Source organism: Mycobacterium sp. (assembly GCF_052144515.1).
GTDB lineage: Bacteria > Actinomycetota > Actinomycetes > Mycobacteriales > Mycobacteriaceae > Mycobacterium.
In genome coordinates, this window is record NZ_JBKQQD010000558.1 from 1 (window position 1) to 49,658 (window position 49,658).

Genomic DNA, 49,658 nt, shown 5'->3' on the forward strand with positions numbered 1-49,658 from the left:
CGCTGCGCGGCATCTACCGCGAACAACCCACCATCATCGAGATCATCAGGCACACCCCATCATCGCGTGTACCCGGCAATCAGCCGTGCACCCCGATCGGTGTGTTACTGACCCACGCTCCTAGGTCGGTTCATGATCAGTCACCGGCCGTTAGCTACCTCCAACAGTCAGCTTTGCTTCTCGAGGAAGCCTCGCACCTCGGATAGAAACCGGTCACGGGCCTCAAGCTGAGCCCAGTGCCCGCAGTCGGGCACCATCACCAGGTGCGCGTCGGGCATGAGTTCACCCGCCCTTCGCGAGCCCTCCGGGGCGACGATCGGGTCGTCTTCACCGTGGAAGAACAAAGCGGGCAGTGATCCGGCCCACGACCGGCAACAGGTTGTTGCGCATCGAGAATGGGCCCAGCGACGCCTGGTTGTACCGCGCATACGCTAATCCCGCTCTCGGTCTCCGGGCCTCCCGCGCGAACTCGGCCAGCACCTCGCGCGGTATGGTCGCAGGATCGTTGACGACCGCTCTGATCGCGAGATCGATGCGTCGGTTGGCCAACTGCCCCAACGGAATGAGCAGCCAGTCGGGAAGTTGTGCCGCCAGCCACGCTGATAACTGCAGAAACCGGTTGCGGAAAACCGGGGTGAGGCCACCCGGTGCGATGAGAACCAGCGCCACCACCAGATCCGGATGTCGCAGAGCGAGATTGAGCGCAACGTCGCCCCCCATCGACACACCGACGACGCTGCACGGGGTGATACCCAGACGGTTGGCGGCCCGGGCGACGAAGTCGGCAATTTCGGACGCGCCGCCGACGGGCTGGATTCCTTGGGTCCTGCCGAAACCAGGCAGGTCAATGGCGATCACCTCACGCTCAGTGCCCCACGGTTCGAAGACCTCGTACCAAGAAATCGCCGCGTTGTCGGTGCCACCGCCGTGTAGGAGTAGCAAAGGTCGGCGCTGCGAGTCTGCTGGGGTCGCGGTCGAGCGCAGCACACGCACCCGCCCGCCGTCCATATCGAGGTAGCTTTGCGTGCTCCCAGCGGGCATCAGACCCACTCCAAACCCTCCTGATCGTGTGCCAACGAGGCTGCGAACGACAATCAAGCCCACTCGACGCTACTACCCGCTAATTTGGCTTACGGACGCCAACTGCGAGGGCTTGACCGTAACCGACAATCGCCAACGTCCTCGTGTGATTACACAAGGAAGGTCCTCGTGGCCAGGACGGACATCGCGGCACTGCTCGCGATAGCAGCTGCCCTCATGGTCGGCATCGGAGACGTCCTTCAACAGCGATCCGCCCAACAAGTCACAGACCAACCGGTCGGCACCTTGGCACTGTTCGGTCGGCTGCTGCGCGATCGCCGGTGGTGGGCGGGCAGCCTGGTGGCCGGGGCCGGGTTCGGGCTACAGGCCGCAGCGCTCGGTCTCGGTTCGGTGGTGCTCGTGCAGGCGCTATTGGTGACCTCGTTACTGTTCGCGCTGCTCATCAACGCGAGTACAAGCCACCGCAGAATCACTCGCGGGCAAGGGATTTGGGCTGTACTCCTCACGGCTGCGGTCGCGGTGGTGGTCACCGTCGGCGATCCCCAGGAAGGAACCCCACGCGGGTCGCTTCAGGCTTGGGCGGTCGTGGCCGCAGTCATGGGCTCGGCACTGATCCTGTGTCTGATTGGTGCTCGCACCTTCTCGAGTTCGATCAAGGCACTGTTGCTGGGGTTGATGTCCGGTTCGCTGTGGGGCTTGTTCTCGGTGTTGACCAAGGGCGTGGTCGATCAGCTCGACCATGGCATCCCTGCATTGCTGCACACGCCTGAGCTCTACGTGTGGGTGGTGCTGGCGATCGCCGCCACAGCCTGGGAGCAGTCGGCGTTTCGGGCCGGCCCCCTGACCGCGTCGCTGCCGGCGGTCACGATTTCCGAGCCCATCGTTGGGTCGGTCCTCGGTATCGCCGTGTTGGGCGAGACGCTCAACACCAACACCGTCGGCTGGGTCGCGGTCAGCGTGTCGGTCGCGGTGATGGCAGCGGCGACGGTGGCTCTTGCTCACAGCCAGGCCACTGCGACCTCCGGCGATCGAACGTCGTAAAGCGAAGAGTAATTCGCCTTCCGGGCCGCTGAGTCGAGGCAATTCGGCGGATCATCCACGAAACGGTCTTACGCTCGACGCAAGAAACGTGAACACTCTGTGTATTCGTGATCGAAGGAGCGGAATATGCAAGGAGACCTAACGGTGGTTCGGCACCGAAGCGGAGTGCTGGTGTCCACGCTGCCACAGGCTTTTCAGGAGACCGCAGCCTTACAACCGGATGCGGTGGCCATCCGGACGGTCGGCGACAAAGTGGTCATCACGTGGCGCCAGTACGCCGATCGCGTGCGGAAGATCGCCACCGGGCTGTCCGCGCTTGGGGTCGAACGCGGCCACACGGTCGGACTCATGCTGCGCAACCGCCCCGAGTTCCATTTGACGGATACCGCCGTCATGCACCTCGGCGCAATCCCGTTCTCGATCTACAACACCTCGGCGCCAGACCAGATCCGGTACCTTTTCAGCAACGCCGAGAACGAGATTGTATTCGCCGAAAGAGATTTCCTGCCCGCTCTCAAAGCAGCCGGAGCGGACCTTGCTCGGGTGATCGTTGTCGACGCCGATGCGGCCGATGTCGCTGGCTGCCTGACCCTCGATCACCTCGAATCTTTGCGTGCCAACGCGGATTTCGATTTCGATTCGGCGTGGCGAGCCGTACAGCCAGACGATGTCGCGACGCTCATCTACACCTCGGGAACCACCGGGCCGCCCAAGGGCGTCGAGCTTACGCACGCCAATCTGATAGCGGCATTCTCGGCAATCGTCGATCTCCTTGGCATGCAACCGAGTGACCGGATCACCTCATACCTGCCGCACGCCCACATCGCCGACCGGGTGTCCTCGCACTACGCCAACATGGTCCTGGGCGTAGAGGTGACCGACGTCGCCGACCCCAGGGCGATCGCCGCGGCGCTGCCCGATGTTCGCCCCACGACGTGGCTCGGGGTGCCGCGAGTGTGGAACAAGATCAAAGCCGGCATCGAAACGAAGCTGGACACCGAGGCAACCGGAATCAAGCGGCGGTTGGCGCTGTGGGCAATAGACACCGGCATCCAGGCCGCCCGCCTGACACTAGCCGGCAAGTCTGTGCCGCCGTCACTTGCCGTCCGCCGCAGCCTCGCCGACCGCCTCGTGCTGGCAAAGTTGCGCCACACGCTGGGCCTCGACCAGCTGCGCTGGGGAGTGATCGGCGCCGCCCCGAGTCCGGTCGAGACGATCGAATTCGCTTGGGGACTAGGCATTCCCGTCTACGAGGTGTGGGGATTGTCGGAGAGTGTGGGCTGTGGGACCTCCAGCCGGCCCGGCGCGAGCAAGGCGGGTTCGGTCGGGCAGGCGCTTTCCGGCGTCGAGATCTCAACGGGCAGCGACGACGAATTGCTGATACGGGGGCCAGTCGTGATGCGAGGCTACCGTCATCAGCCGGAAAAGACCGCCGAAGCGATCGACGCCGACGGCTGGCTGCATACCGGGGACATCGGCACCATCGACTCGCAAGGCTTCGTCACGATCGTCGACCGCAAGAAGGAGTTACTGGTCAACGAAGCCGGAAAGAATCTCTCCCCCGCCAACATCGAGATGGCCATCCAGGCCGCGTCCCCGCTGATCGACCAGGTGGTGGCCTTCGGTGACGCCAGGCCCTACGTCACGGCCCTCGTCGTCCTCGACAGTGATGCCGTCGCCGGACAGGCCGCCGCGCTCGGCATGCCCGATTCGTCGGCGGCCGCCTTCGCGCAACGTCGTGAGGCGAGAGAAATGCTGACCGCCGCTGTCCGCGAGGGAAACACCAAATTATCCCGCGTCGAGCAGATCAAACGGTTCCTCATCGTCGGCACCCCGTGGGAGCCGGGCGGAGACGAGCTCACTCCAACGATGAAACTCAAGCGCCGGCCCATCGCGGAGAAGTATGCCGCGGAGATCGACAACCTTTACGCCGACACCCCCGGGCCCGACGTCATCAACCTGTCCGACTGACCCGCGTTGGACCTGATCGGTCCTCTCAGTACGGTGGGAAGGATGAAGTATCTGGATGTCGACGGAATCGGGAAAGTCAGCCGGATCGGGCTGGGCACCTGGCAATTCGGGTCACGCGAGTGGGGCTACGGCGACCGGTACGCCTCCGGTACCGCGCGTGACATCGTCAAGCGCGCCCTCGCCTTGGGAATCACGCTGTTCGATACCGCCGAGGTATACGGACTGGGCAAAAGCGAGCGGATCCTCGGCGAAGCGCTCGGCGACGAGCGCGCCGAGGTTGCGGTGGCCAGCAAGATCATGCCGATCGCGCCGTTCCCTGTAGTGATCAAGCAGCGCGAGCGCGCCAGTGCGCGGCGGCTGCAGCTGGACCGCATCCCGCTCTATCAAATACACCAGCCCAACCCGGTGGTCCCGGATTCGGTGATCATGCCCGGAATGCGCAGCCTGCTCGACAGCGGCGACATCGGCGCGGCCGGCGTCTCGAACTATTCGCTCGCACGGTGGCAGCGGGCCGACGCTGCCCTGGGGCGTCCAGTCATCAGTAACCAGGTGGATTTCTCGCTCGCCCGCCCCGGCGCGCTCGAAGACCTCGTCCCGTTCGCCGAGCGCGAGAACCGCATCGTGATCGCGTACAGCCCACTGGCGCAGGGGCTGTTGGGTGGCAAGTACGGCCTGAACAACCGGCCGGGCGGCGTTCGCGCGGTGAACTCGTTGTTCGGCACGGAGAACCTGCGGCGCATCGAGCCACTGCTGCAGACGCTGCGCGACGTCGCCGCCGAAGCCGATGCCAAGCCGGCGCAGGTGGCGCTGGCCTGGCTGATCAGCCTGCCGGGCGTGGTTGCCATACCTGGGGCGTCCAGTGTCGAGCAGCTTGAGTTCAACGTCGCCGCAGCCGATATACAGCTGAGTGCGGGTTCGCGCGACGCGCTGACCACGGCGGCGCGCGCGTTTCGCCCGGTGTCGACGCGGCGCTTCCTCACCGATACGGTGCGCGAGCGGCTCGGGCGCAACTGACCTAGCACGACAACATCTTTAGTGCTCCGCATACGCGTTACGGGACGCTATCGCCCTCATAAGTGCGCCCGGCGAGCCGGCCAAGTTCGGCCAGATCCCGCTCAGCGTGGCTTTGCCGAATGTAGATGGACAGGTCGGCGACCCGCTGGGCGTGCCGTCCGTCCTGGCAGAGGGGACCCGGACCCAATGCCCGGCCGGTGCGGGTAATAGCCTCGTCCACTGCGTGCTCTACGATGGTGCGCGCGCGCCGGGCCAGCAGTTGAGCGATGCCGGCCCGATCGAATGGATCGGCGTCGATCTGGGCCGCCGCGGAGGCGAGCATCGCGTCGCCGGCGGCAAGCGCGGCGTCCACGGCACCGAGGTGTGCCAGGGCGTATGCGTCGGCCGATTCGCTTCCGGCGCAACGATACAACGGGTCGGCAACCCTGCGCGCCCCCCCGAGCCAGCATGCCGCCACGCCGATCGCCCCGTGCCAGAAGCCGGGTCGATTCAGGTAGTCGCCGCATTCCCCAACTGCGACAGCATGCGCATTGGTGAACTGCACTGACCGGGTATCGCTGCCGGCCATCCCCGTGTTCCACCACGTGCTCGGCAACGGTTTGACGATCGGGTCGACAACAGCCACCGCGAAAAGACCTCGGCGATCGTCCTTGAGCCGCGCAGTCACCAGCGCATTGCTGCAGAACCCAGCCCCCGAGCACCACACCTTCGTGCCGTTGAGGCTGAACACATCATCGCCCAGGTGGGCGGCAGTCAGCACCGCGTCGGACGATTCGGCCGCCCACACACCCCAAAGCTGATCCGGCTCCGGCGGCTTGCCGCCCAACTCGTCGAGTATTGCCACCGCGTCGACGTGCGCTTCGGCGATCCGCGCCGCGACGATGTCCTCCTCGGCCAACAGCCCCAGACGCCGCCAACGCTCGGCGGTGCGCCCTGATGCAGGTAGCGGCAGCTCCAGTCGTCCGGACTCAAGCCAATGCCGTACCAACCCTGCCGTCACGCGCAATCCCCCACGGTCGACCAGAAAACGCGATCGTGGTATCGCGGCACGGGGGGCTGACATAACTCATTGGTTGCCCACTTGAGCGTGTGTTCAATCCTCATCCCGTAGCGGCCGTTAGGTTGCTGGTTGCGATGGGGCGGGTATGCCCCGCGAAGATGATGACCAAAAACAACCGGTTGCCCGATGCGGCGCCGGCACCTGGTTTGCCGTTGCGGGAGGCGCTGCGCAACGCCGCATCGGCGCTCAAGGAGCACGGTCCGCGGTTCGCATTGGCCGGTAGCTACGTTGGACCGCGCCGAACAACGCGACGTCCTGGCGATCGCGATGCCGGTGCTACCGCCGACCCTTGTGCTCATCCAAAAGCTGCGTTCCCTCGGCGAGCATCACTGCGATTTCGCGTCGCTGCTACCAGCGGTGCGGGCGATCCGCGAACGGCTGGACTGGGAACTTATCAAAGCCCAGACCGCCGACAACGATTTCGCCGTCGCGTTCCTGGTGCTAGCTGGTCGGCTCGGGCTCATCGACTGAAATGCCAACATCCCAAGCTTTTTCCTCCGTTTTAGGAGGTAATGCCCCGTGACGCATGCCACGCGTTTGAGTTCGGAGAAACCGGAAACCCTTTTCCCTGCAGGCAATCCTGCTGGCTGAGCGCAATCGAGCTGCGCGAAGTCGCCATGTGAAGGAACAACCGATACGGAGGAATTCATGGCGGACAAGAGTGGCCCCCAAGAGGCCGTCGAAGGTGTCGTCGAGGGCGCTAAAGGCAAGGCGAAGGAAGTTTTCGGAGCCGTGACGGGCCGCGACAACGTCAAACGTGAGGGCGAGGCCCAACAGGACAAGGGCGAGGCGCAACGCGACGCCGCCAAGAAGGAGGCCGAGGCCGAATCCGCCCGCGGCGCCGCCCATGCGTCAGAGGAACGTCAGAAGGCCAACCAGTAGCTTGTTAGAGAGGAATGGGCCCTGTCCGAAATCGGACTGGGCCACTTCCTTTCATATCAACTAGACCCGATGGAGGCCAGCCGCGCGATCGGGGTTTCTTCGATATGCTTCACCAGGTCGTCGGCATTCTCGAAAACCATCACTGCACCGGCATTTTCGAGCTCTGCTCGCGATACTCCTCCGCTGAGTACCCCGATGCTCGTTACGTGCGCACGCGCACACGCTTCGGCGTCCCAGATCGCGTCGCCGACGAAGACAGCCCGGTCGGCGGATACTCCCCCACGCTGCAATGCGACCTGGATGATGTCGGGCTTCGGCTTCGCGGTATCCACGTCGGCCGCCGAGGTGACCTCGGCGAGCAGGTCGTCACAGTCGAGGACCTTGCGCAATAGCGCCAATTCAGTCTCCCGGGGGCCTTAAAGGGTCGGAGTAGCCAGTACCACCTTGAGGCCAACATCCGCCACACGCTGCAGCAGCGTGCGCGTGCCCGGAAGCGGACGCAGCAACGACGCCATCTCCGCATAGAACTGAGAGTGCAAGTCCTTCAGCGATTTTTGCGTTTCACCGGGTGCGTCGTCGGAGAGCGATCGCACCAGAGTCGACCCGTCCATGCCTATCGAGCGGTGGATCCGCCACGTTTCGACCTCGATGCCCACCTCAGCGAACGCGCGCTGCCACGCGTGGATATGCAGGTAGTTCGAATGACCAGGGTGCCGTCGACGTCGAACAAGACGGCCGACGCATGTGAGCTAATTTCCTTGTCGGGCATCGCAATTAGATCCTTTCGCCCAGCCTAAAGGAAACCGCGTCGATGGGTCGCGGTAAAGAACGACGCGACGATGGTCAAGACGGCTATCGCCGGGGGCGCCGTACAGAAGCACGCCATACACCAGACCGTGCGGCCCCAACGCGGGACATTGGGTGCCGCTACATGCGGCGGTACTCACCGCCGCGCCGACGTCGAAGATCATCACGAGCGCCGCCGCGGGCACCGTCAGCAACGCCAATGCCCAGTTGACCCAAACCCGAGGCCGTCGACGACCTCCGTCCTCGTCCGCAGGCGGTTGCGTCCCGGTGTCGGGGGTCAACTCGGCTGTCTCATGGTGCTGCAGGCCGTCGACTACCCGTGCTGGGTCGGCATAAAACCCTGGTGATGGCCGCTAGCGCGACGTGTCATCTTTGCCGGGGACGCAGACGAATGCCTCCGGTATCGTCGAAGTGCGCCCATCGCCCGTCATCGTTGACCTCTATGCGCCAACCCAGCTCGGCGTTGTCGATGGAGTCGGCAAACCACGCGTGCGCACCCTCGGCGCTATCGAAATCCCTGGTCGCGACGACTTTGCCATGCGGATCGATGACTCTGAACGCAACCATGCGAGATGATTATCCCAGCCGGTCGGTTTTCAATCGCTCTCTCGATGTTTTCGCTGCATGTGGGCCTAGACCGCCGCGCGTGCCAGCGTGGCCCCGGCGATGTTGTTCAGATGCGAGATGGCGACCTCAACCGAACTCTGTCCGGAAAGCGCCGGAACGCTCTGGTAGCTGATGTGCGGCAAGGTCGGCGGGTTGGTGCCGTAAAAGGCAACCGCGAGGTCGATCGCCTCGACGAGCGCCGCACCGCCGACGATCGGATCCGTCACCAGGGCCAGGACCTGCTGCGCCAGGCTTCCCCGACCCGTGAGCCCGGCGATCAACGCCACCATCGCGTTGATATGGATGCCGAGTTGGATCGCCGCCCTGTAAACAGCGGTGATGTCCGCGCCCGCCGTGTCATTCGGCGTTGTGGTGTAAAAGTCGCCGGGATTGGCGAAATCCCACCACGTGTCAACGTCGTTGGCGTCCTTCGGGATCTGCGCGTCCGTCAGGTTCGTGCCGGCGATACCGCGGCCACCGGGGTCGGTGCCGCCGGGAAACGTGTGGCCGGTCAGCCGCCACGGGTTTCCGAAGGTGTAGCCGCCGATCAGGTTTGGCCGCGCCGACTGCAATGACCCGGTCATGATCTCGGCGAGAATGCGCGATGCGGCCTCGGCGCCCTGGCTGTAGCCCCCGAGCGCGAATGTCTGTTGCGGGTTGGCGGTGATCCAGGCCGTCGCGTTGGTGACGGCGGTCTCGACGGATTGGGCGTAGCTCGGCGAAGTCGGCGCGCCGGGCGGTATCGGCCCGAACGACCATGGCGCGTCGATGGGTACCTCAAAGACAAGATCGGGATCGGCGGCATTAACCACATCGGACGGGTAGCCGGTCCCGGGAGCGGCCCATGAGCCGGCGAAGGTGAGCACGGCGTGGCGCACCAGCGTCACACCGGAGCTGTCAGCGGCGATATCGCCGAAAGTCGTCATTTCGCCGTTGTGGGCAGGTCGTTGGCTTTACGCCACTGAATAGCGAATTCCATCAGCTCGATCAGCACGTCACCGCTGTCGCGGGTGATTCCGTCGCTGAACGTGTGCACCCACGCGATCTGTTCGGCAACCGTGACCTGCCGTTCGAAAGCGTCATAAGTGCCCTGATATGCCTGCCCTTTATGGGTGGAGTTCCACGGACCCCGGGTCAAGTCGTCCACGATGTCGCCGATGTTGCGGGGATGGCGCGCGAGCACTTGACGCCAGGCTTCGGGCGCGCCGTTGATTGCGATGCCGGAGATGTCAGCCTGCAGGGATTCTGGGTCTGTCACAGCAATTCCTTTCAGTCACAACGTTTCCTCTTCCACCGCACGCTTGACGTGTACGACCAAGCGTAGGCGCAGCCCACCAATTGGCACGGATCCGCCCCGGACCATAGGCGGCGCGCGTCGGTGTGTGTCATCGTGGTCGACGGATGGTTGGACGTGCCGACCTCGAATGGAATGCACATTGAATCTGTTCACGATGCTGGACCAGGCCGCCGCGCGCTTCCCTGAGCGCGGCGCCCTGTACCACGGCGAGCGCCGGCTGTGCACGTGGCTCGAGTTGCGTGAACGCGCGCTGCGCATCGCCACGGCCATCCGTGGGCAGCACACTCCGGGGGCACGAATCGCCATCGTCAGCGAGAACTGTCCCGAAATCGTCGAGTTGATGTTCGCGGTCTGGGCAGCCGAGTGCGTCCTCGTCCCGATCAATTACAAGCTTCATCCCAGGGAGATGGTGCAGATCCTTGACGACGCGGGGGTTTCGCAGGTCTTCGCCTCGGAGAAGATTGCCCCCGGCTTGGCTTCCCTGACCGGTGTTGCGATCGAAACCCTGGACGCCGAAGGCCTTTCACGCTGGCGTGCGGCACCGCCTTCCGTCCCACCGTGCACCGATGCGTCGACATTGGCCTGGCTGTTCTACACCAGCGGGACGACGGGGCGCTCGAAAGGCGCGATGCTAAGCCACCGCAGCCTAACCGCGATGACGGTCGCTCATCTCGCCGACATTGACAACCCGGGGGACAACCCGGACGAGGAATGCAGCCTGATCCACGGCGCCCCCATGTCCCACGGTTCCGGGCTCTACGTGCTGCCCTACGTCCTGCGCGGTGCCCGGCAGGTAGTGCCCGCATCCGGTGCGTTCGATCCCGACGAGTTCCTTGATCTGTGCGAACACCACCCGGGCTCGAGCGCATTCCTTGCGCCGACCATGGTGCAGCGGCTTGTCGAGACGGGCCGGGGCCGCCCGGGCAATCTGCGCGCGATCGTCTACGGCGGCGGCCCGATGTACGTAGAGAGTCTGAAGAAGGCAATGGCGGCATTCGGTCCGGTGTTCGCCCAGATTTATGGCCAGGGTGAGTCGCCGATGACGATCACCGGTCTTCGCCGTGCCGATCACCAAGCCGACCAGAAAGTCGCCGACGACGCGGTATTAGGCTCTGTCGGCTACGCGCGGTCCGGCATGGAGGTCGCGGTACTGCGCGCCGACGGAACACCGGCCGCTGTCGATGAAGTCGGTGAAATCGTTTGCCGCGGTGACGCTCTCATGTCGGGATATTGGAACAACCCGACTGCCACCCGCGATACGCTCAAGGGCGGCTGGATGTACACCGGCGACATGGGATCGTTCGACGCACGCGGCTACCTCACCCTGCGCGATCGCTCCAAAGACGTCGTGATCAGCGGTGGCAGCAACATCTACCCGCGCGAGGTGGAGGAAGTGCTTCTGGAGCACCCGGGCGTATCGGAGGCCTGCGTGGTCGGCGCACCCGACGCCGAATGGGGCGAGGTGGTGGTGGCCTTCATCGTCGGCTCAGCCGAAGCCGGCGAACTGGACGCGCATATGCTGCAACGCATCGCGCGGTTCAAGCGGCCCAAACGCTACCTGTTCGTCGACGAACTGCCGAAGAACAGCTACGGCAAGGTGCTCAAACGCGAACTCCGGAATCGGTGTCTTCCTGTTCCCGATTGACCCCGATGAAAGTCAGCATTCCAGCAGCTCTTTGAGCTCGTCCGGGAACGCGTCCGCGATGCCCCACAGTTCGGGCAGCAGCTCGGGACAGGCGATGATGCCGATGCCCAGTTCCCCATTGAGCGACATCACCGTGATGTTGAGCCCAGCGCCGCCGAGGAGCGGACCGAGGGGATACATCGCCTCCATCCGGCAACCCAGGAAGTACAACTGACCCTGCGGGCCGGGCACGTTCGACAAGATCAGGTTGAAGACAGGGCTGAAGCTGACCAGAATGCGCGGCAGGATTCGCATGGCCGCGCCAAACATCGTCGGGCCGCCGAATTCGGTCCAGTCGTGCAGCAGGGTCGGGCCCATGGCCGCGGTGTGGTCCTTTGCGGCAGTGTTTCCGGCGGCAATGGTGCGGATACGCTCGGCGGGATCGCTGATTTGGCTTTCCAACCGGCAAAACATCAAGGAAGTGTGGTTGCGGCCGGGGCGGTCAGTCTGCGCGTGCACCGAGACGGGCACGGTGGCCACCAGCGGGGTCTCGGGCAGCTCGCCGCGCTCGAGCAGGAACCGCCGCAACACCCCTGCGCACAACGCCACCACCACGTCGTTGACCGTCACGCCGAATCGGTTCTTCACCCTCTTGACGTCCCGCATGTCGAGCTGGGTGTAGGCGATGTTGCGGTGCTTGCTCAGGGAGCCGTTGAACGGCGTCGGTGGCGCCGAGAACGGTGCCGCCATCGTTCGGCCCTCGCGGGCGCGCACCAGCGTTTGCGCCAGTGTCACCATCGTCGCCGGCAACACCGTCGCCAACCGCGGCGGCCGCTTCGCGAACCCCACCAGCCCGCTCACCGCGATCTGCAACGGGTGGGCGCCGCCCGCGCCGGCGACGGGCTGCGGTGGCGGGGAGTCCGGCTGCCCGCTGCACAACTGAGCCAGCAGGTTCGCCCCGGCCACGCCGTCGACCACGGCGTGGTGCACCTTGAGCATCACCGTCACCGCATCCTCGCGGGCGCCGCCCTCGATCACCCACATTTCCCACAGCGGGCGGTCGCGGTCCAGCGGCAGCCCGGCGATATAGCCACAGATCTCGGCCAGCTCGCGCCGTCCTCCCGGCGGCGGCACACCGATGCAGCGTACATGGTGCCGCGGGTGGGAATTTTCGTCGTCGACCCACACCGGATGATCCAGGTTCAGCTGGTTGTCGGCCAGCTTCATCCGGAATTCGGGCACCGCGCTCACGCGGTTGACCACTGCGGTGCGAAACCGGCTGTACGAGTAGCCCCCCGGCATCGTCGAGGTATCCAACTCGAGAACGCAGCACACATTCAGCGGCTGTGTCGGTGTCTCCAGGTAAAGAAAGAATGCGTCGAGTCCACTAAGTCGCTCCATAGCCGCCTACTTAGTTGCTTGAAAAACGGACCGGCCCCCACCACGCCGTAAGCACCGAGGTGCCGCACGCGTACCCGCGGAGGCGGCCCGCTAAACTCTCGTCGGAAAAGTCGCCGCGCGCCGGTCGCCGCGGATCGCTAACATCGGACATCGTGAGCGTTTTATCGGGCCGTCGATTTCCCGCGGTCATCGCCGCAGCGCTGTTGGCCGCAGCGCTGCTGACCGCCCCAGTCATGATTCCCGCAGGCAACCCCGGTGCGGTTGCACCCGCCGCCGCGGCCTGCCCCGATGCCGAGGTGGTGTTCGCCCGTGGGCGCTTGGAATCGCCCGGGCCCGGCGCAGTCGGCAGCGCGTTTATCAGCGCGCTGCGCTCGAAGGTTTCCGGCAAGTACGTCAGCAGCTACGCGGTGAAATACCCCGCCGACACTGAGATAGATCAGGGCGCCAACGACATCAGCCAGCACGTCCAGAACACGATTAACAATTGCCCGAACACCCGCGTGGTGCTGGGCGGCTACTCACTCGGAGCGGCAGCCACCGACGTGGTGCTCGCCGTTCCCACCCAAATGTGGGGCTTCACCAATCCCCTACCGCCGGGCACCGATCAGCACATCGCCGCGGTCGCGCTGTTCGGCAACGGAACTCAATGGGTCGGTCCCATCACGAGCTTCAACCCGGCCTACAACGACAGAACCATCGACTTGTGTCACGGCGCCGACCCCATCTGCAACCCCGCTGACCCGCACACCTGGCAAGCGAACTGGCCAGAGCATCAAGCCAGCGCGTACATCTCCTCGGGCATGGTCAACCAGGCGGCTGATTTCGTCGCCGGAAAGCTGCAGTAGTCACTCAGCAGTGACTGCCAGTACGGCTCGGGCAAGCTCAGGCCGGCAGACCAGAACGTCCGGCAGCTTCGGATCCGGCTGGTTGTAGGTCAACGCGGACCCGTCAATGCGGGAGGTGTGCAAACCGGCGGATCGGGCGACCGCCACCGGAGCGGCCGAATCCCATTCGAATTGGCCCCCGGCATGTACGTAGACATCGGAGAGACCTTGTACGATCGACGCCACTTTGGCGCCGGCGGAACCCATTTCCACCAGCGTGCCGTCCAATGCGTCACGAACGGCCAGCGCGATAGCGGGCGGCCGGGTGCGTGAGACCACGATGCGCGGCTTGTCCGGCGCGCCGGGCGGAGGATCGACTTCGGGTGTCGCCAGCGTGATTCCCTGAGCTGGCAACGCCACAGCCCCGACAATGAGTTCACCAGCCTGCCAGAGCGCGACGTGCACTGCCCAGTCATCGCGCTCAAGCTCGGAGAATTCGCGCGTGCCGTCGAGGGGATCGACAATCCAAACCCGCTGCGAGCGCAACCGCACCGGATCGTCGGCGCCCTCCTCGGACAGCACCGCGTCGTCGGGCCGCTCGTTGGCGAGCGCAGCCATCAGGAAGTCATGGGATCGCTTGTCCCCCGCCGCTTTCCGCTCGCTCGCCTCAGCGTCGGCGAATTCCTTCCGGACATCAAGCAGCAAGTGGCCAGCCTCGGTGGCCAACCGCGCGGCCAATGCATGATCATTCATCGGTGGCTCCCGACACGCCCATCGCCCTTCTATGAATAGTTGGTAGCTTTAACCAAATTTGGCCCAATTTACCGCGCCACGACACTGCCGGCAGTTCGGGCCCCATCTGCGATCCACGCCATAACCTGTAAAGGTGTTGAACGTGAGCGGCGACGGGGGTGTCCGGTCATCGAGTCGGTACCGGTACCGACCACAGCTGCCCCACGTCGCGACTGGTGTTGTCCTTGCTGTTCTACTGATCAGCGCGTTCAGCTTCGTCGGAGTGAAGCACACACAGCGCAAAGAAGGCACACCGGCGCAGCCCACCGCACAACCGTCGTTGTCAACCAAGGCGGCCGCACCGGCGAACAGTTTCGCCATTCCGGGCTGCTATAACCGATCGGTCCAACCGGCCGCCCGCCCAACGAAGCTCAATATTCTGGGCTGCGCCAGCGTAGCCGTTGCGCTGCAAGACATGTCGTGGAATTCCTGGGGACCGCGGGGCGCCGACGGGAACGGCACTGCCGTTTTCAAGGTCTGCGAGCCGAATTGCGCGCTGGGCTATCAACTCACCGACCAGGTCGCTGTGCATGCCTGGAATCCCCAGCCGCCGCGAACTGACTCCGGCTGTCCCGTCGGTCTCTATGTTTTTGCTGACATGATCTTGGCCTTCCCCAAGGCCGTCCCCCCTGCTGACGTTCAGAAAATCACCACCCAGTACAACGGAATGCCGGCAGTGCACTATGTCAACTATTCCGTCGACGGCCATAGCGATGCCGAATTCATCGGCTTCACCTGGTGTTCGTGAGTAACCCCGACGGCACCCGTGTTTGGGGTATGCGGTAGGGCTTCGTGGCGGCCCAATAGGATCCCAGGATGTCTGAAGCGCCTGAAGCGCCCGAAACGTTCGTGACCTCCGGGCCCGGGGGCGTTCGCATCGTTTCCGATCGCCAGGGCGATCCCGGAGCGCGGGCGGTGGTGTTCCTGCACGGCGGCGGGCAGACCCGCCGTTCGTGGGGCCGCGCCGCTGCAGCGGTGGCCGGGCGTGGGTGGCAAGCGATCACCGTCGACTTCCGCGGCCATGGAGAATCGGACTGGTCGGACGAGGGCGACTACCGCGTCGTCAGCTTCGCCGGAGACGTCCAAGAAGTATTGCGCCAGCTGCCGCCGCGCCCGGTGCTGGTGGGCGCCTCCCTGGGTGGTTTCACCTCGATGCTTCTCGCGGGCGAGATCTCGCCGGGCATCGCGAGCGCGGTGGTTTTGGTGGACATCGTGCCCGATATGGACCCGTCCGGGGCGAACCGAATCCACACATTCATGGCTGACCGCATGGCATCTGGGTTCGAATCCCTCGACGAGGTCGCTGACGCGATCGCCGAATACAACCCGCATCGGCCCCGCCCAACCGATCTCGATGGCCTGCGGACCAACCTGCGCCGCCGCGGTGATCGCTGGTACTGGCACTGGGACCCGAAATTCATCAGCGGCACTTCGCCTTTCCCCCCGACCGAGGTGACCGACACCGATCGCATGCACGCTGCCGTCGACGCGATCCTGCGCCACGGCGTGCCCATGCTTTTGGTGCGAGGCCAGGTGAGCGACCTCGTCAGTCAGGAGCGGGCGGACGAATTCCTTTCCCGCTTCCCCACGGTGGAGTTCGTCGATGTTCACGGCGCGGGCCACATGATCGCCGGCGACCGCAACGACCTTTTCGCGCAAGCTGTCTTGGACTTCCTCACCCGGCACGCCAATACCGACTGACGGTTAACGCGGAATCTGGGGTGCGCCGCGGCCCATTAATCTTCACAGTCGCTGTGAGCCGGGCAAAACCCCCTCGAACCCTCGGCAACTGGAGCGACAGACGGGGCACGTGGGGCAACTCCAAGAATGCTCCAAGAATGCTTTGAGGCCTCCGCGAAAGCGTGTAGCTACTGGCCGCGACCAGGGCATCAGCAGCAACGCACGACCCGCCACATGCGGCCATCTCCATAACAAGAGGACACCGAGATGACCGACACCGCCCACTACCCGGCGCCCATGATCCGCCACGCGCTCGCGGAGCTGACCCCGTTGCTCGACGCCCTGGCCCCAGTAGCCGTGCGTGGCGAGATGCCGGGTCCCGAGCTACTGGCCCGCGTCGCGCAGGCCCGGCCGCTGCTATCCGGCGTGGCAGAACTCCCCAATGACGGCGAGCCGTACTCGCGTGCGGTTCTGCGTGTCGACGACAACGTCGAGATCATGCTCGCCCGCTGGCGCCCAGGCCACCGCTGTGCGCCGCATGACCACGGCGGCTCAGGCGGCATCGTGATCCCGGTCGAGGGCACCTTCCACGAGCGGCGGTTTGGTTGGGACGGCGCGCAGCTGGCCGTCACCGAGACGGCCACCCAGAGCCCCGATGCACCGATTCGCATCACGCGCGAGGTGATCCACGACATGGCGGCCGAAGCGGACGGGCTGAGCCTGCACCTCTACAGCCCGCCACCACCCAGCATGCGGGTGTTCGACCTGCAGCGGGCCGAGGTGCTGGAGCTGGTGGGCAACTACGGCGCCTGGATTCCGCAAGGCGACCACCCTCGCGTGCCCTTCGCCCAAATTGCCCCTAAACACCAAGCAATTCCGATGATTTGGGTGGCGCACACCACCCACTACCGCGGCGGGTCGGCCGAGTTCGCAGTCGCAGCGGACACCATGGCTCGCGAGCTGGCCGTCGCGCATCCCGACGCCGAGGTGGTCGTCTCGGCCCTGCACCACAACGCCGACTTCATCGCCGAGTTGGCCGGGTTCGCCGACTCGGGCCGACTGCTCAGCCAACTGCATCTGATCAGCCATGCGGGGATGTACGGGCCGATGTTCGGTTCGACCGATTGGCCCGAGCAATTCTCTCCGCACGAATGGCGGGAAATGGCAATCCCGTTCGCCGCCGACGCGCGAGCGTATTTTCACGCCTGCCGGACGGCGCGCTGGTTCGCGCCCTTCTTCGCCGACGTGTTCGGGGTTCTCGCGTTCGGCAACTACAACTACACCACCGTGTCCACTCGCAAAGACCGGTTCGCGTGGGCGGGCCGTCATCCGACGACCCGCCCAAGTCTCTACATGATCGCCGCGCCCGGGAAGAAATCCCACGGTCTCGGCGGCAGCGTCCGCAAGTATGTTGGGCGCGCGGCGGAGCCAATGGTGCAATGCGCTCCTGCGGCGGCGCATACGGAGCGATCCTATGATCGGGTGGCCGAGCTCTACGACCGCGCCTACACGGACATCCGCGTCCGCGCCGACGAATGGCAGTGGGTCGCCGAGCGGGCCGCGCGTGCCCGCGCCGCGATTGGACGGCCGTTGCGGGTGCTGGAAATCGGTTGCGGCAACGGCGCTTTGCTGCGCGCGCTTGACGACAACGGGGGTCATCGACTTCGGCATCGGGGCAGACAGCTCAGCCGGAATGCTCGCTCGGGCAAGGGAACGCAACCGCGACCGCGCCCGGCTGCGGTTCCTGAAAGTCAACGGGCCGGCGCTGGATGTCCCCGATGACCACGTCGATGTGGTGATCTCGTTTCTGTCCTTCCGGTACCTGGACTGGGATCCGGTCATGGCCGAGATCCGGCGAGTGCTCGCCCCGGGCGGACGACTGTGGGTCGTCGACATGGTCGAGCACCCGGTACGCATGCGCGAGTTCGGCGTGCTTGCCCAGTCGGCCTTCGCGCACCTGTGGTCGCGGCGGAGCCACCCGCAGTTCGCCAAAGACTTGGCCGCGTTGACCAGCCAGCCGGACTGGCTGGAGATGCTGCGGCACAATCCAATCCGGGCCGAGCACGAGTACAGCTGGTACTTCGAAAGCCGCTTCCCCGGCAGAGGCCCGAAGACCCTGAAGACATTGACAACGACCATGGCTGCACGCGTGGTGGCTTTCGACTCGGGGCCCCTTCCCAAAGGCCGCACCGCCCCACTCTCCTACCCCTGATGCGCATGAACACGAACCCTTGCCTAGGGGTCGTCGACTGGGGCATCGGCGGCCTCGGCCTGGTACAGGCCCTCGACCAAGCCGCACCCGGGCTGCCCGTGCTGTATTGGTCGGACGCCGGCGCCACCCCCTACGGCCGGATGCGAGTCGACGAGCTGGCCGGCCGCCTCACCGCGGTGGTCGACGCACTCGCCGAACGCGGCGCCACCGAGGTGGTTCTGGCGTGCAACGCGGCCAGCACTGTGGTGGGAAGGCTTGGTGCGGCGGCGATCCCGGTCGAGGGCATCATCGAGTACGGGTTGGCCTCCGTCCCCGAAGAGCTGACCGGACAGGTTGGCGTGGTGGGCGGGCGGCGTACCATCGCGGCGGGTCACTACCGGCGCGGGCTGGCCAGACGAGGGCGAGTGGTGTTGTCGCGGGTGGCACAGCCGCTGTCCGCACACATCGAGGCCGGTCATACCGGCTCCCCAGAGTTCCGAAGCGACCTGGCCAAGATTCTCGCGCCGCTGCGGCGCGTCGACGCGCTGGTGCTGGCCTGTACCCACTACCCGGCCGCGCGCCGCTGGTTCGCGGCCGCACTCCCGCACGCCCAATTGATCGACCCGGCCGAGCGACTGGCCGTGGCTATCGCCGAGCGGTATCCGCACACCCGTGGCAGCGCCGAACTCGGTACGCGGAGGTTCTTCACCACCGGCGATCCGAAGTCGATGCGGCGAGGTGCGGCTCGCGCGTGGGGAACAACGTTGACCGCCAAGGTCGTCCGGCCATGACGCAGGCGACCTATTACACCCGCTTCCCGCGCAGGCCAAGCATCCGTCAGGACAAGTGGGAAACCGCCGCCTTGGCCCTGGGTGCACTCGCGGTTGTCACGAGCTGGCACATCATCGGGATTGGCTTGGGCACTGCGGCGGTTGCGGCCGGCGTTGTCGCGCGCTCCCACGCGACACCTGGAGCGAGAAAACGTCCGACGGCCGCGGTCAGTATCGGCCTCGGGACGGTGTCGATCGTTGTGGGGGTAATGGTCTTAGGCACGATGCGCTGACGGGACCTTGATCCTATTGCGGAAGCGCCTGCCCGCGCGTCTCGGGTGCCAACGGAATGATGAACAGCCCGATGACGAAAGCCACCGCCGTCAGCGCAACCGGCAAGCCCAACGTATGCGTGTGCAGCACCGCGGCACCCAGCAAGAAGTTCACGCCCGCGCCGACAAAACGGCCGAAAGACGTGCAGAACGCAAACGCCGTCGCGCGCACACGCGTCTCGAACTGCTCGGGCAGCCAGAGGCTGAAGAGCGCGAAGTTGCCGCCGAAGAAACCGAGCACGAAAAGCCACGCGATGAACGGCGCGAGCCCGTTGGGCAGATAGAACGCCCAGCCAAAGCTGCCGGCAATCGAGATCGCCATCCCCGCAAAATAAATCGCGAGCGTCTTTCTGCGACCGACGCGTTCGGCAATCAACGGCAAGACCAGACACCCCAGTATGGTGCCGATCGACAACAGGCCGGTGGCCCACGATGCGGTTTTGGTCGCGCCGCTCTTATCTAGACCTGCCTTCTGCGCCAACTGAATCACGGCGGACGGCTCATAGACGGCGCCCGCCCATAAACCCAGGATCGCGACTGTTACCAGCGCGCAAGCCACCCAGGTGCGGCGCCGGTAGCGCGGCCCGAGGATTTCGCGCAGCGGCTTCACGCGGGCCTTGCCGTCCGCCGCCTCGGCCTCCTGCCACTTCTCGGTTTCCTTCACGCGCGTCAAGATCAGTATGGCGACCACGACCGGCACCGCGCCCGTCAGGAACATCGCGCGCCACCCAAAATGCACGCCGACTGTGTAATTCAGCGCCGCCGCCAGAAAGAAGCCGGCGTAGTAGCCGGTCTGCAAGTAGCCGGCACCCATCTTGCGCCGGTCCTCGGGCCACGCCTCGGCCACGTACGTCCCGGCGAGCGCCCACTCACCACCGATTCCAACACCCGCGATGAAGCGGAAAGTCGCTAACTCCCAGACGTTTTGGGCCGCGGCCGAAAGCCCGGTAAAGATGGCGAAAGTGAAGATGGTCGCGGCCAGCACCTTGGTCCGACCGAACCGGTCAGCAATCGGACCCCAGATGAACGACAGGCCCCAGCCCACCAGGAAAAGGGCAAACAGGATCGATCCCGCGAGCCCGACGCTGGACGTTGTCGCGGCAAAGCCCGAACGCGGTAACAGCTCGGTCAGCGCGGGCGTGAGCACCAGCGCGTAGATGAACGAATCCATCCCGTCGAGCGTCCAACCGGTCCATGCGCCCCAGAACCCGGCAATCTGCGACCGATTGAGCGGCGTGCGACGTCGCGTGGGCATGGCCCGCTCCCTCGATGAACTCATCGTGTGCCTTCGGTTGATCCGGTTCTACCATCGTTCCCAACTCGGATACCGCCGAGGCTGGATTTTTCACGGCTCAGCCGAAGGCCTCGCGAAGATCTTTCTTGATCACCTTTCCGAATTGATTGCGCGGCAGAGCATCCACGATCACGAGGCGCTCGGGGTGTTTGTAGCGGCTCAGTGCCCGCAATTGGCAATGCTGCACAAGGGATTCCAATGACACACCATCGACTGAAGCGGGAACCACCACGGCGCAGACGCGCTCGCCGGCGCTAGGATCGGGCACTCCGATGACCGCGACGTCAGCGACCGCGGGATGAGCGGCTAGCACATTTTCGACCTCGAGGGCCGAAACATTCTCCGCGTTGCGGATGATCGCATCCTTGATACGGCCTGTGACACGGACATTGCCATCCGCATCGACCATCCCGAGATCGCCCGTGCGTAGCCAGCCGCCCTTGTCGAACGCGTCCGCGTCAAGTGCGGCGTCGGCATAGCCGAGGAAGCACTGGGGTCCCTTGAGCCGCAGCTCACCTTCATGCCCGACGGGCAGTTCGTTGCCCAGGTTGTCGGCCACGCGGACGCTGACCCCCGGCACTGGCGGACCAACGGTGTAGTCAAGCACCTCCGGGGCAGCTGTAAAGGCCGGTGAGGTCGCGACGGGAAACTCGGTGAGGCCCCAGGAGTTGGCGATGCCGGCTACGCCGAGGGTTTCGCGGACCTGGCGTCCAAGTTCGGCGGTGACGGGTGCGCCTCCTGCCAGGCACGCGCGCAGGGATGGAAACAGCGCCCGATCGCCGTGGGCTCGCTGGGCTTCGAGGTATGCCACGAAAAACGGGGTTGCCGTGCCCAGGAACGTCGGGTTGTGCGCCGCGATGGCAATCGGTGTCGTGGCCGGATCGAACGCCTCGAACAGCACTAATCGCATGCCGGTCAGCAGTGCGGCGGCCAGCATCGCGGCCCCGCCGATATGGGCGACCGGAAACACAATCGGATTCACGTCGCTGCTAGTGGCACCGACCATGTCCAGCACGCCTGCGGAGCCGGCGATCACTGACGCGTCGGTATGGCGGATCCCTTTGGGGGCCGCGGTGGTCCCCGACGAGTAGTAGATCCATCGGGTGTCGCCGGTGGGTTCGGCAGGTACCGGGAGGCCATCGACGCTCGCGCCGGGCAGCCGGAGCTCACCGGCGACCGGGGGTGTCGCCAGGTCAACGGTGATGACCTCGAAGCCCTTATCCGCGGACAATGCGCGGGCAAGGCCGCCATGGTCGAATCCGCGCCAAAACTCGGGCACCACAAGGAATTCGGTGGCCAGCTGGGCGGTGATGAATCCGACCTCGTGTTCTCGCAGTATCGGGATGATCGGGTTTTGCGCCGCGCTGAGTCGAGCCAGCGCTGCCATGACAACCATGGTCTCGAGCGTCGTCGGCAGCTGCCAGGACACGACAGTCCCCGCCCCGATCCCACTTTTGGCGAAAGCTGCAGCCGTTGCGCAGGCAGCATCGTGGAGCTGCCGTGCGGTTAGGCTGCGACCGTGGTCATCGGCGACCAGCCGGCGGTTCGGTTCGCGTCGTGCGGCGTCGGCGATCAACGTCCAGAACGTCCTACCGTCCGACACGCTTGGGATCCTCAACCAGCGGGCGGTGGACGAAATCCAGAGTGCGCGATCGACACAGACAGCGCACTGCCGACTGGACCCTTGTGGTCTACGACAACGGCTGAACCGTTGGCCACCCCGTCGTAGCTGTAGTGCGTAAGCGCGGCGAGCCCGATGTGGGGCCCTTCGGGCAGTCGGCTCAGCGTCAGGGTGTAGTCCACGTTGATGAACTGCAACGCCTCTGTGCCCCAGTTGGCGATTGCGGCCGTGACGTCAGCACACATCGCCGCACGGGTGAAAGGGGTCAGAGGTTCGTCGCCGATCAACGGCCGCGTTTCGTGCAACCACGTGTATTTCGGTCCGGATGTGTCCCAATCGGGATCGGGATTTTGAACCGCACCGCCCCAGCCATAGGTCCTCAGGAAAAGCGTCGGGTTCGTGCCGTCAAGCTCGATGGGCAGCGGGGGCATCGGCACGGGTTGTGACCACACCTTCCCGTCGGGCTGGGGGCCTCGCCGCAAAAACAGTGCACTCGCCCGCGCCACGGGCTCGCCACGCTGTGTCAGAACCGCTTCGACGAGCAGTAATCGACGCCGCTCATGTTGCACCCGGGTGTGCACCTCGACCGGTTCCAGCGCAGCCGGCGCAGGGAGGTCAACACTCAGCCGGGCCGGATGCAGCTGTGGGTCATCGACCGTCCGCTCGACCGCCCGGGCCAACAGGCCGCCGACAACGTGGCCGCTCATCGATGGACCCCATCCTCCGCGAGCGACTCTGGTTGGCACATAGCGGCTTTGGTCGCGGAAGAAGTACGGCGACGACCCCGCCAGATCGACGTCGTCCGACACCACTTTCGGCTCGGTCACTGGGTGACCGCCGGGCGCACAGAGGCGACTTTCATGGAATTTCTCCTTTGCAGCTAACGAACCGTAGATATTACAGTATCCCTTCCAGTCACTCGGTGTTCGACTTCATGCAACCCAATGACCCGCCCGTCTTCCGAATGGCCGTCCGCCGTTTACCTACTGGTTGTAGATCGCCGCCGCAAACGGGGCGTACGCTCTGGCGGCCGAGCCGGTCAAGCGACGATACTTGCGCCATCACCAAACCTAGGTGTTAGCCCTACCCGCACATGGCATCGCGATATTGTGCAGCCTGTTGGCGGGGCCTATCGCACAGCGTTGAGGAGGACAAGTGAGCCCATCAGAGACGGCTGCTGAAAACGCCGGTCGGCCGGAAATCCATCTCTCCCAGCTGCTGCGCGCCCCGGTGCTCGCCCGGTCGGGCGAGGAAGTGGGCCGGGTCGAGGACGTGATCGTACGCCTGCGCGGCAACGATGAGTACCCGTTGGTGACCGGGATTGTCGCCGGGGTTGGCGGGCGGCGGGTGTTTATCGGCAGCAAATCCATTGAGGAGTACCTTGCTGACCGAGTTGTGCTGGCCAAGAACAAGGTTGACCTTCGTGGTTTCGAACGCCGCGACGGTGAGGTGCTGCTGCGCACCGATGTGTTGGGCCACCGGATGATCGATGTTGCCGCCGTGGAGTTGGTGCGCGCCTACGACGTCGAGCTCGAAGATTCCGGCGCCGGGTGGGTGGTAGCGCGGCTGGACACTCGCCGCCCACCAAAATTGTTCGGGCTGATCAAGCAATCTGGCGGCCATGCGGCCCGCGATTGGAAGGCATTTGAACCGCTGATCGGCCACGCTCGCTCCGATGCCGTGCGGCGTCTGTCGGACCGATTCGGTGAGTTCAAAGCCGCCGAAATCGCTGATCTTCTCGAGGAAGCGGACAAGGCCGAGGGCGGTGAAATCCTCGACCGCGTGCACAGCGACCCGGAACTCGAAGCAGACGTCTTCGAAGAACTCGACCCAGAAAAGGCCACCCGGCTGCTCAATGGCATGCCCGATGACGAGGTGGCCGCTCTGCTAGGCCGAATGCGCGCCGACGATGCCGCCGATGCGATCGCAGACCTACGCCAATCGCGGCGCCGGCGCGTGCTGGAGCTGATGCCGGCCCCGCAGCGCACCAAGGTGATCACCCTGATGGGGTTCAATCCCGAGAGCGCCGGCGGGCTGATGAACCTAGACTTCGTCTCCTGTGCCGCCACCGCAACCGCGGGCTCGGCGCTGGCCCTGATCGCCGCCGCGCACAGCATACAAGCGGAGGCACTGATCAAGGTGCACGTGATCGATCAGGGTAGGCATCTCGCCGGTGTGGTGTCGGTCATCACCCTGTTGCAGGCCGAAGCCAGTGAAAGCGTTGGGGCGCTGATGGATTCCGACCCGGTGTGCGTGAGTGCCGATGCCGACCTGACCGACATCGCCCTGTTGATGGCCGACTTCAACCTCTACTCCATTCCCGTCGTCGACGAGCAGGACCGCGTGCTCGGCGTGGTCACCGTCGACGATGTGTTGGAGGCCACCATCCCCGAGGACTGGCGCCGCCGCGAACCCGCCCCTCGTCCGGTCCGCGAAATCACCCAATCCGACGACATCAACGCGCCGGTGCCGGGAGGTGAGACTCCGTGACCTCGAGCGCGGACAAAACCACCAGCTCAGGGGCGCCGGCCGATCGCACCGAAGGGGCCGCGCCTCAGCGCAGCGCCGTGCTCGACACCGCGCACCTGGGTGACATCGAGGGCGCGTTCGGGCGCATCAGCGTCGGCGACACCGAGACTGCCCGCACGCTGAAGACCCGACTGCTGACCCTGCTGGCCATCGTCGGTCCTGGGATCATCGTGATGGTCGGCGATAACGATGCCGGCGGGGTGGCCACCTACGCCCAGGCTGGCCAGAACTACGGCTACTCGCTGCTGTGGGTGCTGCTGTTGCTAGTCCCAGTGCTTATCGTCAACCAGGAGATGGTGGTCCGGCTGGGCGCGGTCACCGGGGTCGGGCACGCCCGATTGATCAACGAACGCTTCGGCCGTGGCTGGGGCTGGTTTTCCGTAGGCGACCTGTTCCTGCTGAACTTCCTGACGATCGTCACCGAGTTCATCGGAATCACACTGGCCGCCGAGTACATGGGCGTCTCCAAATACGTTGTGGTGCCGATCTCGGCTGTGGCGCTGGTCGCGATTATGGCAAGCGGCAGCTTTCGCCGGTGGGAGCGCGCCATGTTCGTCTTCATTGCCGTCAGCCTGTTGCAGATCCCGATGCTGCTGATGTCGCACCCGCAGTGGGGCAACGCGGCGAAGTCGTTTGTCGTGCCAAGCATCTCGGGTGGGATGAGCTCGGACGCGGTGCTGCTGATCATCGCCATTGTCGGAACGACCGTGGCACCCTGGCAGTTGTTTTTTCAGCAGTCCAACGTCGTCGACAAACGCATCACCCCCCGTTTCATGGGCTACGAACGCGCCGACACCGTGCTGGGTGCCCTCGTCGTGATAGTCGGCGCCGCCGCGCTGCTCATGACCGGCAATTGGGCGGCGCGCTCCACCAACACCGTGGGTAACTTCACCGACGCCGGGGCCATCGCACACCTGCTCGGCCAGCACAGCGCGGCTCTCGGCTCGGTATTTGCGATCGTGCTGATCGACGCCTCGATCCTCGGCGCAGCCGCGGTGACGCTGGCCACCAGCTACGCCTTCGGTGATGTGTTCGGCCTGAAGCACTCGCTGCACCGCGGGTTCGCCGACGCCAAACAGTTTTACCTCTCCTACACCGCAATGGTGGTGTTGGCCGCGGCCATCGTACTGATCCCCGGCGCCCCGCTGGGGTTGATCACCACCGCCGTACAGGCCCTTGCCGGTCTGCTCTTACCCAGCGCCAGCGTGTTTCTACTGCTGTTGTGCAATGACCGGGAAGTGTTGGGGCCCTGGGTCAATCGGACCTGGCTCAACTGGGTCGCCGGGCTGATCGTCGGCACCCTGCTGCTGCTGTCGGGGATCCTGATGGCCACCACCTTGTTCCGTCACCTCAACGTCATCGCGCTCACCGGCTACCTGGCCCTGGCCCTAGTCATATTCGCCGCCGCCGCGGTACTAGCGCTGCGCTGGTTGGCCCGCCGCCAACCCACACCACCCCCCGTAAAACCCTCGGCGCGCCCCGTCGACCGCACCACCTGGCGGATGCCCCCCTTGACATTGCTCGAGCCGGTCACCTGGTCATCTGGCACCCGACTCGGCATGATCGCTCTGCGCGGCTATTTGATCGTCGGAGCTCTGCTACTGGTGGTCAAAGCCATCCAGGTCAGCCGCGGATAGCCCCGGGTCGGCCAGGACGCCAAAGGCCCGGGTTAATCGCCGATGCGCGTAAATGTTTCGTCGACATCAACGCTTACCTCGCAAGACGCAGACCCGGTCTCGTCCAGATGACCGTGCCCGGTGAGCAGCGTGATGGGATCGTGTGCTGGTTGAGGCAGCGGGTATTGGGCAGTGATTTTCACACCGACCTGGCCGCCGCAGTTCGGGGCGTCTTCGTCGTGCTCGACGTGCAAGTTCCAGTTCCCGGCGCCGAATACCAGTGGTGTGTCGAACGATCCCGAGTGGAAATAGCTCATGCATCGATCGCCGGTGCGGAGACAGTCGGTAATGACGGCCGGGCCGTCCTGACTCGGTGGCGCGCCGTTCGCGAACTTTCGTGTCATGTGGTAACGGCCGTGTAGCGCTTCGGCCGGCGATGCCACCCGCGGCGGTAAGCTGCCCGGGTCGGGCAGGCTGTTGACATCGACGTCTCCGGTGCGGGTGAAGGTCACCGTTCGTTTTTCGGCGCAGGCATTGGCGGCAGCCCCGCGGTAGTTGCCGGTGAAGGTGCCGTCGGGACGCGGTTCCAGCGTGAACACCTGCCAGATTTCGTCAGGAGCGTCTCGGCACTTGTCCGACACGAGAGTTACGCCCACCCAGCGTCCGCCTACCTGGTCGAATATCGTGCTCGACGCGAGCCTCATCTCGCCGCTGAGGCGTGCCGCGGTTGCCACGCACCCGGCGGGGCGACACACCGAGCGGACGGCATAGGTGTCCGTTAGCGGCTTCTCACCCGCAACCACGGCACCGTCGAGCTTGGTGGCCGGCCCGAAGCGGACCTGGTAGACGCCGGTGAAGGGGCCCGTGTTGGGTGTCGGGGTAGTGCCGCCTAGGGTGCGCGGCGTGGCGCCCGGATGGTGATGCTGAGTGAGCTTCACCACCGCGAAAACACCACCAGCGATCAGCAACGCGATACCGAGCAGGGCACCGACCAGCACGCGAGGGCGCCGTGGCTTGGTGAGGGGTGGTGCCGTCCGCGTTGGCAGTGCGGGTGCCGTGACGTCCAGCGACGGTTGGGTGTCGGGGAACGGAATCGCACCGGCGTAGGCAAAACCCTGATTCGGCTGCTGGGCCAGGTGCGTGGCGAATTCGGCACAGCCGCCAAACCGCCGGGACGGCTCTTTGGCCATCGCGGTGGCAAACACCGCATCCAGACCCGCCAATTCGGGGCGACGCGCGCCGATCGAGGGCGGCGGGGCGTTGACATGGCGGCTGATCACCACCGCCGGATTGGAGTCCTCAAACGGCGCCACCCCGGCCAACAAATGAAAAGCGGTGCAGGCCAACGCATATTGATCGGCCCGCCCATCGATGGACTCACCCCTCAACTGCTCGGGCGCCGCGTAATTCACCGTGCCCACCGTCATGTTCGTCGCCGTCAGCCCCGCCGCGTCATCGATGCTGCGCGCGATGCCGAAATCAGCCAAAAACGCCCGCCGCTCTTGCCCATCGGGATCGGCCAACAGAATGTTGGCCGGCTTGACGTCGCGGTGCAACAACCCTCGATGATGGGCGTAATCCAGCGCCGAGCCCACCGCGGCGATGATCGGGGCCACCTCCTCTAGGGGCATCCCGCCCGGATAGTGCTCGCGCAAGAAGCGGCCCGCGTCGGTGCCGGCCACATAGTCCATCGAAATCCAGAACTGGCCGTCCTCTTCCCCGCGGTCATGAATGCCCACGATATTGGGATGCGACAGACCCGCCGCCAGTTCCGCCTCGCGCAGAAATCGCGCCCGAAACTCCGCATCGGCGGTCAAGTCCGCCGGCAACACCTTCAGCGCGTCCTGGCGCGGCAACCGGGGATGCGACGCCAAATACACACTGCCCATCCCACCCGTGCCCAGCACCCGCACGATCGTGTATCCAGCGAACACCTGGCCACGCTCAAGCGACATGGGCAAATCGTAAATCCTCTCAGTACAGCGGCACCTGCATTTCGGCCTAATGACCACCGACAGCAAACACTAAACGGCTCGGCATCAAACGGGAGGTCACGCACTCCCCGCTACACTCGGCGCTAATCGCCAGTGCGCGTGAATGTTTCGTCGAAATCCAGACTCAGCGCACACGGCGCCGACTGATCATGGTGACCGCGTCCGGTCAGCAGTGTGATCGGATTCTGTGGTGGTTGAGGCAGCGGATAGGTGCCGACGTCTTTCACGTGCGTAGTGGCGTCGGACTGCGGGCACTGACCGTCGGCGTCGATCTGCCAGTTCCAGTTGCCCGCGCCGAACACCAGCGGTACGTAGCCCGATGGGTCGCGCAAGTAGCTCATGCATCGATCGCCGGTGCGTAAACAGTCGGTGGTGGCCGCCGCGGTCGACAGCCCTTGCGGGGCCCCGTTGGCGAAGGTCCGGGTGGTGCGATAGCTACCGTGGAGCGCTTCGGCGGGCGACACCACCCGCGCTGGTTGGCCGGCCGGGTCGGCGACCCTGTTGTCGTCGACACCTCCGGTGCGGGTCAGCGTCGCGGTCCGCTTGTCGGCGCAGCCTTTGGCCGCAGTCGCGGTGTATTCGCCGCTGAGGGTGCCGTCGGGACGTGGTTGCAGCGTGAACACCTGCCAGAATTCGGTGGAACCGTCTCGGCACTGGTCCGACCCGAGGGCTACTGCCACCCAATGCCCGCCGATCTCGTCGAACACCATGGTCGGCACCGCTACGGGTGGTCCGCTCAGGCGTGACGCCGTTGCCACGCATCCGGTGGAGCGACACACGGAGCGCAGGCCATAGGTGGCGGTTAACGCCGGCGCCGCATTCGGATCCGCGGTCTCATCGCGAGCGACGATCGGACCGAAATCGGTCCGGTATGTGCCCGTCAAGGGGCCCGCGTTGGTGGCCGAATCATCGTGCCCGACGAGCTTCACGACTGCGAACACGCCACCGGCGATCAGCAGCGCGATGCCCACCAGGGCGCCGATCAGCACACTGGAGCGCCGTCGGCGCTTCCCATGAGGTGGCGTCGGCGGCGGAGGCGGGGTCGGTGCAGTGGCGCCAAGCGCGAGTCGGGTGGGCTGGGTGTACACGGACGGTGCGCTGTGGTGCTGGCGCAGTTGTTCGGCGAATTCCCGGCAGCTGCCAAACCGGTCGGAAGGCTCTTTGGCCATCGCTGTGGCGAACACCGGATCCAGCCCGGCCAACTCGGGACGGCGCGCACCGATCGACGGCGGCGGGGAGCTGACATGGTGGGTGATCACCACTGCCGGATTGGAAGAACCATAGGGCGGCACACCGGCCAACATGTGAAAAGCGGTGCAGGCCAACGCATACTGGTCGGCACGTCCGTCGACCGCCTCAGCCTTCAACTGCTCGGGGGCCGCATAGGCCACCGTGCCCACTGCCATCTTGGTTGCGGTCAGCCCCGCCGCATCATCGATGTGGCGTGCGATGCCGAAATCAGCCAGAAAAACGCGGCGGCGATCTTGCTCATCGGGATCGGTCAACAAAATGTTGGCCGGCTTGACGTCGCGGTGCAGCAACCCTCGATGATGCGCATAATCGAGTGCCGAGGCGAGTGCGGTAATGATCGGCACCACCTCGTTGACAGGCATTCCGCGCGAGTAGTTCTCACGCAAGAGTCGGGCCAGATCGGTGCCGGCGACGTAATCCATCGAAATCCAAAACCGGCCATCCTCTTCCCCGCGGTCATGAATTCCCACGATGTGCGGATGCGACAAACCGGCGGCCAACTCAGCTTCGCGCGCGAACCGCGCCCGGAACTCTGGATCGGCGGTCAGTTCCGGCGGCAACACCTTCAGTGCATCCTCGCGTGGCAACCGCGGATGCACCGCGAGATACACCCTGCCCATCCCGCCGGCGCCCAGCACCCGCAGGATCGTGTATCCGGCGAACACCTGACCAACCTCAAGCGCCATTGCCAAATCGTAGGTGCGAACTCGCTGGCGCCCACCACAAAGCAACGGCAAATCGGCACACACATGTTTCGCAAGACCGCGGTGCTTATTCCCGCTCTTGGCTGATAGCAGCTGACTTTGAGTACCCGCTCCTTCGATACCGCGTTTGGCCCTGTCTTCTGAGCTGCGACGGTGCCAGCTCGCCCACGCCAAGTCACAGATTCGCAGCGTTTGAGGCACACTCGCATGTTTCCGAGTACGCGGGGTTACCCATCCCGAAGGTGCCGAACGGCGCCATACGACGGGCCTACATACCGGTCAAAGGATTTGCAGGAGCGCGGCACAGCGGATTCATAGGCAGACTATTTAGCTTGTAAATATATCGGGGCGTTGTTCCACGTGCTCACTAGTAGATAGGTGAACGACCATGAAACTAAAGCAACTGGTTGCGGGGGCGACCATCGCCGGCGCTTTGGGCGCAGCGGCAATGGGCATGGGCGCCGGTTTCGCAAATGCCGCTCCAGGCTCGCCATCGCCGGCTCCGGCCAGCGGCCATGGCGCGCCGGCGTCGCCTGGAGGCTTCCACGCGAAAGGACCCGGCGACCCGGGCGGACCCGGTGGCCCGGGCGGACCTGGGCCGGGCGGACCCGGACCGGCCGGACCCGGGCCGAGCGGACCCCCGGGCGGACACGGCGACCCCGGCGGACCCCCGCCGGGCGGACACGGTGGCGCCGGCGGACCCGGCGACCAGCACGGCGGCCCGGGCGGACCTCCGGGCGCACCTGGCCGACCTGGCGACCCTGGTCACCCGGGCGGCCCCCCGGGCGCGCCTGGTGGGCCATGGCATGGGGACGCGCAGCGTGGCTACTTCCACGGGGCCCCGTGGGGCGACGGACCCGCACCTTGGGGACCGGGAGCACCACCGCGGCCGGACTGGGGTAGGCCGCTCCCGCCGCCTGGGGGGCAATGGGTAGGTGGCCCGATCAACTACTGGGGCTACCAGGAAACGCCCATGTGGAATCCCGGGTTCAATCAGTGGGGCTTCGACTTCTTCGGGGTTTGGATTCCCCTGTAAGAAGCCTGTTCACACGACACCCGCTTCGCCAGTTGGCGAGGCGGGTGTCGTGTTTCCAGGAGCATGCGGCACAGTGCAGCGACACGCCTTAGACTTCTCGCGTGAAGCTGCGAGCAACTGCCGAGAGTTTGCGAGGCATTGGTGAAATCGTTGTGAACGCATGGTGTTTCGTTGCCGTCGCGGTGTTGACCGTTGGCTGTGGATCGGCACGGGCGGCCGGCCCGCACACCATCACGTTGACGCTGGTGCGGCACGCCCAATCGGCCGCCAACGCGTCGGGATTGATCGATACCTCGACCCCCGGTCCGGAACTCACGCCCAAGGGATGGTGTCAGGCGACGATCGCGGCCACCCAACTGGCCCCCAACCACTACGACGGCATCTACGCGTCGAGCTTGATCCGCACCCAGGAGACGGCGACGCTGACGGCGCAGGCGCTGGGCGAACCCGTCACCGTGTTGCCCGGGTTGCGGGAGATCGAGGCTGGCCAGTACGAAGGCACACCCGAGGCTGACATTCGGCAGACCTACTTCGTCGCCCCGCGGCAATGGCTGCAGGGTGACCGCAGCGCGCGGATCCCGGGCTCGGTGGACGGCAACGAATTCGAGGGGCGGTTCAACGAGGCCGTCCAACGCATTTACGACAGCGGCGAACAGAACCCGCTCGCGTTTTCGCATAGCGCGGCGATCATGGTCTGGGTGCTGATGAATGTGCATAATCCCGACCCGTCACTGCTGAGCACCAAGCCGCTTCCGAACGTCGGCCGCGTGGTGCTCACCGGAAACCCTTCTGACGGCTGGACATTGACCGAATGGGACGCCGATCCCCCGCCGTGCTGATCTCACTGTAGACGTCATCGACCGCAAGAAACGTTCCGGTACAACAGGTTTGGACTGACACGCCAAATCTCTTAGTTCTTGATGCCGACGGTTATCGAGTCGGACACGATCCACATCCAAGGCGGTCGCCGGACGCGGTGCTGATCGCTGACGGTGAACCCTGCGCGTTCGAACAGCCTCCGCATTTCGGCAGGCGACGCGTTGTACTGCGGTTTCCACCTATTGGCCGCGGGCGCCTGCAGCAGCGATTGCCGCGCGCTGAGGGCCGCGACCGCCGCCAGTCCACCGGGGGACAGGACGCGATGAAATTCGCGTAACGCTGCCGGTTGGTCGAAGAAGTGAAACGCCGAGGTCGTCACGACGGCGTCGAGCGACCCGTCGTCGAAGGGCAGCTGCTCCGCCGGGCCGCGCAACCACTTCACCCGGTTGGATCGGGCGCGCGCCTGCTCGAGCATGCCGTCGGACATGTCGACGCCGTAGATCTCATCGGGCTTGAGTTCGCGCTCGATTCGATCACTGAGAATACCTGTGCCGCAGGCAATATCAGCGATCTTGTCGGATCCGTGGGCGCGCAGCTGCGCGATCACCTCGTCGTGCGGCGGACGGTAAACCCACTGCTGCAAGATCGGCAGATCGTACGCAGGGGCCAGGAAACTCCACATCCGGGTGATCGCGGTGTTGAGCCCCCGGCGCCGCGGTTCCGTCATTTGCTCAGCACACAGGTGCAGTTAATGGTCTCAGCCACCAATACCAAGTCACTCATCCAGGTTCGTCTTCCGTGCATGGCATGGGGTGTTCTCCACGCCGCTGTGAAGCACTACATGGGTGCGAGGGGTGCACAGCGATTCTGCGACATCTAGTGCCGGCCAGGTCCGCCCGGTCCCCGGGGTCCGCCGGGTCCGCCCGGTCCATTTGCCGCCGGAAGCAAGAACACGCATTGATTCAAGTCGACGCTCCAACCCCATCCTAGGCGCAATCACCGTCAGCGCGGCTGGTCGCCGGTGCCGCAAGTTCGGTCACCGGCAATCCCACCAACACAACAGCAATCGCCATTGCGCAACGCCGCAAAAACTGACCCATCGCAACCTCACTGTTGTCGTCCGGCGATGGTCGCTGTTGGCTACCGTCGGAGTGGCCTCGGTCAGGTCGATTGTCCTCCCGACGCGACCAGTTGGTGGGCATTCGACGGAGATGGTCGGCTGGGTGAGCCTTCTAGGCCGCGAGCGGAATCCGGCGAGGGGTCCACGAACCGACCCGAAATGCGCTAGGTCTCAAGATCCTGACCATTTGCGCGAAGCGTTTGCCGCGCAGTGCATGTCGCATGATTAATTACATCCATGGCATTAACGCGCGAATTGCCTTGCTGGGCTGGATTTGTCCGGGACCGAAGGTCACCCGTCGGCAAACCTTGGCGGTTAGCGACTTAGGGATACGGATACCGTCCCTAAAAGTGCTGTTGTGGAGCGCTTTTGAGTCGAAGCGTTCCCGTGAGGCGCGCAGTCGAACCATCCCGCAAGTCACTGTTTGGAAAAGATGCGACTAAGGTGCGGCTCGTGTTGCGTCTCGGCTGTGCAACAGATTCGGTCGCCCGTCTAGGAAAGTCTTCAGGACAGCGATACAGTTCGGCCGCACCCTTTGGTTGCGGAAATACCCCTCTGAAACCGAATACCGGAGAGTTTGCGTTGAAGATTTTTGATTTATTTGGCATCACGATCGCCGCCAGTGCTGGGTTGTGCGGGGCCGCTTTGACGTTTAGCCCGGACGCGTCAGCAGCCTTACGGCCAATGGGCGGCGGCGCCGCGTGTGTGGGGACGTCGTCGGGGCCCGCCGCGGCAGCGGGCGGCGCCGCTTGCGTGGACCAGATGGCGGGGCTTGCAGCGCCGGCAGCACCGGTGGTCCTGCCTGGCCCGCCTGCGGACGCCGTTCCGGTACCGGCGGCCGTCCCTCCGGTGCCGGCGGGCGTGCCGGCCGCCGGTCCAATCCTGGGCGCGCCGGCTCCTGCCCCGGTGGCAGCGCCTCTGATAACGCAGGCGGGGACAGGCAAAGGCGTACCGACCAATCCGGCGCTGGCGGCTGACCCGGTGGTTCTGCCCGGTCCGGCACCGGCGCCCCCTCCGCCGGGGCCCGCGGCTCACCCAACGTTGGTCACGGCTACGGGGCCTCTCCCCCCTGGCTCGAATCCCTGAGCAGCGTTACGCCGGATCGGCTTTGTCAGCCAGCTCCGCCCCCGGTCATGTGCGCAGGATCACCCTCAATCCATTTGTCTCCTAACGGAACCCCTTCCTGCACGATCACCGGGTCACCAACCTTGACGGCGTTGAAGTACCACTCTGCGTCGTCGGGACTTAGGCTGATGCAACCGTGGCTGACGTTCTCAATCCCCATTGCCGGGACCGCCCACGGAGCTGAATGCACGTAGAGACCGCGGCTGTCGATGCGGACGGCGTAATCCACCGTGAGCCGGTACCCGTCGGGATCGTCGACGGGGATGCCGACACTGCTCGAATCCATAGTCACCGAGCGGTCCTTGGACATGACCGCATAGGAACCGACAGGCGTCGGGTAATTCGGCCTACCCATCGATGCCGGCATCACTCCTTCCTCACCCCAGTGCGGCCGGTGGTGTGGTGCCGGTAGTCGTGACGGCGCTCCCGCCGGGACCCCGTCGATGCTGACGGTAAACGTGTGCTTTGAGATATCGGCAACCCCGAGGACGACTGCGCCTGTTTGGAACTCCATCGGCAGGCCGCCCACTGAAAGTGCAACTGTGCTGTGCGCGGGCCAGAATCGATCGGGAACCCACTGCACAACGTCGTTGTCGAGCCACTCGAACTTGCCGGTCATCGCGGGCGCGGAGTTCACTTCTATGGCGTGCTCGGCCGCGGGCCGGTCGGCTAAGTTGGCTATGGGCCTGCTGAAGGTCACCACGACGGGGTGTGCGACACCCACTAACTCGCCGCGCGTGGGTAGAACCGATGCGATTGCGAAGTCGCCATGCGGCAGGCTCACGGACACCAGACGCACGCCAGCTGGCCCTCCGACCACTGTCGCGGCGATTCCTAGCATCACCAGAACAGACCGAACCGCAGCTCGCATCGCTTCCATCACCCTTTGAAGTCGTCGTTGTCGCTTGACGATGTTAGGGGCGCCACGACGGGCCGGTGGGTAAGCGCGCGCTAGTAGCTCGATCAAGTCTTGGACAAGGTTTGATTACGGCCAGCGCATCCGGCGCAGCCCGATCAGCGAGTAAAAGTCGTTGCACCCCTTGCGATTCCTACTGAATGACTGCCGTATCGGGTGCTCACCAGCTCGCTGTCGTTGTGCATACGGCGATGCGGGTAGTGCGATGATGTCGTATCTCTATCCCGATCAGGAAGCCTGCGATGTGTGCTGTGGACGCCGAGACGGTTGGCTCAGACGCGCGAGGTCGGATCGCCGTCGCCTCGATGGTGGGCACCACGGTCGAGTTCTACGACTTCTACATCTATGCCACGGCCGCGGTTTCCGTCTTCCCGCACCTGTTCTTCCCCAAAGGCAACGGCACCACCGCGCTGCTGGCCTCGCTCGCGACCTTCGGTCTGGCGTTCGTGGCACGCCCGTTGGGGCAGTGTTGTTCGGGCATTTCGGCGATCGCGCAGGGCGAAAGGCCACGCTCGTTGGCTCGCTACTGACCATGGGCGTCGCCACTTTCGTCGTCGGAGTGCTGCCGACCTACCAGCAGGTGGGCGTCGCAGCGCCGGTGTTGCTGGCGCTGATGAGGTTCAGCCAGGGCCTCGCGTTGGGCGGTGAGTGGAGCGGGGCGGCACTGCTGGTCATCGAAACCGCCGAACCCGACAAGAGGGCGCGAGCCGCGATGTGGCCACAGCTGGGCGCACCATTCGGTTTCCTGCTGGCTAACGGGCTGTTCCTGATATTGATCAGTTGGCTGGGCCATAGCAACGTCGGACCCGACCTGGGAGGCCCGTTTTTGACCTGGGGATGGCGGATCCCGTTCCTGCTGAGTGCGGTCATGGTGGCGATCGGGCTCTATGTACGGCTGCGATTGACAGAGACGCCGGTGTTTGCCAGGGCACTCGAGCGCGGCGAGCGAGTCCGGAGCCCGCTGATCGCGGTGTTTCGCACGAGTTGGCGTGAACTGATTATCGGCACGTTCGTCATGCTCGCGACTTACACCCTCTTCTACACAGTCACCACGTGGACCCTGAGCTATGGCACGGCCAAGCGACCCCCGGGCGGGACAGGGCTGGGCTTCGGTTATGTGGACTTTCTACACATCCAGTTGATCGGAGTGTTGTTCTTTGCGGCGACGGTGCCGATAGCGGGCGCGCTCGCCGACCGGTTCGGCCGACGCAGGACGTTGTTGGTCATCACCACGGCCATCATCGTGTACGGTGCGTCATTCGATCTCATGTTGGCGCCCACCCGCGCAACGAAGGGCTCCGCGGAGCTCTTCGTGATTATTGGAATGACGTTGATGGGCCTGTCTTTCGGCCCGATGAGCGCGGTGCTGCCCGAGCTGTTCCCGACCAACGTCCGCTACACCGGCTCTGGGATCGCCTACAACATGTCAGGCATCCTGGGCGCCGCAGTGGCGCCGTTCATTGCTACGTGGCTGGCCACCAAACACGGAGTGGCATGGGTCGGGGTGTACCTGATCGTGGCGGCGGTCCTGACCGTCATCGCGTTATTGCTGATGCGTGAAACCAAAGATATTTCGCTGGAAAACCCAAGCCGTATGCCCTAAAAGACGCGAAAAGCCCAGAGCTAGAATATTTCTGGCGATGGCGTGAGTTCTAACATTCTCTCGCGTCTACGCCAGCGTCAGTGGCGGGTATCCCTGATGTCTTGCTCCGTGCGCTCCGAAGCACGGCCAGGCCCGCGGGCAGCAGCAGCGCGGCAATCACCGCAAGGATGGACTTGATGCCGTTACCCATGCTCCAGCCGTGACGCTGCAGCATCTCTAATACGGTGCCCGACACCGCGATTCCGACACCGGCGATCGTGACGAGTGACGTCAAAGTGACACCGGCGGCTTCGCCGGCCCGCTCGGGCGCAACGACGGTTTGAGTCGCGACCGTGGTGAACGCGTAGACCAGACCCATGGTGAAACCGCAGGCCGTCAGCGCGACCAGGTAGACCACCCACTGCTCCGAAGCCGCTAGGACGCCCAGCGATACCGCAGCGACGGCGCAGCCGACTCCCATGACCAGGATGGGTGAATAGCGTGCTGCCAAACGTCCCGAGATCACACCACCTATCGCCGCGCCTGCGGACGGGCCCAGGAACGCGATGCCCGCGGTAAGCGGGTCCAGCCCACGCACCTGCTGCAGGTTCGACCAAGGCACGTAGATCGCGTCGCAAGTCCAGATCCGCGATCGGAACGGCGCGCAGTCGACCATGAGCGAGGTCATCGCTGACGGCCAGCCGGCTCATCACCGCGGGACCGGCACCGGCCAGAACCGCAGCGCGAACCGCTGCCGCAGAAGCGAGTTCGAGGGGATGAGCGGCGGGCTCCGGCTGATCGCCGTCCACGGCCTCGTCGGCGCCTAGCAAGAGGCGCCACCCGGATTTGCGCGATACCAACGGCGTTTGGCGAAGCTCCGCAACAGTGATCGGAGCCGATCGCCGCACCCACTTGTGATCGGGCGGCACGGCGACGATCAGCTCATCGCGCCCGATAACGCGGCTGCGCAGCCCATGGAGTGCACCGCGAATCTCGATGAAGCCAAGTTCTGCCTCCCCCTCGCGCACAGCGGCGATTGCTCCCTCGCTGTCGGTTGCGTTGAAGCTGACCTCCGGCGCGACGGCGCCGTGGCGCTGGGCGGCGGCCTGCAGCGACACCAGCCAGCGTGGCAGCAATTGCTCGGCCACCGTGTGGCTGGCGACCACCTTGAGCCGACTGCGGCGCTCGGCGCGCAACGACGCCAGCCCGGTGTCGACGCGCTGCGCGACATCGAGTACCTGGTCCGCCCATTCGGCGACGACCTCGCCGGCTGCGGTCAGTTGGGTGCCCCGCGTCGTGCGCGTCACCAAGCGCACGCCGATCTGGGACTCGATCGAGGTCAGCCGCGCCGAAACGGCCTGTTGACTGGTCCCCACTTCACGGCTGGCCGCGTTCAAACTGCCCGTCTTGGCGATCGCCGACAACACCTCAACTGCGGAAAGTTCGGGCATCCGCGCGCTTAACGCCACGCCTGATCGTAACGTCACAAGGCACCATCCCGGGTCAAAACTCCTGGCTAAGGCTGGCCGGAAGCCCGCGGGCATTACAAGGCGCACTTGTATCCCTGCAAGGACGCGACCGCTACTGCGACGCCGTCGCTGGATGAACGATCAATGCCATGAACACTTCAACAAACACCAACCAGGCTCATGACACCACGACAAGCACCGCGCGCGCCACGGCCATCGGATTCCTGCGCCACTGCGCGGCCGGCGCCCTGCTGGCCACGGCGTTCGCCGCGACCGGCTTCGGTTTCGCTGCGACGGCCCACGCCGACGACGCCCCACCACCGCCGAACGCCGGCACCCCCGCAGCCATTGCGCCGGCGCTGATCGCGCCCTGGCTCCCATTCGCCGACCCTGGCTGCTGGCGCCAACTCTACTTCTTCAACGGTCGCGTGCATTGCGGCTGATTCTGAGCAGCGGACCACGAAAGGACAACGCCAAAAGCCGTCAGAGGCGGCCCGCAGGGGCTGCCCCTGTTCGATTTGTCCGTTTCTGCCATTGGCGGACCGCAGCGATCGCTGTCTTGAGCCCGCGCCGGCGCCCCGTCCCGACGTCGGTCTTGGCGAAACCGGGCCCTAGTTCGGTGAACATCCGCTCGCTGCGGGTTTCCGGCGAGTCGTCAGCGGTGTCGCGCAGGTACTTGGTCGGCAGCGACAGTTTGGCGAGGGTGCGCCATGTCTTGGCGCATTGCATCGCGAAAGAGTCTGTGGTGTAAGGCAAGTCGTACTTATCGCACACCGCGCGCACCCGCAGCGAGATCTCGTGCAGCCGGTTGCTCGGCAGATCGGGATATAGGTGGTGCTCAATCTGATGGCACAGATTGCCGCTCATGAACCGCAGCACCGGCCCAGCCTCGAAATTGGCGCTGCCCAGCATTTGGCGCAGATACCACTCGCCCTTCGATTCGCCCGCCATGTCGGTCTCGGTGAATTTCTCTGCGCCATCAGGGAAATGCCCATTGAAGATCACCGCGCTGGCCCAGATGTTGCGGATCACGTTGGCCATCACGTTGGCTTTCAGCGTCGATTTGTAGGTCGCCGCCGGCGACAACGAGGTGAGTGCCGGGAACGCGACGTAATCCTTGACCAGCTGGCCGCTGACCTTGGTGGAGAACTCGCGCAGCTGCTCGAGGGTGATGTCGCGCCCGGGACCTGCCTTGAAGATTTTCTCGACGTCGATGGTCTGCAAGCCAATTCCCCACTCGAACCCAAGCGAGAGCATGATCCCGAACAGAAAGTTGCCGATGTTGTAGGGCTCCCAGGGCTGGTCACGCGTGACCCGCAGGATGAAGTAGCCGACATCGTCATCCATGCCGAGGATGTTGGTGTATTTGTGGTGCTTGGCGTTGTGAGCGGAAACCCAGTGTTTTGACACCGCATTCATGTCCCACTCCCATGTCGTGGAGTGGATCTCGGGATCGTTCATCCAGTTCCACTGGCCGTGCATGACATTGTGGCCAATCTCCATGTTCTCGATGATCTTGGCCAGACCAAGAGTCACGGCTCCGGCCCACCACGTCGAGCGTTTCGAGCTGCCGGCCAGCAGGAGTCGGCCGGCTACTTCGATGGCACGTTGTGCGGCGATGGTGCGGCGGATGTAGCGGGCGTCGCGCTCGCCAAGGGAATCCTCAATGTCCAGTCGGATCGCATCCAGCTCGAAGGCCAGATTCTCGATGTCGGCGTCAGTTAAGTGGGCGAAGGCCGGAACGTCAGTAATCGCCATGGTTTCCTCCCCTTCGGACTGCTATGTCGGGATCGCAGCGTTGATGTGCCATCGGCAAGTGGCTGATCGACGGGCGAGCGCTTCCCTCGATGGCTCAACGCGGGTTAACGGTTCAGCGGTTCCTTGCGGCTGATGGACTTACGCGATTCACAGGTCCCCAGGGCGGATCCAATTTGTCTGCGAGTTAACCCTGTTCGTTGCCTTGATGGTTGCATACCTCACGAGATGAGAGGCGGCTTGGAACAGAATAAGCGACGGCTTGGTAATAGTGACGGAGGCCGTAACGGCGCATCCCACCCGTTTCGCATGACTCCGACGGAAAGACCGGTTCGTGCTCGCGAGCTCAGGACGAGAAACTCCCAGAAGAACGGCCGCGGCTGCGACTCGGGGCTCTCCCGACGCGAGCAGTGTTAGCGTCATCGGCGTGACCCTCAAAGACATCACCCTGAAAACCCTCGACGGCAAGCCTGCCACGCTGGCTGAATTGTCCGACGGTGTAACGCTGATCGTGAACGTAGCCTCCAAGTGTGGACTTACTCCGCAGTACTCGGCGTTGGAGAAGCTGGCTAACGACTATGGTGACCGTGGCCTGACGGTGGTCGGCGTCCCGTGCAATCAGTTCATGGGCCAGGAGCCGGGCACGGCCGACGAGATCCAGGCGTTCTGCTCGACGACCTACGGGGTGACGTTCCCGTTGCTGGAGAAGACCGACGTCAACGGCGACGACCGCCACCCGCTCTACACCGAGCTGACCAAGGCCGTCGATTCCGATGGCGAGGCAGGCGACATTCAGTGGAACTTCGAGAAATTTCTGGTCGCGCCCGACGGTGAGGTGGTCAACCGGTTTCGGCCCCGGACCGAACCAGACGCGCCCGAGGTCATCAGCGCCATCGAGGCCGTCCTGCCCCGATAGGCGGCAGGGGTCCGACCGCCGCTCAGCGGTCGTCGATGGTGATCCCACCGATCATTGCGTAGATGCGGTGCCTCGACGTCTTGGCGTGCGGTGCGCTGCTAGCACGTCGGCGTTTGCCAGCGTTTGCGCGTGAGCGGCCAGTGTCGATGCCCGGTTGGCATCGGCAATTGCTTCGGAGGCGTTCCCTGCTTCCTTGCTGTGCGCCGCTGCCCAATACCGTTTCGTCTCTTCGAGCCGGGCCTGGGCCTCGGCGCCGATGCACTCGCGATGCCTGGCCACATAATCGGAAATTTGGCGCACCCTGGCGTCCGCCGTGGACAACGCCTGCCCCAAGGAATCAACGCGCCCTCCAATGTTCGGCTGCCCATCGCTAGGGCCGACCCTCCGCGCGGCGCGCCTGCGGCGGCGCGCGCGAAGGAGCACCAGAACCACCACGACGACGACCACCACGACGATGACGCCGATCGCGATCAGCAACCAGATCCGCTTTGACGAGCTTGCCGATTGGTTCAATCCGTCAGCTGCAGCGACCGCAGCACCGCTCCAGTCTTTAGCGCCCACCGCCAGTTCAATCTTGTTGCTCTGCAGACTGTTTAACTCAGCTGCTGTGAGGCCCTGCGCCTTCGGCGGCACGCTGAACGCGTACAACTTAGTGTTGGTAGCCACGGCCAGCAGCACGTCGTGGTCGCCCATCCCGCTTTCGCTGCGGGTTCGGTCGGCCCAGTTCTCGGGTTTGAACCGGGAGAAGTTGTCGACGTAGACCACCCACAGTTGAATGTGCCGATCGTGATAAAGCCGGTCGATTGCCGCGGTGACCGTCGCCCGACTGGAATCCGTCAACACCCCGGAACTGTCAGTGATGTGATCCGTGAGCTTGGACGGCGGTTGTGCGCCGGCGGGGGTTGCCAGCAGCAACCCCGCCGTGAGGATCGTCAGGACTACACCGAACAGGCGAACAATGCGCATGCGGGTAATCTAGCCCGTCAACAGCCGCGATCCAGGTTTGCGCATGCCACAATCAATCTGGATGGTTCACAAACCGGTGACAAATGCGTAACCACCTTCTGTGGCAGAGATCAATCGGCTGGAGCCTTTCCGATTCTAATGGCCGAAGCGCACGCAAAAGCTCTACGTCGGTGATGGTCGCGTTCGACGAACTCCGGCCATCCCATGGTCGGAGCACGCATCGAAAGCGAGGCCTCAGCGGTGGGGTACTGAGCGGATACTTGGAACCGTGATCTCGCTATCCAACAGGACGAAGACCGATGTCACCACGGAACGCATTGGTTAGATTCACGAGGTCACACGTAAGTGCGTCATCCGGTGCGCTTATGAAGCTCGCTGAGCAGATTTCTACTAGTACCTGTGCCTTTGATTACGCCACAAGTCTCGCCAGTGAACCGCACCGATCTCGCAGAAAGGCACGCCTGTCGTGAGCTGAGCCAGACTCAGCACATCCCGAACCGGGTACTTACCTCCGACATCGCCATTGGGCACACCCACGCTGGGGTCAAGGCGGATGATTGCGGCGTCTTTCTTTTGAGTGCCGGTCTCACCGTTCTCTTCGTACTCCTGCGCGCTCATCGTGCCCAGCGGAGCGCTGTCATCTCCGTAAGTCCACCTTTCGTCGTGTGCATCGCAGTGTCCACTGGTCATCAAATAGTAAGAGTTGTCGTTGCCTTGGGTCGCATAAGCCGCTGTGCACCAGCTAGTTTCGTCGGCGATCTTCGAGCCCGGCGTCAGCGGCGCCTCGGCCAGCGCCGGACTGGCGAAGACCGTCGCGGCAATCACCGCGGCACCCAACCATGCTTGTCGTCGCAACCACGCTGACGTCATTCCGCCCCCCACCGCTGGACACGGTCACACCGCTTAGCGGACCGAGTGCGCGAATCGAAAAACTGGGCGGTTCTTGGTCGCAAGCATCGGATCCGGTTCACTTGGTTGCCGCGCCGGGCCTCCCCTGCTTGCGGGGCAGCGGCGCCGTGGTTGGTAACTGACGTTCCCGCCAAGCATCAACCGCGGGCTACCAGTTGGTCAGGATGAAATGGTTGATGGCAAGGGCGCCCACGGCGTTGGCAGCCAGCCACCAGCGTTGGGATGATCGAGGTAGCAGCGCGGGGGCCGCGGTCAACCACACCATGAACGGCAGCCAGATGCGTTCGGTTTCCGCCTTACTGAGCATGCTCAGATCAGCGCACAGCATTGCGGTAATCGCGGCCAGCACCAGTAAATGCAGACTGGACCGCTGGCGGATCGCGACAATTGTGAAGATCCGGCTCAAACCGGCGACGCTGCCCAAACCGATTGCGCACGCGGCCGCGGCCAGATTCGCCCAGCTCCAGTACTGGAACGGCCGGTTCATCGCTATGCCCTGCCAATAGCGCTGCCGGACAAGGGTATAACCGTCGAACCACCAGAACCCTGCCACAGCGAATGCCACCATCACCGCTACCGCGGCGGGCAGCGCTGCCACCAACGCGGCAACCGCCGCGCGGCGGCTGCGCACAGCGATGAGCACCGCCAGCGCGGGCAGAGCCATCAAAACCAGGCCGTAGTTCAGGAAGATCGCCCAGCCGAGAAGCAGCCCGGCAACGGCCGCGACGGGGATCGGCCAGCACACAGTCCGACTCGCCGCCAGCGCCAGCAGGGCAATACCCCAGGTGGTGACGCCGGTGAAATAGGCATCCGCCGACACGGCAATCCAGATCGCGGTCGGTGCCACCGCGACGAACGGCGCGGCCATCCGGGCGGTCGGCTCATCGGACACGGCGCGCACCGCGACGATCACGGCGGTGGCCGCGCTCGATCCGACCAGCAGACAGAACGCTCCCGCCCACGCACCGCCGCTCAAGCCGATGCGGTCCAGCCAAACAAACGTCAGCAGCGCGCCGGGCGGATGCCCGGCCACATGGGTGATCCATGAGTTGGGCTGGAAGTCGAGGATGCGGCTCGAGAAGGTGCGCAGCATCTCCGGGATATCGGTGATTGCCGGTACCTGCCGCAGATACTCGTGGCGGGCCACCAACCGCCCGGCGAACCCAAGCTGTCAGCCGTCGATCATGGCCAGTGCAAACGCCCACCCGCACGAGGTGACCCAGGTCGCCAGTGTGATAACTCGCCACGACAGTCGCTGCGCGAGGCTGGGGGGCCCCACAGCACAGCTGCGATGGCGATCGGAACAGCCGCCATGCTGCCCCAGCCGACATGAGTGTTCCACCAGCCGAAAATCGGTGCGGTGTCAGCTACCTCGTGGATTCCCTGCGGTGTGCTACGAATCAACGGGGTGACGATGCCCAGGTGCAAATGCGGCACCACGAAAGCGATTAATATCTGTACGACGCCCAGCGTCACCGCGACGGCTTCGCGGCGTCCGCTTTTAACGACAGCCCAGCCAATGGTCAGAATTCTGGCCACCGAATTCGTCGCCGGAATTGGTTGCAGCGCATCGCTGCGACGGTTCGGGACTGTCATGGAGTCCCGGCTAGCGATTCACGCCGCACGAGCTGCGGCGAGTCAGCACCGCGATCACGCGGTCGTGAATCTCGACGACGTCAGTCACCGGGAACCCGGCACTGTGCGCGATGGCGCCGAGCGCCCCCGGCCCTACCCGTGACCACGGAAACCATTGCCCCAGATGCCGTTCGGTTTCCCAACGCAGCATTTCGCAACAGAACATGGTTGCGGGGGAATCGATCTCGACGATGACGGTGCCGCCGTGTGCGAGGAGGTCCGCGGCCCGCAGCAATGTCCGGACCGGGTTGCCGCCGATACCGATGTTGCCGTCGGTGAGCAGGATCTGTTCCCAGCTGCCTTCGGCGGGCAACGGTGCGAACAGGTCGCGGTGGATCGCGGTTCCGCCGCGTCGGCGCGTCATCTCCACCGCTACGGCCGAACTGTCCACTCCAAGTGCGGGTAACCCGCGCTGCTACAGCGAAGCAGTGAATCGGCCCGGTCCGCACCCCACATCCAGAGTCGGCCGCGAGGAGCAATGCCCGAGTATCCGCTCATCGGCGAGCCGATCCTGCGGCGTGCTCTGCGGTCCTCCCATCCAGCGGTCCATCGGCAAATCACGCCGGTGTCCAAAGTGATTGCGGGCCCAGCATGAGCTGCCCGCTGCCGCCGACCGATAGATCAGGTCCGCCGACCTCGAAACGGGCGGCTCGCAGACGTCGGCCGTCATCGCGGCCCCCGATTCATCCAACCCACGCGCCGCTGAGATGTGGCCAATGCGCGCTTCGGACAGGGGCTGCATCGCCGGCGGCGCTGTAAAGCCCGCAGTGATCTAAAGGCGTCCATCTGTCCTGCCGTTCGCAAAGCCAGCGCTTTTATTCTCATTCGACGCTGAGTTCGCTACGGATTGCCATCCAGCCTGATTTCAAACCGCGGTCTTCTTGCCAGCCGCCCGGTGAGCTGCCACTTCAGCTCGGAAAGGACAGCATGAGCAAGCGATTTCGGTGGGATTTGCGCTAACGGGCATTCGCATCGTGACCAGGCAGCCTGTAAGGTTCCGAATTCTTCGAGCGTCAGTGAGTGGGTCGGATGGTGAGTCGTCCCCGTCGGGCACAGTGAAGTGATGTACTCGCGTTCCGCGCCGGTGTGGCTGCTGGCGGTCGGCCTGCTGGTCGGCTGCAGCAGCAAGACCGGCTCGCCGGTCCCCGCCCGCGTCGCCACGCCTGCGGCTGAGCCTGCGATCGCCGGAACGCCGACGGTGCCGCCGGTCGGCAAGGTGGTCCCGATCGGCAACGCACCCGAAGGCATTGTCATCGGCACGTCGGGAATCGGGGCGGTCGCGGTGCGCAACCCCGACGGGGTCGTACTGTTTGATCCCGCCTCCGGTGCGGTGCTTCAGAGGATTCCGACGGTGGGAGCGGCCCGGCACCTGAGCTTGGCCGGACCCGACGGGCCGGTGCTGGTACCGCTCGAGGGTTCCAACAAACTATGCGAAGTGACCCTTGCTGATGGTCGCACGACCTGCACCGCGACCGATGTGGGCCGGCAACCGCACGACGCGGCCCAGACGACCGGGGGCACCATCATCGTCACCAATGAGCTCGGCGGCGGCGTGGTCTTCGTACGTGGCGGCACGGTGGTTTCGTCACTTCCCGCCGGACCCGTGCAGCCAGGCGGCGTAGCGGCGGTAGGCAGGTACGCCGCGGTGGCCGACGTACAAGGAAACGGAGTGTGGGTGTATGACGCGTCGACTCGCGAGCTGGCGGCGCACGGCCCGGTTGGGGTGAAACTGACCCATGCGGTTGCCATGTCCGGCAATTTGGCTGCTTTCGCGGACACCGATGGCGGCGCGGTCTTCGTCGAGCGCGTCGAACCGCAGCTCACCCAGGTCGCCAGGATCGACGCTCCAGGCAAGCCGTATGGGCTGGCTTACGACGCAGGGCGCCGTCGCCTGTACGTCACGTTGACCGCGACCAACTTAGTGCGGGTGATCGACATCTCGGACGCCACCAAGCCGCGAATAGTCTGCGATGTGCCGACTGTGCAACAGCCCAATTCGGTTGCCGTCGATGTTCGTTCGGGCAACGTGCTGGTGACGGGCAGTGACCCGGACGGTAGCAGCGGCGTGCAGATCATAACCTCCGACCTGCTTCCGCCGGGCTGATCGGGTGTTCTAGTCTGCACCTCCCCAGCGAGCACGAAACATGTTGAGCAGCAATCGCTTTGGCAGTCGACGCGCGTTGTGGCATTACGGCAGGTCAGGCACAAGATTTGGCGTCCAGACCGAAGCGCCTCGGATCTAACTACAACCGCTCTCGACAGCGCTCCACGATTCCGCACTAGTATTGATCCTTCAATGGCTGGCGGACTGGAGCGTTTCCCGCCTACCAGGCTTAGGGAGTCGCGTATGGGCGATGGGCCGGAACTGACAATCTCGACGCAGGATGCGAACCGGCGACGCTTGTTCGCCACGAGCACGGCTGCTGTGTGGATTGCCGCGGGACTCGGATACATGATCCTTGAAGCCATGGCGGCCGCCGGCTTTCGGAGCCATTACAGCTACGCCCACAATTTCATCAGTGATCTCGGGATCACCTCGCGCGGCATGTTTGAGGGTCGCATGATCGACTCCTCGCGGGCCTGCCTGATGAACACCGCATTTTGTCTGCAGGGAGCTCTGTTTCTCGTTGGTGCCGTCCTCGTCGTTCGGGCTCTCGAGGCCCAGCGGGCGGCATTGTTCCTCACTCTCGCCGCCGCCAATGCGGTCGGCAACATTGTGGTGGCAACGTTCCACAGCGGACCCGTGGCGCACGCCGACGGAACCATATGGGTTCATCAGACCGGCGCGCTGCTTGCGATCGTCGGAGGCAACGCGGCAATCCTGGTTGGGTCTTCGATTGTTCGGCACGCCGATGGGACGCCGTGGTATCGCCGCGTATCGGCCGGGCTCGGTGTGTTAGGCCTACTCAGCTTCGTGTTGCAAGTTATTGGATCGACCGTCGCGGCAATAAACATTCTGCCGCCCGCAGTGTGGGAACGATGCAGCGTCTATTCGATCATCACGTGGCAAATGTTCACCGCCGCTTACCTACTCACTTACCGTCGCTGACCACGTCAGGGGGGCAGCGACACCGCCGCCGCCGCGACCAGCCCCGCAGAAATGTCATGCAGATCAGACCGGCGCGATATTCGATCCGCCCCGTGAGCGGCGGCACCATCCCGGCTGGTTCTCGGTCATTGTCGATGAATAAACGATGACCTTCTAGTTCAGAGAGTCGCAGAACCGATTACGGCGGACGGTGGTGGTCGGCTCCTCCGCGTGTGAGCGCGTTCATCAACGAGCACTCACCACGGCAGTAGGGCAGCACGGGCTGATCGAGCCATCTATTTCGTCAACGATCGGCAGCGGTACTGAACGACCGCCCGTCATGGCATCGCCTCGGCCCAAGCGATATGCCCGTCAAACTCAAGCGTTTTCGCCATGTCGCGGTAGCGATCCCTGAAGTGCGCGTAGGCCGCGTCATCACCGCGCGCCCGCGCGACCAGAGCCCGCAGTCGCAGCAGCCAGATGTCGCGTATCACCAGCCCCTCATCGGCCGGCGCGGCCGCTAACCGCTCGATCGCGGCCTCGGCTTCGGCTAAGTCCCCTTCAGAGTCACGGTCGGCCCCGCGATCGAGCAGTGCCTCCACCAGAACACCCGTCGCTGGAATGCCCCACGCCAGCAGCTGTCCCTCGCGGAACAGATGGTCGACGGCGGCACGCATGAGCGGTATAGCCTGATCGCGATCGCCACACCGAAGCCACTCACGCGCCAAGTACACGTTCACAAGCGGTACATCGCACAAGAGGTAACCCTGGCGCAGGAACACGTCGCTGACCTCGGCCAGCAGTTTTAATCCGCGGTCACGCTCGGGATCCGTCGGACGGTGTACCAGCCCAACGCCTAGCGCCATCCCGGCGAGGGCTAACGCAACGTCATCACCGGATCGTTCGGCAATACGTAGGGCATCCTCGATCTCGCGCACCGCGCGATCATCGGTACCCAGCACGCCAAACGGTATTCCCGGGAGGTAGGAGTAGGCGACGACCGCGGCGTAAGACATGGCGTCGGCGCTGCGGGCCATGGCGACGGCGCGGTGCAAGTCGTCTCGCCATCCGGGACGACCCAGGCAATAACGGGCCTGACCCCGCGCCGCAATGGCGGCCGCTAACGGAGACCCGAAAATGAAGTTGCCTATGGAGGGGTCACCGCCGGCCAAGTCGATGACCCGCTGTGACCACCGCAGCATGTCAGGCCATTCGCCACTTTCAACCTTGGCGCGTAACAGAACCGTGGACAGCCCCACTGTCAAGATCGGGTCGCCGACCGACTCGAGGAGGACCCAGGCTTCCGACGACAGTTGCGACGCCTCGGGGATCCGGGCCTCATCCATCACCAGCGCAGCCATGGCGATGGCCAGTGACGCCTTGTCTCCGGCGGCGGCGCACAAATCCCGCAATTCATCAAAGCGGTCACCGGCCACATGTTCATGGACTCGATAGGCTGTCCCACACAGCATAGTGCGCGGCGCGATGCGCATGGCTGGCCGTTTTGGGTCCTCGGCGGGTAGGGCGTCGGCGATTTTTTGGGCGCGCTCCCAACTCCGTCGCGCCGCGGCGATGTCGCGGTTGGTCGCCCATGTTGCGGCGCGCATGTGCCAGCCGTAGGCGGTGTGCGCATCACCGGCGGCTTCCAGATGTTCGGCGATCAACGCGGCGTTCTGGTCGGACGATTCCGGGTCGCGCAATTCGATTGCGGCGGCCAGCGTTCGGTGCAGGCGGGCGCGATCGGATTTCAGCTGCGATTCGTAGGCCACCGCGCGGATCAACGGATGCCGAAACGCATACTCGGCGCGCGGGGTGAACCGCACCTGGTCGACGAGCTCGGCGGCGATCAGTTCGTCGACAACCGGGTCGACCTCCAGGCTGGATAGCAGATCGCGATCGAAGCGGGAGCCGATCGCGGCGGCGGCAAGCGCGTGTTTGGCCGCCCGGCCGAGTCGGTCGATGCGGGCGGCGATGGTTGCCTGCAGCGTGGCCGGCACGCTGACGTCGGCCACATCGGTATGGCACGCGTAGCCGCCGCTC

General features: G+C 64.7%; 39 protein-coding genes and 7 pseudogenes. 22 read left to right on the forward strand and 24 right to left on the reverse strand.

Annotated elements, in window-relative coordinates; genetic code table 11:
• Positions 1 to 167: 167 nt before the first annotated feature.
• Positions 168 to 428, reverse strand: a complete 261-nt coding sequence (locus ACLP9N_RS37970; RefSeq protein WP_442412219.1) for an alpha/beta fold hydrolase — start codon at positions 426 to 428, stop codon at positions 168 to 170.
• Entirely contained in the window at positions 328 to 1,041 is a 714-nt protein-coding gene (locus ACLP9N_RS37975) for an alpha/beta fold hydrolase (protein ID WP_442412220.1), read from the reverse strand. Before ACLP9N_RS37975 ends, ACLP9N_RS37970 begins: the two co-directional genes overlap by 101 nt.
• 168 nt (positions 1,042 to 1,209) lie before the next feature.
• On the opposite strand from ACLP9N_RS37975, the gene ACLP9N_RS37980 reads away from it, so the two are divergent.
• The 3 genes from ACLP9N_RS37980 to ACLP9N_RS37990 all read left to right on the forward strand — a co-directional run bounded on the left by ACLP9N_RS37980 (position 1,210) and on the right by ACLP9N_RS37990 (position 5,067).
• Positions 1,210 to 2,082, forward strand: a complete 873-nt coding sequence (locus ACLP9N_RS37980; protein WP_442412221.1) for a DMT family transporter — start codon at positions 1,210 to 1,212, stop codon at positions 2,080 to 2,082.
• A gap of 126 nt (positions 2,083 to 2,208) precedes the next feature.
• The gene (locus tag ACLP9N_RS37985) at positions 2,209 to 4,053 is read left to right on the forward strand and encodes an AMP-dependent synthetase/ligase (protein ID WP_442412222.1); all 1,845 of its coding nucleotides are present in this window, start codon (positions 2,209 to 2,211) and stop codon (positions 4,051 to 4,053) included.
• A gap of 42 nt (positions 4,054 to 4,095) precedes the next feature.
• On the forward strand, positions 4,096 to 5,067 hold the full coding sequence (locus ACLP9N_RS37990) for an aldo/keto reductase (protein ID WP_442412251.1): 972 nt from the start codon (positions 4,096 to 4,098) through the stop codon (positions 5,065 to 5,067).
• A 37-nt stretch (positions 5,068 to 5,104) separates the two neighbouring features.
• Here the strand turns inward: ACLP9N_RS37990 and ACLP9N_RS37995 are convergent, their stop codons facing one another.
• Complete coding sequence (locus ACLP9N_RS37995) at positions 5,105 to 6,067, reverse strand: acyl-CoA dehydrogenase (protein WP_442412223.1); 963 nt, start codon at positions 6,065 to 6,067, stop codon at positions 5,105 to 5,107.
• Positions 6,068 to 6,225: 158 nt separating this feature from the next.
• Between ACLP9N_RS37995 and ACLP9N_RS38000 the strand changes: the two are divergent.
• A pseudogene (locus tag ACLP9N_RS38000) lies at positions 6,226 to 6,598 on the forward strand (hypothetical protein).
• 177 nt (positions 6,599 to 6,775) lie between these two features.
• Positions 6,776 to 7,009, forward strand: coding sequence for a microaggregate-binding protein 1 (mbp1, locus tag ACLP9N_RS38005; protein ID WP_442412224.1), 234 nt, complete (start codon positions 6,776 to 6,778; stop codon positions 7,007 to 7,009).
• 56 nt (positions 7,010 to 7,065) lie between these two features.
• On the opposite strand, the pseudogene ACLP9N_RS38010 reads toward mbp1, so the two are convergent.
• From ACLP9N_RS38010 to ACLP9N_RS38025, 4 genes and pseudogenes are all read right to left on the reverse strand, one after another.
• Positions 7,066 to 7,778 (reverse strand): annotated as a pseudogene (locus tag ACLP9N_RS38010) (HAD family hydrolase).
• Positions 7,779 to 8,182: 404 nt separating this feature from the next.
• Complete coding sequence (locus tag ACLP9N_RS38015; protein WP_442412225.1) at positions 8,183 to 8,383, reverse strand: hypothetical protein; 201 nt, start codon at positions 8,381 to 8,383, stop codon at positions 8,183 to 8,185.
• A 65-nt stretch (positions 8,384 to 8,448) separates the two neighbouring features.
• The gene (locus ACLP9N_RS38020) at positions 8,449 to 9,348 is read right to left on the reverse strand and encodes a hypothetical protein (RefSeq protein WP_442412226.1); all 900 of its coding nucleotides are present in this window, start codon (positions 9,346 to 9,348) and stop codon (positions 8,449 to 8,451) included.
• Positions 9,345 to 9,680, reverse strand: a complete 336-nt coding sequence (locus tag ACLP9N_RS38025) for a hypothetical protein (protein WP_442412227.1) — start codon at positions 9,678 to 9,680, stop codon at positions 9,345 to 9,347. The genes ACLP9N_RS38020 and ACLP9N_RS38025 overlap by 4 nt, the downstream gene beginning before the upstream one ends.
• A 166-nt stretch (positions 9,681 to 9,846) precedes the next feature.
• Here ACLP9N_RS38025 and ACLP9N_RS38030 point away from each other — a divergent pair, with 166 nt between their 5' ends.
• Entirely contained in the window at positions 9,847 to 11,364 is a 1,518-nt protein-coding gene (locus tag ACLP9N_RS38030) for an AMP-binding protein (protein WP_442412228.1), read from the forward strand.
• A 12-nt stretch (positions 11,365 to 11,376) separates the two neighbouring features.
• Here the strand turns inward: ACLP9N_RS38030 and ACLP9N_RS38035 are convergent, their stop codons facing one another.
• Positions 11,377 to 12,744: a WS/DGAT/MGAT family O-acyltransferase gene (locus ACLP9N_RS38035; RefSeq protein WP_442412229.1), complete on the reverse strand. Its 1,368-nt coding sequence runs from the start codon at positions 12,742 to 12,744 to the stop codon at positions 11,377 to 11,379.
• Positions 12,745 to 12,977: 233 nt separating this feature from the next.
• Between ACLP9N_RS38035 and ACLP9N_RS38040 the strand changes: the two genes are divergently transcribed.
• Positions 12,978 to 13,589 carry a cutinase family protein gene (locus tag ACLP9N_RS38040; protein ID WP_442412252.1) on the forward strand — a complete coding sequence of 204 codons (612 nt, stop codon included), beginning with the start codon at positions 12,978 to 12,980 and terminating at the stop codon, positions 13,587 to 13,589.
• On the opposite strand, the gene ACLP9N_RS38045 is transcribed toward ACLP9N_RS38040, so the two are convergent.
• Complete coding sequence (locus ACLP9N_RS38045; RefSeq protein WP_442412230.1) at positions 13,590 to 14,321, reverse strand: 3'(2'),5'-bisphosphate nucleotidase CysQ; 732 nt, start codon at positions 14,319 to 14,321, stop codon at positions 13,590 to 13,592.
• 196 nt (positions 14,322 to 14,517) lie between these two features.
• Between ACLP9N_RS38045 and ACLP9N_RS38050 the strand changes: the two genes are divergently transcribed.
• The 6 genes from ACLP9N_RS38050 to ACLP9N_RS38075 all read left to right on the forward strand — a co-directional run bounded on the left by ACLP9N_RS38050 (position 14,518) and on the right by ACLP9N_RS38075 (position 19,294).
• Entirely contained in the window at positions 14,518 to 15,108 is a 591-nt protein-coding gene (locus tag ACLP9N_RS38050; RefSeq protein WP_442412253.1) for a hypothetical protein, read from the forward strand.
• 68 nt (positions 15,109 to 15,176) lie between these two features.
• Complete coding sequence (locus ACLP9N_RS38055) at positions 15,177 to 16,061, forward strand: alpha/beta fold hydrolase (RefSeq protein WP_442412231.1); 885 nt, start codon at positions 15,177 to 15,179, stop codon at positions 16,059 to 16,061.
• Between the two features lie 246 nt (positions 16,062 to 16,307).
• On the forward strand, positions 16,308 to 17,822 hold the full coding sequence (locus tag ACLP9N_RS38060; RefSeq protein ID WP_442412232.1) for a hypothetical protein: 1,515 nt from the start codon (positions 16,308 to 16,310) through the stop codon (positions 17,820 to 17,822).
• Positions 17,734 to 18,252, forward strand: coding sequence for a class I SAM-dependent methyltransferase (locus tag ACLP9N_RS38065; protein WP_442412233.1), 519 nt, complete (start codon positions 17,734 to 17,736; stop codon positions 18,250 to 18,252). The genes ACLP9N_RS38060 and ACLP9N_RS38065 overlap by 89 nt, the downstream gene beginning before the upstream one ends.
• Positions 18,253 to 18,257: 5 nt before the next feature.
• Complete coding sequence (locus ACLP9N_RS38070) at positions 18,258 to 19,022, forward strand: glutamate racemase (RefSeq protein ID WP_442412234.1); 765 nt, start codon at positions 18,258 to 18,260, stop codon at positions 19,020 to 19,022.
• Positions 19,019 to 19,294, forward strand: coding sequence for a hypothetical protein (locus ACLP9N_RS38075; RefSeq protein WP_442412235.1), 276 nt, complete (start codon positions 19,019 to 19,021; stop codon positions 19,292 to 19,294). The genes ACLP9N_RS38070 and ACLP9N_RS38075 overlap by 4 nt, the downstream gene beginning before the upstream one ends.
• Before the next feature lie 13 nt (positions 19,295 to 19,307).
• On the opposite strand, the gene ACLP9N_RS38080 is transcribed toward ACLP9N_RS38075, so the two are convergent.
• The 3 genes from ACLP9N_RS38080 to ACLP9N_RS38090 form a co-directional block, all read right to left on the reverse strand.
• A complete protein-coding gene (locus ACLP9N_RS38080; protein WP_442412236.1) occupies positions 19,308 to 20,588 on the reverse strand; it encodes an MFS transporter in 1,281 nt (426 codons plus the stop codon).
• A 97-nt stretch (positions 20,589 to 20,685) separates the two neighbouring features.
• Positions 20,686 to 22,239 (reverse strand): class I adenylate-forming enzyme family protein, encoded by a 1,554-nt coding sequence (locus ACLP9N_RS38085; protein WP_442412254.1) that lies wholly within the window; start codon positions 22,237 to 22,239, stop codon positions 20,686 to 20,688.
• Between the two features lie 2 nt (positions 22,240 to 22,241).
• A complete protein-coding gene (locus ACLP9N_RS38090) occupies positions 22,242 to 23,075 on the reverse strand; it encodes a thioesterase family protein (protein WP_442412237.1) in 834 nt (277 codons plus the stop codon).
• Between the two features lie 373 nt (positions 23,076 to 23,448).
• On the opposite strand from ACLP9N_RS38090, the gene ACLP9N_RS38095 reads away from it, so the two are divergent.
• Both ACLP9N_RS38095 and ACLP9N_RS38100 read left to right on the forward strand, forming a co-directional pair.
• Positions 23,449 to 24,738 carry a magnesium transporter MgtE N-terminal domain-containing protein gene (locus ACLP9N_RS38095; RefSeq protein WP_442412255.1) on the forward strand — a complete coding sequence of 430 codons (1,290 nt, stop codon included), beginning with the start codon at positions 23,449 to 23,451 and terminating at the stop codon, positions 24,736 to 24,738.
• Between the two features lie 77 nt (positions 24,739 to 24,815).
• The gene (locus tag ACLP9N_RS38100; protein ID WP_442412256.1) at positions 24,816 to 26,414 is read left to right on the forward strand and encodes an Nramp family divalent metal transporter; all 1,599 of its coding nucleotides are present in this window, start codon (positions 24,816 to 24,818) and stop codon (positions 26,412 to 26,414) included.
• A 32-nt stretch (positions 26,415 to 26,446) separates the two neighbouring features.
• Here ACLP9N_RS38100 and ACLP9N_RS38105 read toward each other — a convergent pair whose 3' ends face one another.
• Positions 26,447 to 28,348: a serine/threonine-protein kinase gene (locus ACLP9N_RS38105; protein WP_442412238.1), complete on the reverse strand. Its 1,902-nt coding sequence runs from the start codon at positions 28,346 to 28,348 to the stop codon at positions 26,447 to 26,449.
• 122 nt (positions 28,349 to 28,470) lie between these two features.
• Positions 28,471 to 30,324 carry a serine/threonine-protein kinase gene (locus tag ACLP9N_RS38110; RefSeq protein WP_442412239.1) on the reverse strand — a complete coding sequence of 618 codons (1,854 nt, stop codon included), beginning with the start codon at positions 30,322 to 30,324 and terminating at the stop codon, positions 28,471 to 28,473.
• Between the two features lie 406 nt (positions 30,325 to 30,730).
• Between ACLP9N_RS38110 and ACLP9N_RS38115 the strand changes: the two genes are divergently transcribed.
• Together ACLP9N_RS38115 and ACLP9N_RS38120 are read left to right on the forward strand one after the other, a co-directional pair.
• Positions 30,731 to 31,378, forward strand: a complete 648-nt coding sequence (locus ACLP9N_RS38115) for a chitin-binding protein (protein WP_442412240.1) — start codon at positions 30,731 to 30,733, stop codon at positions 31,376 to 31,378.
• Positions 31,379 to 31,524: 146 nt separating this feature from the next.
• Positions 31,525 to 32,217, forward strand: coding sequence for a histidine phosphatase family protein (locus ACLP9N_RS38120; protein ID WP_442412257.1), 693 nt, complete (start codon positions 31,525 to 31,527; stop codon positions 32,215 to 32,217).
• A 71-nt stretch (positions 32,218 to 32,288) separates the two neighbouring features.
• On the opposite strand, the gene ACLP9N_RS38125 is transcribed toward ACLP9N_RS38120, so the two are convergent.
• Both ACLP9N_RS38125 and ACLP9N_RS38130 read right to left on the reverse strand, forming a co-directional pair.
• The gene (locus tag ACLP9N_RS38125) at positions 32,289 to 32,924 is read right to left on the reverse strand and encodes a class I SAM-dependent methyltransferase (RefSeq protein ID WP_442412241.1); all 636 of its coding nucleotides are present in this window, start codon (positions 32,922 to 32,924) and stop codon (positions 32,289 to 32,291) included.
• A 1,573-nt stretch (positions 32,925 to 34,497) separates the two neighbouring features.
• A pseudogene (locus tag ACLP9N_RS38130) lies at positions 34,498 to 35,313 on the reverse strand (L,D-transpeptidase); the annotation flags it as partial.
• Positions 35,314 to 35,600: 287 nt separating this feature from the next.
• On the opposite strand from ACLP9N_RS38130, the pseudogene ACLP9N_RS38135 reads away from it, so the two are divergent.
• Positions 35,601 to 36,961: pseudogene (locus tag ACLP9N_RS38135) on the forward strand (MFS transporter).
• A 49-nt stretch (positions 36,962 to 37,010) separates the two neighbouring features.
• Here ACLP9N_RS38135 and ACLP9N_RS38140 read toward each other — a convergent pair.
• Positions 37,011 to 37,628 carry an MFS transporter gene (locus ACLP9N_RS38140; protein ID WP_442412242.1) on the reverse strand — a complete coding sequence of 206 codons (618 nt, stop codon included), beginning with the start codon at positions 37,626 to 37,628 and terminating at the stop codon, positions 37,011 to 37,013.
• Positions 37,534 to 38,409 (reverse strand): annotated as a pseudogene (locus ACLP9N_RS38145) (LysR family transcriptional regulator); the annotation flags it as partial. The pseudogene ACLP9N_RS38145 and the gene ACLP9N_RS38140, both read right to left, overlap by 95 nt.
• 149 nt (positions 38,410 to 38,558) lie before the next feature.
• Here ACLP9N_RS38145 and ACLP9N_RS38150 point away from each other — a divergent pair.
• On the forward strand, positions 38,559 to 38,852 hold the full coding sequence (locus tag ACLP9N_RS38150; protein ID WP_442412243.1) for a hypothetical protein: 294 nt from the start codon (positions 38,559 to 38,561) through the stop codon (positions 38,850 to 38,852).
• A gap of 40 nt (positions 38,853 to 38,892) precedes the next feature.
• Here ACLP9N_RS38150 and ACLP9N_RS38155 read toward each other — a convergent pair whose 3' ends face one another.
• Positions 38,893 to 40,167, reverse strand: coding sequence for a fatty acid desaturase family protein (locus ACLP9N_RS38155; protein WP_442412244.1), 1,275 nt, complete (start codon positions 40,165 to 40,167; stop codon positions 38,893 to 38,895).
• A gap of 424 nt (positions 40,168 to 40,591) precedes the next feature.
• Here ACLP9N_RS38155 and ACLP9N_RS38160 point away from each other — a divergent pair, with 424 nt between their 5' ends.
• Positions 40,592 to 41,080, forward strand: coding sequence for a glutathione peroxidase (locus ACLP9N_RS38160; RefSeq protein WP_442412245.1), 489 nt, complete (start codon positions 40,592 to 40,594; stop codon positions 41,078 to 41,080).
• A 51-nt stretch (positions 41,081 to 41,131) separates the two neighbouring features.
• On the opposite strand, the gene ACLP9N_RS38165 is transcribed toward ACLP9N_RS38160, so the two are convergent.
• The 4 genes and pseudogenes from ACLP9N_RS38165 to ACLP9N_RS38180 form a co-directional block, all read right to left on the reverse strand.
• The gene (locus tag ACLP9N_RS38165) at positions 41,132 to 42,046 is read right to left on the reverse strand and encodes a TPM domain-containing protein (protein ID WP_442412246.1); all 915 of its coding nucleotides are present in this window, start codon (positions 42,044 to 42,046) and stop codon (positions 41,132 to 41,134) included.
• A gap of 390 nt (positions 42,047 to 42,436) precedes the next feature.
• Positions 42,437 to 42,871, reverse strand: a complete 435-nt coding sequence (locus ACLP9N_RS38170) for a hypothetical protein (protein WP_442412247.1) — start codon at positions 42,869 to 42,871, stop codon at positions 42,437 to 42,439.
• A 232-nt stretch (positions 42,872 to 43,103) separates the two neighbouring features.
• Positions 43,104 to 44,476: pseudogene (locus tag ACLP9N_RS38175) on the reverse strand (hypothetical protein).
• Positions 44,477 to 44,561: 85 nt separating this feature from the next.
• Positions 44,562 to 44,981, reverse strand: coding sequence for a hypothetical protein (locus ACLP9N_RS38180; protein WP_442412248.1), 420 nt, complete (start codon positions 44,979 to 44,981; stop codon positions 44,562 to 44,564).
• A 672-nt stretch (positions 44,982 to 45,653) separates the two neighbouring features.
• Between ACLP9N_RS38180 and ACLP9N_RS38185 the strand changes: the two genes are divergently transcribed.
• Both ACLP9N_RS38185 and ACLP9N_RS38190 read left to right on the forward strand, forming a co-directional pair.
• Positions 45,654 to 46,694 (forward strand): hypothetical protein, encoded by a 1,041-nt coding sequence (locus ACLP9N_RS38185; RefSeq protein WP_442412249.1) that lies wholly within the window; start codon positions 45,654 to 45,656, stop codon positions 46,692 to 46,694.
• Between the two features lie 243 nt (positions 46,695 to 46,937).
• Positions 46,938 to 47,639: a DUF998 domain-containing protein gene (locus ACLP9N_RS38190; RefSeq protein ID WP_442412250.1), complete on the forward strand. Its 702-nt coding sequence runs from the start codon at positions 46,938 to 46,940 to the stop codon at positions 47,637 to 47,639.
• Between the two features lie 317 nt (positions 47,640 to 47,956).
• Here the strand turns inward: ACLP9N_RS38190 and ACLP9N_RS38195 are convergent.
• A pseudogene (locus tag ACLP9N_RS38195) lies at positions 47,957 to 49,658 on the reverse strand (cyclase); the annotation flags it as partial.

Bases quoted from the DNA above. Each gene is read 5' to 3' on its own strand.
- ACLP9N_RS38035 (WP_442412229.1), bottom strand. From the start codon at position 12,744: ATGGAGCGACTTAGTGGACTCGACGCATTCTTTCTTTACCTGGAGACA.
- ACLP9N_RS37970 (WP_442412219.1), bottom strand. From the start codon at position 428: ATGCGCGGTACAACCAGGCGTCGCTGGGCCCATTCTCGATGCGCAACA.
- ACLP9N_RS38125 (WP_442412241.1), bottom strand. From the start codon at position 32,924: ATGACGGAACCGCGGCGCCGGGGGCTCAACACCGCGATCACCCGGATG.
- ACLP9N_RS38185 (WP_442412249.1), top strand. From the start codon at position 45,654: ATGTACTCGCGTTCCGCGCCGGTGTGGCTGCTGGCGGTCGGCCTGCTG.
- ACLP9N_RS38060 (WP_442412232.1), top strand. From the start codon at position 16,308: ATGACCGACACCGCCCACTACCCGGCGCCCATGATCCGCCACGCGCTC.
- ACLP9N_RS38105 (WP_442412238.1), bottom strand. From the start codon at position 28,348: ATGTCGCTTGAGCGTGGCCAGGTGTTCGCTGGATACACGATCGTGCGG.
- ACLP9N_RS37990 (WP_442412251.1), top strand. From the start codon at position 4,096: ATGAAGTATCTGGATGTCGACGGAATCGGGAAAGTCAGCCGGATCGGG.
- ACLP9N_RS38155 (WP_442412244.1), bottom strand. From the start codon at position 40,167: ATGGCGATTACTGACGTTCCGGCCTTCGCCCACTTAACTGACGCCGAC.
- ACLP9N_RS37975 (WP_442412220.1), bottom strand. From the start codon at position 1,041: ATGCCCGCTGGGAGCACGCAAAGCTACCTCGATATGGACGGCGGGCGG.
- ACLP9N_RS38110 (WP_442412239.1), bottom strand. From the start codon at position 30,324: ATGGCGCTTGAGGTTGGTCAGGTGTTCGCCGGATACACGATCCTGCGG.
- ACLP9N_RS38030 (WP_442412228.1), top strand. From the start codon at position 9,847: ATGGAATGCACATTGAATCTGTTCACGATGCTGGACCAGGCCGCCGCG.
- ACLP9N_RS38190 (WP_442412250.1), top strand. From the start codon at position 46,938: ATGGGCGATGGGCCGGAACTGACAATCTCGACGCAGGATGCGAACCGG.
- ACLP9N_RS38040 (WP_442412252.1), top strand. From the start codon at position 12,978: ATGATTCCCGCAGGCAACCCCGGTGCGGTTGCACCCGCCGCCGCGGCC.
- ACLP9N_RS38055 (WP_442412231.1), top strand. From the start codon at position 15,177: ATGTCTGAAGCGCCTGAAGCGCCCGAAACGTTCGTGACCTCCGGGCCC.
- ACLP9N_RS38015 (WP_442412225.1), bottom strand. From the start codon at position 8,383: ATGGTTGCGTTCAGAGTCATCGATCCGCATGGCAAAGTCGTCGCGACC.
- ACLP9N_RS38075 (WP_442412235.1), top strand. From the start codon at position 19,019: ATGACGCAGGCGACCTATTACACCCGCTTCCCGCGCAGGCCAAGCATC.
- ACLP9N_RS38080 (WP_442412236.1), bottom strand. From the start codon at position 20,588: ATGCCCACGCGACGTCGCACGCCGCTCAATCGGTCGCAGATTGCCGGG.
- ACLP9N_RS38045 (WP_442412230.1), bottom strand. From the start codon at position 14,321: ATGAATGATCATGCATTGGCCGCGCGGTTGGCCACCGAGGCTGGCCAC.
- ACLP9N_RS38070 (WP_442412234.1), top strand. From the start codon at position 18,258: ATGAACACGAACCCTTGCCTAGGGGTCGTCGACTGGGGCATCGGCGGC.
- ACLP9N_RS38150 (WP_442412243.1), top strand. From the start codon at position 38,559: ATGAACACTTCAACAAACACCAACCAGGCTCATGACACCACGACAAGC.
- mbp1 (WP_442412224.1), top strand. From the start codon at position 6,776: ATGGCGGACAAGAGTGGCCCCCAAGAGGCCGTCGAAGGTGTCGTCGAG.
- ACLP9N_RS37985 (WP_442412222.1), top strand. From the start codon at position 2,209: ATGCAAGGAGACCTAACGGTGGTTCGGCACCGAAGCGGAGTGCTGGTG.
- ACLP9N_RS38165 (WP_442412246.1), bottom strand. From the start codon at position 42,046: ATGCGCATTGTTCGCCTGTTCGGTGTAGTCCTGACGATCCTCACGGCG.
- ACLP9N_RS38140 (WP_442412242.1), bottom strand. From the start codon at position 37,628: ATGACCTCGCTCATGGTCGACTGCGCGCCGTTCCGATCGCGGATCTGG.
- ACLP9N_RS38020 (WP_442412226.1), bottom strand. From the start codon at position 9,348: ATGACGACTTTCGGCGATATCGCCGCTGACAGCTCCGGTGTGACGCTG.
- ACLP9N_RS38065 (WP_442412233.1), top strand. From the start codon at position 17,734: ATGCTCGCTCGGGCAAGGGAACGCAACCGCGACCGCGCCCGGCTGCGG.
- ACLP9N_RS38115 (WP_442412240.1), top strand. From the start codon at position 30,731: ATGAAACTAAAGCAACTGGTTGCGGGGGCGACCATCGCCGGCGCTTTG.